The sequence below is a fragment of the Micromonospora sp. NPDC047738 genome (assembly GCF_040642675.1).
Lineage (GTDB): Bacteria > Actinomycetota > Actinomycetes > Mycobacteriales > Micromonosporaceae > Micromonospora.
Window position 1 is genome coordinate 1 of sequence record NZ_JBEYSO010000033.1, and the last position, 57671, is coordinate 57671.

At 68.5% G+C, this 57671-nt stretch carries 46 protein-coding genes and 1 pseudogene (1 of these 47 running past the window's edge); 18 read left to right on the forward strand and 29 right to left on the reverse strand.

The window, feature by feature from the left end; translation table 11 throughout:
• Window positions 1-299: 299 nt before the first annotated feature.
• The 4 genes from ABZ783_RS31725 to ABZ783_RS31740 all read right to left on the reverse strand — a co-directional run bounded on the left by ABZ783_RS31725 (window position 300) and on the right by ABZ783_RS31740 (window position 4486).
• Window positions 300-848: a hypothetical protein gene (locus ABZ783_RS31725; RefSeq protein WP_357444825.1), complete on the reverse strand. Its 549-nt coding sequence runs from the start codon at window positions 846-848 to the stop codon at window positions 300-302.
• Between the two features lie 219 nt (window positions 849-1067).
• Window positions 1068-1517 (reverse strand): hypothetical protein, encoded by a 450-nt coding sequence (locus ABZ783_RS31730; protein ID WP_357444828.1) that lies wholly within the window; start codon window positions 1515-1517, stop codon window positions 1068-1070.
• Window positions 1514-3346 carry an IS481 family transposase gene (locus ABZ783_RS31735; RefSeq protein WP_357444953.1) on the reverse strand — a complete coding sequence of 611 codons (1833 nt, stop codon included), beginning with the start codon at window positions 3344-3346 and terminating at the stop codon, window positions 1514-1516. The genes ABZ783_RS31730 and ABZ783_RS31735 overlap by 4 nt, the downstream gene beginning before the upstream one ends.
• A gap of 759 nt (window positions 3347-4105) precedes the next feature.
• Window positions 4106-4486, reverse strand: a complete 381-nt coding sequence (locus tag ABZ783_RS31740) for a VOC family protein (RefSeq protein ID WP_357444831.1) — start codon at window positions 4484-4486, stop codon at window positions 4106-4108.
• Between the two features lie 321 nt (window positions 4487-4807).
• Here ABZ783_RS31740 and ABZ783_RS31745 point away from each other — a divergent pair, with 321 nt between their 5' ends.
• Together ABZ783_RS31745 and ABZ783_RS31750 are read left to right on the forward strand one after the other, a co-directional pair.
• Window positions 4808-5125 carry a hypothetical protein gene (locus tag ABZ783_RS31745; protein WP_357444834.1) on the forward strand — a complete coding sequence of 106 codons (318 nt, stop codon included), beginning with the start codon at window positions 4808-4810 and terminating at the stop codon, window positions 5123-5125.
• A gap of 332 nt (window positions 5126-5457) precedes the next feature.
• Window positions 5458-5658, forward strand: a complete 201-nt coding sequence (locus ABZ783_RS31750; RefSeq protein ID WP_357444837.1) for a hypothetical protein — start codon at window positions 5458-5460, stop codon at window positions 5656-5658.
• Window positions 5659-5830: 172 nt separating this feature from the next.
• Here the strand turns inward: ABZ783_RS31750 and ABZ783_RS31755 are convergent, their stop codons facing one another.
• Window positions 5831-6400: a dienelactone hydrolase family protein gene (locus tag ABZ783_RS31755; protein ID WP_357444840.1), complete on the reverse strand. Its 570-nt coding sequence runs from the start codon at window positions 6398-6400 to the stop codon at window positions 5831-5833.
• A 65-nt stretch (window positions 6401-6465) separates the two neighbouring features.
• Between ABZ783_RS31755 and ABZ783_RS31760 the strand changes: the two genes are divergently transcribed.
• Both ABZ783_RS31760 and ABZ783_RS31765 read left to right on the forward strand, forming a co-directional pair.
• Complete coding sequence (locus ABZ783_RS31760) at window positions 6466-7029, forward strand: winged helix-turn-helix domain-containing protein (protein WP_357444843.1); 564 nt, start codon at window positions 6466-6468, stop codon at window positions 7027-7029.
• Between the two features lie 221 nt (window positions 7030-7250).
• Complete coding sequence (locus ABZ783_RS31765) at window positions 7251-7505, forward strand: hypothetical protein (protein WP_357444846.1); 255 nt, start codon at window positions 7251-7253, stop codon at window positions 7503-7505.
• A 101-nt stretch (window positions 7506-7606) separates the two neighbouring features.
• Here ABZ783_RS31765 and ABZ783_RS31770 read toward each other — a convergent pair whose 3' ends face one another.
• Window positions 7607-8104 (reverse strand): tyrosine-type recombinase/integrase, encoded by a 498-nt coding sequence (locus ABZ783_RS31770; protein ID WP_357444849.1) that lies wholly within the window; start codon window positions 8102-8104, stop codon window positions 7607-7609.
• Window positions 8105-8362: 258 nt separating this feature from the next.
• Here ABZ783_RS31770 and mraY point away from each other — a divergent pair, with 258 nt between their 5' ends.
• A complete protein-coding gene (gene mraY / locus ABZ783_RS31775; protein WP_357444852.1) occupies window positions 8363-9466 on the forward strand; it encodes a phospho-N-acetylmuramoyl-pentapeptide-transferase in 1104 nt (367 codons plus the stop codon).
• 532 nt (window positions 9467-9998) lie between these two features.
• Here mraY and ABZ783_RS31780 read toward each other — a convergent pair.
• Window positions 9999-11543 carry an IS1182 family transposase gene (locus tag ABZ783_RS31780; RefSeq protein WP_357444855.1) on the reverse strand — a complete coding sequence of 515 codons (1545 nt, stop codon included), beginning with the start codon at window positions 11541-11543 and terminating at the stop codon, window positions 9999-10001.
• 330 nt (window positions 11544-11873) lie between these two features.
• On the opposite strand from ABZ783_RS31780, the gene ABZ783_RS31785 reads away from it, so the two are divergent.
• The 3 genes from ABZ783_RS31785 (at window position 11874) to ABZ783_RS31795 (ending at window position 21312) form a co-directional block, all read left to right on the forward strand.
• Window positions 11874-14822 carry an AAA family ATPase gene (locus tag ABZ783_RS31785; protein WP_357444858.1) on the forward strand — a complete coding sequence of 983 codons (2949 nt, stop codon included), beginning with the start codon at window positions 11874-11876 and terminating at the stop codon, window positions 14820-14822.
• An 80-nt stretch (window positions 14823-14902) separates the two neighbouring features.
• Window positions 14903-15109 carry a hypothetical protein gene (locus tag ABZ783_RS31790; RefSeq protein ID WP_357444861.1) on the forward strand — a complete coding sequence of 69 codons (207 nt, stop codon included), beginning with the start codon at window positions 14903-14905 and terminating at the stop codon, window positions 15107-15109.
• Between the two features lie 17 nt (window positions 15110-15126).
• Entirely contained in the window at window positions 15127-21312 is a 6186-nt protein-coding gene (locus ABZ783_RS31795; RefSeq protein ID WP_357444864.1) for a S8 family serine peptidase, read from the forward strand.
• Window positions 21313-21745: 433 nt separating this feature from the next.
• Here ABZ783_RS31795 and ABZ783_RS31800 read toward each other — a convergent pair whose 3' ends face one another.
• From ABZ783_RS31800 to ABZ783_RS31810, 3 genes are all read right to left on the reverse strand, one after another.
• A complete protein-coding gene (locus tag ABZ783_RS31800) occupies window positions 21746-22294 on the reverse strand; it encodes a nucleotidyltransferase family protein (RefSeq protein WP_357444867.1) in 549 nt (182 codons plus the stop codon).
• Window positions 22295-22938: 644 nt separating this feature from the next.
• Window positions 22939-23799, reverse strand: a complete 861-nt coding sequence (locus ABZ783_RS31805; protein ID WP_357444870.1) for an alpha/beta hydrolase — start codon at window positions 23797-23799, stop codon at window positions 22939-22941.
• Between the two features lie 249 nt (window positions 23800-24048).
• The gene (locus ABZ783_RS31810) at window positions 24049-24828 is read right to left on the reverse strand and encodes a DUF2306 domain-containing protein (protein ID WP_357444956.1); all 780 of its coding nucleotides are present in this window, start codon (window positions 24826-24828) and stop codon (window positions 24049-24051) included.
• Between ABZ783_RS31810 and ABZ783_RS31815 the strand changes: the two genes are divergently transcribed.
• From ABZ783_RS31815 to ABZ783_RS31850, 8 genes are all read left to right on the forward strand, one after another.
• Window positions 24716-26155 carry a hypothetical protein gene (locus tag ABZ783_RS31815; RefSeq protein WP_357444962.1) on the forward strand — a complete coding sequence of 480 codons (1440 nt, stop codon included), beginning with the start codon at window positions 24716-24718 and terminating at the stop codon, window positions 26153-26155. The two genes, ABZ783_RS31810 and ABZ783_RS31815, sit on opposite strands and share 113 nt — an antisense overlap.
• An 86-nt stretch (window positions 26156-26241) precedes the next feature.
• The gene (locus tag ABZ783_RS31820) at window positions 26242-27408 is read left to right on the forward strand and encodes a branched-chain amino acid ABC transporter substrate-binding protein (RefSeq protein ID WP_357444873.1); all 1167 of its coding nucleotides are present in this window, start codon (window positions 26242-26244) and stop codon (window positions 27406-27408) included.
• 5 nt (window positions 27409-27413) lie between these two features.
• Window positions 27414-29207, forward strand: a complete 1794-nt coding sequence (locus ABZ783_RS31825; RefSeq protein WP_357444876.1) for a copper resistance protein CopC — start codon at window positions 27414-27416, stop codon at window positions 29205-29207.
• Window positions 29208-29223: 16 nt separating this feature from the next.
• A complete protein-coding gene (locus ABZ783_RS31830; protein WP_357444879.1) occupies window positions 29224-29976 on the forward strand; it encodes a hypothetical protein in 753 nt (250 codons plus the stop codon).
• A 101-nt stretch (window positions 29977-30077) separates the two neighbouring features.
• Window positions 30078-31883, forward strand: a complete 1806-nt coding sequence (locus tag ABZ783_RS31835) for a hypothetical protein (RefSeq protein WP_357444883.1) — start codon at window positions 30078-30080, stop codon at window positions 31881-31883.
• 142 nt (window positions 31884-32025) lie between these two features.
• Entirely contained in the window at window positions 32026-33234 is a 1209-nt protein-coding gene (locus tag ABZ783_RS31840; protein ID WP_357444886.1) for a branched-chain amino acid ABC transporter substrate-binding protein, read from the forward strand.
• Window positions 33235-33284: 50 nt separating this feature from the next.
• A complete protein-coding gene (locus ABZ783_RS31845) occupies window positions 33285-34019 on the forward strand; it encodes a hypothetical protein (protein ID WP_357444889.1) in 735 nt (244 codons plus the stop codon).
• Between the two features lie 81 nt (window positions 34020-34100).
• Entirely contained in the window at window positions 34101-34817 is a 717-nt protein-coding gene (locus ABZ783_RS31850; RefSeq protein ID WP_357444892.1) for a YcnI family protein, read from the forward strand.
• 65 nt (window positions 34818-34882) lie between these two features.
• Here ABZ783_RS31850 and ABZ783_RS31855 read toward each other — a convergent pair whose 3' ends face one another.
• Window positions 34883-35797 carry an aminoglycoside phosphotransferase family protein gene (locus ABZ783_RS31855; RefSeq protein ID WP_357444959.1) on the reverse strand — a complete coding sequence of 305 codons (915 nt, stop codon included), beginning with the start codon at window positions 35795-35797 and terminating at the stop codon, window positions 34883-34885.
• Between the two features lie 514 nt (window positions 35798-36311).
• On the opposite strand from ABZ783_RS31855, the gene rph reads away from it, so the two are divergent.
• Window positions 36312-38909 (forward strand): rifamycin-inactivating phosphotransferase, encoded by a 2598-nt coding sequence (gene rph / locus ABZ783_RS31860; RefSeq protein ID WP_357444895.1) that lies wholly within the window; start codon window positions 36312-36314, stop codon window positions 38907-38909.
• A 311-nt stretch (window positions 38910-39220) separates the two neighbouring features.
• On the opposite strand, the gene ABZ783_RS31865 is transcribed toward rph, so the two are convergent.
• The 4 genes from ABZ783_RS31865 to ABZ783_RS31880 form a co-directional block, all read right to left on the reverse strand.
• The gene (locus tag ABZ783_RS31865; protein ID WP_357444898.1) at window positions 39221-39676 is read right to left on the reverse strand and encodes a DUF6069 family protein; all 456 of its coding nucleotides are present in this window, start codon (window positions 39674-39676) and stop codon (window positions 39221-39223) included.
• A 299-nt stretch (window positions 39677-39975) separates the two neighbouring features.
• Window positions 39976-40989, reverse strand: a complete 1014-nt coding sequence (locus ABZ783_RS31870) for an RNA polymerase subunit sigma-70 (RefSeq protein WP_357444901.1) — start codon at window positions 40987-40989, stop codon at window positions 39976-39978.
• Between the two features lie 244 nt (window positions 40990-41233).
• Entirely contained in the window at window positions 41234-42307 is a 1074-nt protein-coding gene (locus ABZ783_RS31875) for a HAMP domain-containing sensor histidine kinase (RefSeq protein ID WP_357444904.1), read from the reverse strand.
• A gap of 10 nt (window positions 42308-42317) precedes the next feature.
• Window positions 42318-43013 (reverse strand): response regulator transcription factor, encoded by a 696-nt coding sequence (locus ABZ783_RS31880; protein WP_357444907.1) that lies wholly within the window; start codon window positions 43011-43013, stop codon window positions 42318-42320.
• An 87-nt stretch (window positions 43014-43100) separates the two neighbouring features.
• Here ABZ783_RS31880 and ABZ783_RS31885 point away from each other — a divergent pair, with 87 nt between their 5' ends.
• Window positions 43101-43718 carry a M15 family metallopeptidase gene (locus ABZ783_RS31885; protein ID WP_357444910.1) on the forward strand — a complete coding sequence of 206 codons (618 nt, stop codon included), beginning with the start codon at window positions 43101-43103 and terminating at the stop codon, window positions 43716-43718.
• Between the two features lie 146 nt (window positions 43719-43864).
• Here the strand turns inward: ABZ783_RS31885 and ABZ783_RS31890 are convergent, their stop codons facing one another.
• The 14 genes and pseudogenes from ABZ783_RS31890 to ABZ783_RS31955 all read right to left on the reverse strand — a co-directional run.
• The gene (locus tag ABZ783_RS31890; protein ID WP_357444913.1) at window positions 43865-44413 is read right to left on the reverse strand and encodes a GNAT family protein; all 549 of its coding nucleotides are present in this window, start codon (window positions 44411-44413) and stop codon (window positions 43865-43867) included.
• 182 nt (window positions 44414-44595) lie between these two features.
• On the reverse strand, window positions 44596-45015 hold the full coding sequence (yidD, locus tag ABZ783_RS31895; protein ID WP_357444916.1) for a membrane protein insertion efficiency factor YidD: 420 nt from the start codon (window positions 45013-45015) through the stop codon (window positions 44596-44598).
• Between the two features lie 207 nt (window positions 45016-45222).
• Window positions 45223-45550, reverse strand: a pseudogene (locus ABZ783_RS31900) (hypothetical protein).
• A 203-nt stretch (window positions 45551-45753) separates the two neighbouring features.
• Window positions 45754-45996 carry a hypothetical protein gene (locus ABZ783_RS31905; RefSeq protein WP_357444919.1) on the reverse strand — a complete coding sequence of 81 codons (243 nt, stop codon included), beginning with the start codon at window positions 45994-45996 and terminating at the stop codon, window positions 45754-45756.
• A 254-nt stretch (window positions 45997-46250) separates the two neighbouring features.
• Window positions 46251-47171, reverse strand: a complete 921-nt coding sequence (locus ABZ783_RS31910) for a type II secretion system F family protein (protein WP_357444922.1) — start codon at window positions 47169-47171, stop codon at window positions 46251-46253.
• Between the two features lie 10 nt (window positions 47172-47181).
• The gene (locus ABZ783_RS31915) at window positions 47182-49143 is read right to left on the reverse strand and encodes a type II secretion system F family protein (protein WP_357444925.1); all 1962 of its coding nucleotides are present in this window, start codon (window positions 49141-49143) and stop codon (window positions 47182-47184) included.
• A 17-nt stretch (window positions 49144-49160) separates the two neighbouring features.
• Complete coding sequence (locus tag ABZ783_RS31920) at window positions 49161-50501, reverse strand: CpaF family protein (protein ID WP_357444928.1); 1341 nt, start codon at window positions 50499-50501, stop codon at window positions 49161-49163.
• Window positions 50498-51685, reverse strand: coding sequence for a P-loop NTPase (locus ABZ783_RS31925; protein ID WP_357444931.1), 1188 nt, complete (start codon window positions 51683-51685; stop codon window positions 50498-50500). The genes ABZ783_RS31920 and ABZ783_RS31925 overlap by 4 nt, the downstream gene beginning before the upstream one ends.
• 18 nt (window positions 51686-51703) lie before the next feature.
• On the reverse strand, window positions 51704-52483 hold the full coding sequence (gene cpaB / locus ABZ783_RS31930; RefSeq protein WP_357444935.1) for a Flp pilus assembly protein CpaB: 780 nt from the start codon (window positions 52481-52483) through the stop codon (window positions 51704-51706).
• A 35-nt stretch (window positions 52484-52518) separates the two neighbouring features.
• Window positions 52519-53718 carry a pilus assembly protein TadG-related protein gene (locus tag ABZ783_RS31935; protein WP_357444938.1) on the reverse strand — a complete coding sequence of 400 codons (1200 nt, stop codon included), beginning with the start codon at window positions 53716-53718 and terminating at the stop codon, window positions 52519-52521.
• Complete coding sequence (locus tag ABZ783_RS31940) at window positions 53706-54053, reverse strand: TadE/TadG family type IV pilus assembly protein (RefSeq protein WP_357444941.1); 348 nt, start codon at window positions 54051-54053, stop codon at window positions 53706-53708. Before ABZ783_RS31940 ends, ABZ783_RS31935 begins: the two co-directional genes overlap by 13 nt.
• A gap of 304 nt (window positions 54054-54357) precedes the next feature.
• On the reverse strand, window positions 54358-54633 hold the full coding sequence (locus ABZ783_RS31945; RefSeq protein WP_357444944.1) for a Flp family type IVb pilin: 276 nt from the start codon (window positions 54631-54633) through the stop codon (window positions 54358-54360).
• A gap of 133 nt (window positions 54634-54766) precedes the next feature.
• Entirely contained in the window at window positions 54767-55276 is a 510-nt protein-coding gene (locus ABZ783_RS31950; protein WP_357444947.1) for an A24 family peptidase, read from the reverse strand.
• Between the two features lie 445 nt (window positions 55277-55721).
• Window positions 55722-57671: the 3' portion of a M14 family metallopeptidase gene (locus ABZ783_RS31955; RefSeq protein WP_357444950.1), read on the reverse strand. It continues 513 nt past the right edge of the window; 1950 of the gene's 2463 nt are visible here — the last part of the coding sequence; its start codon lies off the right edge, out of view — the gene reads right to left on this strand; it ends in the stop codon at window positions 55722-55724.

The window sequence follows — 57671 nt, forward strand, 5'->3', positions numbered from 1 at the left end:
CATCGACCGACGCAGCTACAAAGCCACCACAAGCATCGACATCATCAGTCCCGACCCTTGACAGCTCCCAACCCGCCCTAACTGAACGGCGTTGGGCCTAGATCCGTAGAGTCCGAGAATGTGACCAGCCAAGACAGCACCGCGCGTCCGCAGGCCACTCCGAAGGTGGCAGCGGGCGCGCTCTTCGTTGACGAGCAGAATCGGATGATGCTCGTTCGGCCCACGTACAAGTCGCGCCCGGCTGCCGGCTATGTCGGGCTCCACTTGATGCGCGACGGATTGATGTCGGATGGTGGGTGTCAGGAGTGGGAGGGCGAGGGTACCGGCGAGGACAGAAGGCGCATGATGCGTTCGTCTAGCGCGTCGCCAATTGACGGTTCAGGTCCGGCGAAGGCAGCGGCTTGGAGGGGTTTCGGAAAGATTCGCCGGATGCTGTCCGGGTACACGCCTTCCCCGTCTTTCGGTTTTTGATAGGTGACAGGCGGTCCCAGCTGCACGGCGATCGGCATCGACACGCCGCCGAGCGAGCTGAGGTCGGCATCAGGTCCCTTCGCTACATCTGCCTCGCTCAGGTACTTGCAGAACACGTGCGTGTAGATCGTGCGGACCTCGTCAACGGTGTCAGCCGAGTCCGGCGCCACCCCGAACACCGAGGCGGCGCAGACCGGCCATCGATCATCTGGCTCGCTGCCTGGCTGCGCGTCAAAGGTCGGGTCGTGCTTGATTGCGTCCACCACCCGCGATGCGAGCTGCTCCCGGAATTGCTTGGGCAGCTTCCGGGGGTTGGGCACTGACAGCCACCGCAGGACGAAGACGCCGGAGGCCACCAGGAGCAGCGGCACGAGCACCAGCGCCCACCGTCGGGTATGCTTCCCATTCACGGGCGTGACCCTAAACCACGCCCGGGGGCCTTCGGGAGCCTCGCTGTGCCGACCACAGGCCGCCGGCTGCCGGCGGCTGCCGGCGATGTCGGGCTCCACTTGATGCGTGACGGATTGCCTTCAGATGATCCGTTACACATCCGGCTAGACGATCTTGGGATGTTCCTGGTTCAAGGCTACTGGTCTTCAGTCCCAGAGGTTGAACAGCAGCTCGCCGACGGTGGTCGGCTTCCAGTAGCTGATCTGGTCGTGTTCCTCGGCGTCGAGAGCGCTCAGGTCGACCTGTGACAGCGGGGTTCGTAGCTGCTCGACGGTGAGGACCTGGGCGTCGGTCAGGTTGGTGATGCCGTCGACGAGGCCAGGATGGTCGACGAAGGCGATGGTGACGTCGCCGCTGGCTTGGGGACGGGCGAAGGCGATGAACGGCAGAGCGGAATGCCGCAGCACCGCGATGTGGTGCTGAGCGTGGGTGATGTCGATCGTGTGGAAGTTCGGCGTGACGCCAGCAGGAGTGACGCCGGTGACGGTCGCGCCGATGGTGCGGGCGGCCTGGTGGCAGACGGCGGTGAAGGACCTGAGGTCCGCTTGGTCGTCGGGTGGTGGGTTGAAGCCGGTGGCTCCGGGCGACAGCTTCATGCTCGGGCTCCGTTGTCGTCGCGGTCGGTGCAGGCTATCCGAGGCTGCCGTGGAGGTTCGGGCTTTCGGACCTTGAACCGCGCGATGGGCTTGGTGGTCGTGCGAGGCACTTCCGTGAGGAGCTGGTCGCCGTCGTGGACGCGGAAGGTGGTATCGGCGTCTTCGACGGTGACGGTTCGACCAGCGTGGCCGATGCCGACGTGGATTTTCTGACCGGCGATGACGAGGACGCCGCGGCTGCTGACGCGTCGTTCGACCCGTAGTGGTGTTGGGGATGGTTGCGGTGCTGGTCCGGCGGGGCGGGCGTCTCGGATGCGGGCCTGCTCTTGTGGGGTGAGCGGGTTGGGCAGGCTGCGTAGCAGGGTCCGGTCGGTGTCGAGCAGGTGCAGGACGCCGCGGTCGAGGCGGATGGTGACGCGTCGGCCGGCGAGGTGGTAGCCGATGGGATGTTGCCGTCCGGCGAGGCTGACCAGGCCGATGGGGTTGACGAGCCGGTCGACCTCGACGGGAGCTCCGGGTTTGATCGGGCCGGCGGTGACCGGGGGCGGCCCGGCGGGGTGGCCGCCGTCGGCGAGGAGTTGATGCAGGTGGGTGGGGGTGAGGCGGGAGGGCACGGTCTTGAGTCGGACGCCGTCGAGGAGCAGGTGGACCACGGTGGTGTCGGCCCAAAGCCGGATCGTGAGTCCGGCCCGGGCTGGGCCGAGCCAGAACTGTTGCCCGCAGACGGCGAGGTTGCCGGAGGCGGGAACGGTGCGGGTGATCTCGACGGCCAGGTTGACCGGGTCGACGCCGTTGGCTGACAGCACCAGCGGGGCGGGCAGGGCCGGCGGGTCCTGCGACTCAGCCGGCGGTGCGGGGCGGGGTGCGGGCACGGCGGGCGCCAGGGCGGGCGGCAGCCGCAGCGGCAGTTGCCCGTGGGTGGGGTGGACGGTGAACCGGTCGGCTGGGAACGCCATGTCCAGGGACTGGTGAGGCCGGTTGGTGTTGTACTCGGCGCGGAAGGCGTCTACGGCGGTCTGCACGGCCTCCAGGTCGGGCCAGACCTCGATGTCGTCGAGGAGTTCGCGTTGCAGGGTCTGGTGGAACCGCTCGACCTTGCCTGTGGTTGTCGGGGTGCGGGGTTTGGTGTTGCGGGCCACGATGCCGTTCTCCCGGCAGATCCGTTCGAACATCACCTCGGCCGGGCGGGGCCGGCTGAACCGGCCGGTGAACTGCTTGCCGTTATCGGTCAGCACTTCCTCGGGGATCCCGAACTGTTGCAGCGCTTCGGCGAAGGCCAGGCAGACGGCCCGGCCGGTGGCCCGCCGGACCACGGTGGCGATGACGCAGAACCGGGAGTGGTCGTCCACGCCGGTGACGACCTTGGCTTCGGCGCCGCCGGCCAGCTTGATTCCGCCGACGATGTCCAACTGCCACAGCTCCATCGGCCGATCCCGTTCCCAACGCCGGTAATCCTCCCGCCGACGTCGACGAGGGACCGGGTCAATGAGCCCGTGTCGTACCAGGACCCGGTAGATGGTGCTCAGCGACGGCACCGGACCAGGACAGCCGAGGCGTCCCAACTCGAACTGCAGCCGGCGCTGACCCCACCGCGGATGCCCACGGCGCAGTTCGCAGATCGCCGCTTCGACCTCCGGGCTGGTCTGTGCCGGATGGGCATGCGGGCGATGAGAGCGATCCGCCAACCCGTCCAGGCCCTCATCGCGATACCAGCCCAACCAGCGGTGCACCGCCTGCCGCGACACGCCGAACCGTTCGGCGACCTCGGTAACCGGCACCCCGGCCTGAACTTCCAGCACTGCGCGATACCGCTGCTCGGTCACGTTCAACTCCACCAGCACTCTGCGGAGTGTCACGCATCATGTGAAGCCAACCTGTAACGCATCATCCGGAGTCGGACAGGCGGCTGCCGGCGAGTTGGTTCAAAGTTTCTGTATGTCTTCAAGGCGGCCCTTGACGGGCCGCACGCGCCGCCGCCTGGGCGCGCGCCGGCCGCTGCCGCTGTCGCTCTGCGGCCGTCACGCCGGATGCCCGGCGGCTGGCGCGGACAGTGGGAAGTCCGGTGGGCCGCCGCAGAACGACAGATCGTTGACGAGTGAGGGGTGGGCCGGCAGCCGGCCGGGCCGCGCGGCCACGTGCCCGCGCGGCGTAAGGGAGCGCACGCCGGCCGCGTCGGCGAGCTGGCGGCGGTCGCGGGGTTGCGGCTAGTGCGCCTCCGGCGGGGGCGCTCCGGCTCCAGGATGGCCGGGGCTCCGTCGGCGGGTCGCGGTCCGTGGGTGGTTGCGGTAGCGCCATCCCACCGCCGACGACCCGGGGCGAGCCGAGCAGACCGCCGCCGGGACCGCCAGCGTCCGTCCGTGCGTCAAGGCCGTCTTGACGTGGCGGCCCCGACGGCGGCCCGCTCCCACAAGGGCGGGTCGACGGCGACGGGATGGCGAGGTTCCGCTGGCTGGGTCAATGCCTCACCAACACGCATGCGACACGGGGCGGGTCGAGCATCCACCCGGCCTCCCAGCTATTGATGGGGTCGCCAGATCTTGTCGGCGGCTGCGGGGTGGCGGCTGCGCCGATCGTTTGGGCAAGGGCCGTCAGAGTGGGTCGAGGCGGCGCTTGAGCAGGCAGAACTCGTTGCCTTCTGGATCGGCGAGGACGTGCCAGGACGCATCCGCAGGCTGACCGATGTCGACGAGTTTGGCCCCGGCGGCCAGGAGGCGCTCGAGCTCGGCGTCCTGATCGCGGTCGGTGGGGTTGACGTCGATGTGCAGCCGGGCATGCCCGTTCTTCGGCTCGTCGTTGCGGATGAGGAAGATCGTCGGCTGCGGGCCGCCGAACCCTTCGCGCGGGCCTATCTCGATGTAGACCCCCTCTTCGCGATCGAGCACTATGAAGTCCAGGATCTCGCACCAGAACCGCGCCAGCACCTCGGGGTCGCGGCACTTGAGCACGAGCTCACTGATACGGCATGCCATTGACGAAACCTACTCTCAGCAAGGGAACTGCCGGGGCGGCCGCACGCGGATATCATGGGCTCCCTGCAGTGCGAACAAGCTCGCGATCGTACCGGGCGAGGCGAGCAGGGCTGGACGAGGGTGCCCGTCGGGCCGACCCCTGACGGTCGTCAATCAGCAGGAAGTCAGCGAGACGCGCGACAACAGCCGTCAACCGTTGGTACGGGACAGCAAAGTCCCGGACGACAACACCAGTCGTCGGCATTGATCAGCAAGCATCAACTGTGTGGAGCCGCCTTTGCAAGGCAGGGGTTGCTTGGCCTCTGTCGTTAGACTCTGATCATGTTGCTGCTTTCGAAACGGCGTTGGGTGCTTGCACATTTTAGTCTGATTTTGGCGTTACTGGCAGTTTCCTTGGCAACTGAACCATTCGCCGTGACTTCCGGGCCGGCGATTATAGGTTTAAACCTGGCTGCACTTGGCCTCATTGTCTTAGGGCAGCCATGGGCTTCGTTCGTTGGGTTCCTGTCTACTGAAGTGGGCGAATTCTCCGGCGCTCAGGAGCTGATCCTCTATGGCCTTCCGTTCTTGAACCTTGCTCTCCATATCGTGGTGTCGGAGGGGTTGGCGCGAACGAAAAGGCGTAATGCATCCGGGTAGGTCCGAGCGTAGGACCCCGCGCAAGATCAGCGGGCACAGATCCGGCACAACTGGGGTGACAATGGGTACAAAACGTCACAAGGGGTTCAAGCCTCAGCCCCACCTGAGCCCGTGCCCGATCCGTGCCCGATACAGCGGTCAACACCGGCCAGCGGAGGTCCGTTGCAGAGCCTGGCCGTGTTGCCCGTGCGTCCATGACCCTCCAGCACCAGGCCCGGGGCCGCGACTCAACCGATTCCCAAGCTGACAGTGCGTGTTCCCGTCACCGCTCGGAGGCTCCGGCAAGTGACAGAGCTGGCTCTGGAGCGCAACCGACGGAACAATCGCAGGCCATGGACGAGTCCCTACTTTGGGTGTGGATCGCGGTCGCGTTCATCGCTTCGGTGTTCTTGCTGAATCTGTGGGATGTGCGATCCTTGCGCCGCGACAGCCACCCGGTGAGCATGTGGAGGCTCTACGGCAGTGGCCTGCTGCTGTTGGCGGTCTTCCCATGGGCCGTTTGGGAAACCATCACCGAACTGCAGTTGCCGTAGGGCGCCGGGCCTTGCTGCCGACAGCAGCGGGCCGGAAGGAGGGCAGCGGTGGAGGCCCGGGTGCGCCGGCTCCGGGTGGGTCGACGAGGACCAGGTCCAAGCCGTCACCAAGCCGCCGGAGGCTGATCGTGGACCAACGACGACCAATGGTCAGCTAGTTAGGCCACGCCGGTCAGACGGAGGCGAGGAATGTCCGCACCCGCTCCATGAGCAGCGCGGACGCCTCCGGGTCGTACGCGTCGAGCGAGGAGTCGGCGAAGAGGTGCTGGTCGCCGGGATAGACGAACAGCTCGGCGTTCGCCGTGGAGCCGGCGAGCTCGCGTGCGGCCGGCAGGTCCTCGTCGAAGAACTCGTCGCCCTCCTTGCCGTGGATCTGCACCGGCACGCCCTCGGGCCACGCCTCTCCGAATTCCGCGACCGGGAGGCAGGAGTACATGAGCAGTGCCCCGCGGGCACCGGGCCGGGTCTGCGCGAGCCGCTGGGCGATCGTCACGCCGAAGGAGAATCCGCCGTAGACCAGTTCGGGGCCGAGTTCGTCGGCTGCGGCGATGCCGCGCTCCCGGATCGCGTCGAACCCCGTATCGCGTGCGAATCCGAAACCCTCCTCGATGCTGCCGAACGTGCGGCCGTCGAACAGGTCCGGCGTGTGCACGGTGTGCCCGGCCTGTCGCAGGCTGTCGGCGAAGCTCCGGACCCCGTCGGTCAGGCCTTGGATGTGGTGGTACAGCAGCACGTCGGTCACGGCGTTGAACTCCTTGCGAACGATCGAGATTTCTGGAACGTTCCGCGATGCTAGTCTGTTATGCCATGGCCGACAACCCCCCCGACTACGAGCTAGCCGATCGGATGGCGCTGACCAGACCGGACCAGGTGAAGGCCATCGGCCACCCGCTCCGCACCGCGATCCTGCAGCTCCTCCACGAGCGGGCCGCGACCGTGACCGAGTTAGCGGAGGCGGTCGAGCGCCCCAAGAGCACGGTCGCGCACCACGTGGACGTGCTCACCCGCAACGGCCTGCTCCAGGTGGTGCGCACGCGGAAGGTGCGGGCGATCGAGGAGCGCTTCTACGGGCGCACCGCGCGCATGTTCTACGTGGCAGCGGAGCCATCACCTGCTGGCGAACAGATGCCGGTCGACTTCAACGACTTCGAGGTGGCTGCACGCGAGTCCGCGAAGGCGTTCGAGCAGGGAAAGCTTTGGGGTTTCATCCGGCATGCGCGGATCTCGGAGGATCAGGCCTCTCAGTTCTGGGAGCGGATGGCGGAACTGGTTGATGAGTTCGACCGGATGCCGAGGTCCGGCGAAACCATGTACGGGTTCGCGATCGGCGTCTATCCCACCGACCACCCGACCCTGCCAGCAGCGGAGTGATGCACCTACTCGAGAATCGAGAGCGGCTGAAAGCAGCGAGAAGGCATCGATCGTGCCCGCTCAAGGCGAGACGTGACGACAGCAGACGGGGTGGTAGCCGAGCTGAACCACACGGGACGACAGCCGATGGCAGCAGGCAATGCGACGCAACGGCGTTCATACCGAAGAGGTCTGGGCAGGGCCAACTATCTGGTTAGTCGGACGTTGGGCATGATGAGTTCGTGGACGACCTGACGCGAGCAGACTTGGAGATCGTCCTTCCACGTGAGGGCTTCGCGCCCGACAGCTACCGGCTGCCCGGCGGCATCGGAGCCAACGAATGCTACGTGCTCGACCTCGGCCCGGCGGGTTGGGAGGTGTATTACTCCGAACGCGGGGTGAAGGGCAGCCTCCGAGTCTTCCGGACAGAGGGTGAGGCTTGCGCCTACTTCCTCGAACTCTTGCGGCGCGACCTCACAACGCGGCGGCAACGGTAGACCCGCACCTGACGGCAGCCATCGCGTGTCCGACGCGTGCCCGTTCGGTTCGTCAGGCAACAACGGAGCTTGCGCGGACCGCCCGGCACAGAGAGCTACCGCTACCCCTGGTCAACCGCCCCGTCGGGGAGGCTGAGGGTGCAGATCAAAGCACCTTCCAACCGACCGTCTGGGAGGTGCCGAAGTCCTGGGGGTGATGTGACCGTGAGTATTGATCGCTTGGTCTTGGCAGTCGAAGATGGGGCCCGATCGACGGCATACGCGAGATGATCGAACACTGGATGCGCCGCCAGCAGGTCAACCGCGAAGTCCGGCACCGGGACGGTACGCCGATCCGCCCGTGACTTCGGGTAGGGCTCGATCGTGACCGTGCCCGCAACCTCGACGGCGACCCGGACGACCTCCACCGTCTTCGTGGTCAGGTCGAGCGATTCCCAGCGGAGCTCAGTGCACTCGCCCCACCGCAGGCCGGTACCGCCGGCCAACGCGACCAGGGCACGGTATCGATCCGGGACCGCCGGTAGGAGTCGGCCGATCAGGTCAGCGCGGGTCAGGACATGTCCATCGGTGTCCTTCTTCCGCCGCGATGGCACCTTCACGCCCTCGCACGGATTGGCGCCGATCAGCCGGTCGCGGACGGCCGCCCGGAGAATCGGATTCGTGTCAACGAGTTACGAACCACGGCGCTGTGAGGTCCAGGGCTGCTCCGCTCGCCGTCGGATGGCAAGCTCGTGTCTCGTGATCGATGATTTCGCTAAGGACTATCTGCACGGCCAGCTCAGGTCGATACGTCAGACGCTGATCTGGAAGCTCGGTGGGGACGCCGTGAGAAATCCGGATCTCGTGGAGCTTCGCCCGTGAGGGCGGTCATCGTCGCGGCCGCGGTCGCGTTCATCATCTCCCTGTTCGGCACACCGGTGGCGATTCGCGTCTTCACCGCGCTCAAGGCCGGCCAGCCGATCCGATCCATCGGGCTCGCCAGCAACCAGGGCAAGAAGGGCACGCCCACGATGGGCGGCGTCGTCTTCATCGTGGCGACCGTCTTCGCCTACGTCGCCGGGCACCTTGCCCTGACCACCCTGCCCGAGCGGCAGATCGCACAGGAGGGGCCGACCATGACGGCCCTGGTGCTGCTCGGGCTGTTCGTCTTCTGCGGCGCGGTCGGCTTCTTCGACGACTTCCTCAAGGTGCGCCGGCGCAACTCCGACGGACTGTCCGCCAAAGGCAAGCTGCTCGGCCAGGCGATCGTCGGCGGCGGGTTCGGCATCGCCGCGCTCTACGTGCCGAGCACCAACGGCCAGACCGTGGCCAGCGAGCACATCTCGCTCATCCGCGACATCAGCTGGCTGAACGTCGGCAAGGTCGGCGCGGTCATGGTCTTCGTCTTCGTGATCATGGCGATGTCGAACGGCGTGAACCTCACCGACGGCCTCGACGGCCTGGCCACCGGCGCGTCGATCCTGGTGCTCGGCGCGTACGCGCTGATCGGCTTCTGGCAGTACCGGCACTGGTGCGCCGACGACGCGTACGCCCGCGTGAACGACTACTGCTACCAGGTCCGGGACCCCCTGGAGATCGCCATGATCGCGGCGGCGGCGGCCGCCGCCTGCGTGGGCTTCCTGTGGTGGAACACGTCCCCGGCGCGGATCTTCATGGGTGACGTGGGCTCGCTCGGGCTCGGCGGCCTGATCGGCGGGCTCGCGGTGGCAACCCGCACCACGCTGCTTTCGATCATGATCGGCGGGCTCTTCGTCATCATCACGACGACCTGGGTGATCCAGATCGTCTCGTTCCGGACCACCGGTAGACGTGTCTTCCGGATGGTGCCGTTGCACCACCACTTCGAGTTGGCCGGATGGAGCGAGGTCAATATTGTGGTCCGGTTTTGGATCGTGGCCGGCGTCTGCGTGGCGGTCGGCCTGGGCCTGTTCTACTCGGATTTCTTGGCGGTCGTTGGATAAGAATCGCGCGACAAGCCTGTGTCGTGCCACCGACGGTGATCCGCCGGGCAGCCCGGTTCCCCACCGGGGTGCCAGCGTCTGGCAGCAGCATTGCCTAAGCCGGTCGTGGCCAGAGCCCTCGATCGCTGTGTCAGTAAGAAGTCAGCAAGAGGGCTGGCGTCATCCATCACGGGGCGACCTCCGGCGGCGGCTGGAGGGCGCGCGACGACATCACGTGGTATCGGCTGTGAACTGGCGACAGGCGAGATCGACGTTCACACCGAAGAGGTCACTGGTTCGATCCCAGTATCGCCCACCGTAAGTATTCGCAGGTAGCGAGCCCGTCGCCGGAACCACCTGTAACGGGCTTCGCGTTTTGTCCCTTGAATTGGGAGCATTGGCAACCGGCTCGCGATCCTGACCTCGGGGAACGTGGCCCGGCCGGTGGCACTCTCCACCACCTTGGCGATCACGCGCCGCGTCATCCTCGCCGAATAGTCTTCCGGCGCAGGGATCACGAAGTTGATGCTGTTGGTGATCTTGGTGTCAGTCGTCAGTCGTCAGTCGCTGAGCGGAAGAGTTCTTGCAGACGGCTTCGTGGTCGTCGGCGTTGGTTGGGCCGGTGTTGAGCGAGTCGGACAATGTTGGTGCCGGCGGCGGTGAGGACGTGTTGGACGTGGGTCTTTGCGAGCCCGCGGTACCGGCAGCGGCGTAGGCCGTGCGCGTGGACGGTTTCTGAGACGGTGGCCTCGCACCCGGCGCGGAGGGCGTAGCGCCGTTTCCACTCGAGGGTCTGCTGTTGCGATCGAGCCCGGGTTTGGATCTTCTGCAGCGGTTCGGGTAGTAGGAGCAGGTGTCGACCTTTGCCGTCCACGTTGCCGGTACATTGCTGCCTGACCGTGCAGTTGCGGCAGTCCGCCCGCCGGAATAGCACCGACAGTCGCGGCTTACCGTCCGCCATCGTAGGTTTCCACCGCGGGCTGACCGTTCCTTGCGGACACGTCATGGTTTCGGCCTGCCAGTCGACGTGGAAGTCTTCCTTGGCGAAGCCGGGCCGTTCGACGGCGCGCGGGTCCTGGCGGACCGGCCCGACAACGGTTATCCCGTGAGCGGTCGACGCCCGGTGCACCGTTTCGGGCGTGACGTAGCCGCTGTCGAGGAGGTGCTCCGCCGGCGTGATGCGCTGCTCGGCCAGCGCGGTATGGATCGCCTCGACGACGTTGACGTCCTGCTCCGGCGCCGAGGTTGTCACGACGTGCACGATCAGGTTCGGTCGCTCCTCGTCACAGGTCTCGGTCTGGTGATCCTTGTAGCCAACCCATTCGACCTTGCCCGGCTTGTGGCTGAACCGCGCCTGCGGATCATGCGGCGACACGACCTCCACGCGAGACCACGGCACTCGAGCGGGCTCCGCATCGTCATCGGCCATCGTGCCGCTGGAACGCCGCCGCGTGGTGCCCTCCCGGCTCTTGCGAGCTCGGGACAATTTCGCTTCCCGCCACCGCAGTTGTCCGGACTCGTCATACCAGTACTGCTGGACCCAGACCTGACGCAGCACCTCGACGGCGCCCACACCCGGCCCGGCCGCGGGCGCCGTCGAGCCGTAGACTGCCCGCAGCAAGGCGATGCCGTCAGCGCCGACCTGTTCGACGTACTGCCGTATCGCAGCCGCACCAGTCGGCTGACGCTCGTGACGCGCCGATCGGCCGTAACGCTCGACCCAGTCCGTCGGCATGACGCTCGCCAGCCACACCTCGTCCAGCTTGGCCAGGGCCTCCAGCGCGGCGCGCATCGTCTCCGCGACCAGCTCCACCCGACTGAGCCGACGCACCGCCGCGAGCACATGCGTGGAGTCCGTACGCTGCCAGCCCCGAGCCCGCACCAGCCCCGCCTCCGCCAGCCGATCGACCATCACCCCAAGAAGCCGATCAGCACGGTCACCCTCGGCAAGCCGGTCCCGGAACTCACTGAGCACCGAATGATCGAACCCGGGCTCGGTCAGCTCCATCCCCAATGCGTACTTCCAGTCGATCCTGCACGCCACCGCCCGAGCCGCCTGCCGATCGGTGAGGTTCTCCGCGTACTGCAACACCGACACCAACGCCACGCCACCCGTGCCGTCTCCACCGGAACAACCGAACCCGAACCACGGCCCATCGACATCGCGCTATTCCAGCATCGAGGTGCCTCCGGCTCGAGCAACGACGCGCTCAGACCGATCACGCAACCAAGATCACCAACAGCATCCGAAGTTCGAGCCAGAGCCATATCCCGATGACCGTTGACCTCACGTCTCCAGAGGGTCACCCTGGGCGCAGTGCGCCGTCACCATCATCGATGGACATCGCTCACTTCGGCTGAGGATCCCGCAACGCGAGTCGCCGCGATGGTACTTGCGCCCGAGCAGCGAAAAGCGAGATCATCACGCATGCTCGACCCCTCGCCCGACGGGACTTCACCGACGGTTTCTACGCCGGATTTCGTGGGTCGTGATCGGGAGATGGCGGCGCTCCGGGGCGCCTTGGCCCGGCCACCGGCGATCGTGCTGGTAGAGGGCGAGGCGGGGATCGGGAAGAGCCGACTGCTGCGAGAGTGGTTGGCCACGCCGCACCAGCGCACTGCCCTGGTCTCGGTGTGCCCACCGCTTCGAGAGTCGCTGACGTTGGGGCCGATCGTCGACGCGTTCCGTGGGATCGACCGGCCGGCGTCGCGATTGCGGCTCACCGATCTTGCGGGTGCGTTACGGCCCCTGTTCCCTGAATGGTCCTCGGACCTGCCGCCCGCATTGGAGCCCTTGGGCGATGCGAAGGCGGCACGGCATCGCCTGTTCCGCGCCCTGGACGAGATGCTCCGGGCTCTGCGGGTCGACGTTCTCGTGCTCGAGGACGCTCACTGGGCCGACGAGGTGACCTTGGAGTTCCTGCTGTTCGTCACCTCCCGACAGCAGTCGGACGGGCCAAGCCTCGTGATATCCTATCGGCCGGAGGAGGTGGACGCCGGATCGCTGTTGCTGCGGCTGACGTCCCGGCTGCCTGCTGGCGTGACCCAGCTGAGGATCGCCCTGGCGCCGATGCGACCCAACGACACGGCAGCGCTGGTGTCCTCGATGCTGGACGGCAACCCGATATCGCAGGAGTTCACGACGTTCATGCACGAGCGGACCGGTGGCGTTCCGCTGGCGCTGGAGGAGTCGGTTCGCCTCATGTGCGACCGTGCCGACCTTGTCTTCCGCGACGGGCAGTGGGTCCGGCTGAAGCTGCGCGAGCTGCAGGTGCCGCCAACGGTACGCGACTCCACCCGGGAGCGGGTGGGCCGTCTGTCGGCGACGGCGCAGCAGGTGTTGCGAGCTGCGGCGACGTTGGCTGAGCGGTCATCGGTGGCCACGATCGCGGTGACCGCCGGTCTGTCACCCGATGCGTGTCGAGGCGCTATCGCGGAGGCGGCCGATGCCGGCGTCCTGGACGGAGACGACCGCGGCCAGTGGCGATTCCGGCATGTGCTGGCCGCCACGGCTGTCTACGAAGCGATCCCGTTGACCGATCGCAGACACTTCCACCTGCTGGCCGGCCGGGCGTTGGAGGACATCCATCCGCCGCCTGTCGCACGCCTTGCCCGCCACTTCCGTGAGGCGGGCGAGACGGAGTCCTGGGCGCGGTACGCCGAGCAGGGCGCCGAGCTGGCCATGGCCTCGGGTGACCACACCAAGGCGGTCGCCTTGCTGGTCGATCTGTTGTCGTGGTCCGAGCTGCCGCCGTCGGATCGGGCACGAGTCGCGCGCATCGCCGGAGTAGCCGCACTGGGCCGTCGTGAACCGGTCGACGAGGTCTACCACCGCGTGATTCGTACCTTGCGCTCGGTGCTGGAGACCCCCGGTCTCTCCGCACGCCAGCAGGCCGAGATCCGCAACCCCCTGGGTCGGCTCCTGATCACCGGGGGTGAGGCGCAGGCCGCACTCAGCGAGCTCGAGCAGGCGGTGGCCAACCTCGACCATGATCCGGTCGAGGCGGCTCGGGCGATGACCTATCTTGGATGGGCCTATGCGGGACCGTGGCCGGCATCGACTCATCGGCGTTGGCTGGATCGCGCCGCTGAGCTCACCGCCGAATTCGATTCACCCGCAGAGCGGCTGAACCTGGCCGGCAACCGTGCCGCTGCGTTGCTCATGCTCGGCGAAGAGGAGGCCTGGGACGTCGTCGCCGACCTGCCCATCGACGGTGCGACCTCGGCGGAGCGTCTCGACGTGGCCCGCATCCACGCAAATGTCGGGACCGGCGCACTGATCTGGGGCCGGTACGCCGAGGCGGAGGCACATCTTGTCGTGGCCATGCGCCTTGCCGAGGCCGAGCAGGCGTCCCGGTTGCAATACAACGTCCGACTCGAACAGGCCAACCTGGCGTGGCTCACCGGCCGGTGGGAGGGTCTCGCGGAGCGAAGCGCGGCACTCGCCGATGCCGACCGAGACCGGCCGGCGCTCTACCTCGGCAGCATTCGGCTCGCGGCCCGGCTGGCAGCCGCGGCCGGACGGCGGCGCGCTGCGGAGGAGCAGTTCCGGCTGGTCCTCGAGGAGTCTGCCCGTCTCGGCGCAGCGGACGACACGATGGAGGCCGCCGCTGCGCTGGCCAGACTGTGGCTGACGGACGGAAACAGCGGCCGGGCGCTGCAGATCACGAACGAGCCGCTGGACACAGTCCGGAGAAAAGGCATCTGGGTCTGGGCGACGGACCTCGTCCCCGCCCGGATCGAGGCGCACCTCGCCGCGGGCGACCTTGAGGCCGCGACACGCCTGGGCGACCAGTTCGCCAGAGGACTGCGTGGCCGTACGGCGCCTGCGCCTCGCGCGGCGCTCACCGTATGCCGTGCCCTGCTGGTCGCCGCAGCCGGAGACCACGCTCGCGCGGCGACGGCATACGACCGGGCGGCGCGCGCCTGGAGCGCGTTGCCGCGCCCCTACGAGGCCATGCTCGCCCGCGAGCGTCAAGCCGAGGCGCTCATGGCGCAAGGTCAGATCGAACAGGGCCGTGAGCTGCTGGCCGCACAGTACGAGCAACTGTTCAGGCTCGGAGCCCGCGGCGATGCAGACCGTGTCGCACAGCGGCTTCGCGAACACGGCGCCGAGGTTCCGCGATTGTGGCGCGGCGGTCGACGGGGGTACGGCGACCGGCTCTCACCTCGTGAGCTCGACGTGGTCCGACTGGTTGTCGCCGGCAAGACGAACCGGGAGATCAGCCGGATTCTGGCCAAGTCGCCGGCCACGGTGGATCAACAGCTGCGTGCGGCGATGCGCAAGTTGAAGGTGTCCTCCCGGACCGCGCTCGCGGTCAAGGCGGTAGAGGCCGGAGTGTTCGCAGAAGAGGATTCCCTCGACGGCCCGTCGTGAAAATTGACGTATCCGCTGGATAGCTAAGGTCGCTCGTCCCCCCGAGCATGGCTCCATGATCCATGGACATAGGGCAGTGCATGCCTGAGCGACCTATCGCGCGTGACGACTCCGTCAGCGAGCACCAGCCACCACTCGAGCTGTCGCGCGGGCCGCGCGTCAGCGCCCGCGACTTCCGCGACGCTGGCGATGGCCGCGACGCCCGCGATGCCGGCGATGCCGGCGATGCCGGCGATGCCGGCGATGCCGGCGACCACAAGAGCCACGACCCCTACCAACCCCTGTAGGTCGGAGGACCCCCCACATGAGACCCAAAGCCCTCGTCGCTTCGGTGGCCGTAGCGGTCGGCCTGAGCATGATCCCGCCACCATCGGCGGCGTCGGCCGCTGAGCCGGATCCCGGTGCGGCCGCCAGCAAGATCGCGCCGGACCTGAAGGACCGCTTCCACACGGAGCCGGTCTCCGACTTCTGGATCACGTTCGACACCAAGGCCGACCTCGCGCCGGCGAAGAAGATCGCCGATTGGACCACTCGCGGTCAGTTCGTCTACGACGCGCTGACCGCAGCGGCGAAGGACTCCGTGGCATCCGTCTCCACCGAACTCGACGGGGCAGGCGTCAAATACACCTCCTACCCGATCGCCAACGCTGTGCTCGTCAAGGGCGGCACCGAGAAACTCGCCCTCGACGTGGCCTCGGTGCGGCAGGTCGCCGAGATCCACGCGACGCCGCAGGTCGCGCTGGTCGAGCCCGTGGACGAGAAGAGCCCGGCTGACCAGGCCATCCGCCCCGCAGCCCCGGCGGCCGCCGCCGAGGCGGACACCGTCTCGTGGGGTCTGGACGCCATCCACGCCCCCCAAGCCTGGGCCATGGGCGCCACCGGTGCGGGCATCACCGTGTCCAACCTCGACTCAGGTGTCCAGTTCGACCATCCGGCGCTGGTGGACTCCTACCGCGGCAACAAGGGCGACGGCACGTTCAACCACGACTACAACTGGATGGCCACCCGGGGCACGTGCGCGGGCGCGCCGTGCGACGACAACGGACACGGCACGCACACCATGGGCACCATGGTCGGTGACGACGGCACCAACCACGTCGGCGTCGCCCCGGACGCGCAGTGGATCGCGACGAACGGGTGCTGCGCGTCGAACGGCCCCGAATCGCTGCTCGAGTCCGGCTGGTGGCTGCTCGCCCCGACCGACGTCCACGGAAACAACCCGGACGTCTCCAAGCGCCCCCACGTCATCAACAACTCGTGGGGCCAGAGTGCGGAGCACAACTTCGACGACTTCTTCCAGGCCATCGACGAGGCCTGGAGCGCCGCGGGCATCTTCAGCGTCTGGTCATCGGGCAACACCTCGCCGTACGCGGCCTGCGACACTGTCTCCTCGCCCGGCTCCGCTGAGACTGCCTACTCCGTCGGCGCCTACGCGTCGAACGGCACGCTCGCGTCGTTCTCCCGCAAGGGCGAGGGTGAAGGCGGCCGGATCAAGCCCGAGATCTCCGCCCCCGGCGTGACCGTCCGGTCGTCCTACCCGAACAACAGCTACACCGAGATGTCCGGCACCTCGATGGCGGCCCCCCACGTCGCCGGCGCCGTCGCGGCGCTGTGGAGCTATGACCCGACCCTGATCGGGCAGGTCGAGGAGACCCGCCGCCTGCTCGCCGAGTCCGCCGTCGACGTCGACGACACCGAGTGCGGCGGCACCGCCGCCTTCAACAACAAGTACGGCGAGGGCCGGCTCGACCTCGTCCGCCTGCTCGAGCTCGCGCCGCGCCAGGGCGGCACCCTGACCGGGATCGTCACCGCCAACGGTGCCCCGGTCCCCGCCGCCGAGGTGACGATCAGCGGACCGTTCAGCCGGTCGATCGGGACCGACAAGGACGGCCGGTTCTCGATGAACCTTCCGGTCGGCGACTACCAGATCAGCACCAAGGTCTTCGGCTACCTGACCGCGACCGCGAGCGCCACGATCACCCTCGGCCGGAACACCTCGCTCGAGGTTCCCCTCACCGCCGCGGCGCGCCACGACATCAGCGGCAGGGTCGTCGACGACAAGAAGCAGCCCGTCCCGAACGCCGACGTCGCCGTCAAGGACACGCCGCTGGCCGCGGTACGCACGGATGCCAACGGCGCATTCACGATCGCCGCTGTCCCCGAGGGCGGGTACACGCTGAACATCAAGCCCAACGCCTGCTTCTCGCCCACGACCGTCCCGCTGACCGTCGGCGCGCAGAACGAGTCGCCCGAGATCCCGGTCGCGCTCGTCGTCGACGAGGGCGGCTACACCTGCTCCGTCTCCGAAGGCGAGTACCTGCGCGGCACCGACCCGGTCGCGTTCCCGAGCGGCGTCTGGGCCACGGTGAAGCTGCCGTTCCCGGTCGCGCTCTACAACGGGAGCCACGACACCCTGAATATCAGCCTGCGCGGCGTGATCTCCCCGGACGCCTCCACCGGTCCCGGCACCGGCGGTGCCGGCGCCTTCCCGTTCTATGTCCAGACCCCCGTCCAGACCACGGGCGGTGGCGTCTACACGGCGGCGACCAAGGTCAACGGCGAGGACGCCTTCGTCGTCGAGTTCCGCGATGTCCGGGTCTGGGCCTACCCGATCCGGTCGGAGTACACGCAGCCGGTCAGCTTCTCGGCCACCCTCACCCGCTCCGGCACCGTGATCTTCGGGTACGGCCACGGCATCGGCACCGACGACCCGGTGACCGCCGGCACCCGCGCCATCACCGGCATACAGGGCTGGGCCGGCGTCGACGGTATCCGGTTCTCCGACAACGCCCCGGTGCTGCACGACGGGATGATCGTCACCTACGACCTGCCTGACTTCGGGTACCTCGACGCGACCGTCGTCGACCAGAACGACGGGCAGCCGGTGGCCGGGGCCAAGGTCTCTTTCACGAACAAGAATGGGCTCGTCGAGGCCGTCACGACCAACGGGACGGGCATCGTGCATCGCCAGCTTCCGGTCGGCGACTACACCATGACGGTCGACGCGCCGAACTACACGACCGCGGCATACCCCTTCTCCCTCGACAAGCTCTACGCGAAGGCCAAGATCGACGCACGTCTGACCACGGGTGTCGCCGGCCTGAAGGCCGACGGCCTCGACGCGGTGCTGGGCACCGATCAGAAGGGCGTCGGCACGCTCACGCTGACCAACACCGGCTCGGCACCGCTGAAGTACGACCTGGGCGAGGCGGGGCGCCACCCGGAGCTCGACACGGCCGGAGCCACCGAGCGCACCGGGACGGGAGCCGACAGCACCATCGACCTCACCGCCTGGAACACGACGTCGACGGGCATGCAGCCGTCGTCCTTCGACGGCACGAGCACCAAGGTCGATGCCGCTGCAGCGCGAGCCGCCGACAAGATCGGCACGACCTCCGGCGGGGACGTCATCACCCGGATCGCCATCCCGGGCAAGATCGAGGAGAAGGAGCCCGCCGGCGTCGGGTACGACGGCGAGGTCTGGGTCCACGACTACGACGCCAGGACCAACACCGCCTACACGGTGACCGGCAAACCGACCGGCAAGGTCTTCGACGCCTCCTGGAACCCCGCCTACCGCGCGTTCGACCTGGAGCTCGACACTCGGACCGGCGACATGTGCCAGATCGAGGACAGCCCGCGCTCGGTGATCCACTGCTTCAACCGGGAGACCGGCAAGGAGACCAGGGTCATCAAGGGCACGTGGTCCACCGTGCAGCTGACCGGGCTCGCCTACAACCCGACGCTCGACGTCTTCTACGTGGGCGGCCGCCAGAACGGCTCCATCGGGACCGTCGCCGGCACCTCGTGGGAGAACCCGGGTGAGTTCCTCTCCTACTGCGCCGCGCCCAAGCCCGAGGTGATGGGGCTGGCCTACAACCCCGCGTCGAACACGCTCTGGTACAGCGATCTCGCCAGCAGCGGGCCGACCCGGCTGATCCAGGTCAACCCCAGCACCTGTCAGCTCGTCAACGCCTGGTGGTTCCCAGGCATGAAGGCGCGACAGGGCGGCGGCCTTGCCACCGACGTGACCGGCGCGCTCTGGGCCGTCGACCAGATCGCCGATGACGTCGTGCTCGTCGACGTCGAGGACGACCTGCTCACCGACCTGCCGTGGCTGTCGCTCTCCTCGACCGGCGGCACCCTGGCCCCGGGTGAGTCGACGACCGTCAAGGTCTCGGTCTCCTCGAAGGACGCCAAGCCAGGAGTCCTCGGCGCGAACATCGTGGTGAGGTCCGACTCCGGACGGCAGTCCAAGACCTATGTACCGGTGACGCTCACGACCACGAAGTACCAGGTCGGCGTCAACGCCGGCGGGGCTTCGTTCACCGACGGCTCTGGCTACACCTGGTCCGCCGACCAGGCCTCCGACGACGGGGCGTGGGGCTACGACGGGAAGACGAAGGTCACCTCCACGCAGGCCGGGATCGACGGCACCACGGACGACAAGCTGTTCCAGTCGCAGCGCACCACGCCGGTCAAGGACCTGACCTACACGTTCCCCGACGCGCCCAAGGGCACCTACGCGATCGATCTCGGGTTCGCAGAGATCGAGAAGGTGGCCAAGGGGAAGCGGGTGTTCGACGTCCTTGTGGACGGCTCCCTGACGGAGTACGCCTACGACGCGGCCGCGGCGGTGGGGCCGAACGCCGCCGACTGGCGCACTGCCGTCGTGAAACACGAGGGCGGTCCGCTGACCGTGGAGCTGCGGGGTTCGAAGGGCCTGCGCGCCCCGAGCATCGCCGCGCTGCGCGTGACGCTCGACCCGCGCGCAGACCAGGTTGAGCAGGAGCCCGTGCCCGAGGAGCCGAAGCCGGGCGAGGTGCCGGTGGCTCCCGCTGGTCGCTCGTACTCGTTGAAGGTGACCAGCGGGCTCTACCGCCAGGGCACCGAGAACTCCGGCTGGATCGGCGACGACCTCTGCGGAGTGCTGTGGTTCGACTCCAGCTTCCGCTTCCCCTTCTACGACACGTCCTGGGACGGCGTGTGCGTAAACACCAACGGCTCGTTGGTCTTCGACCGCGCCAGCACGCTGGGGAACAACACGGCACTGCCGTCGCGGAGCCCGATCGACGCGATCTATCCGCTCTGGGACGACCTCATCGTCGACGCCCAGGGAGGCATCTACCTGGGCACGACCGAGGTGGACGGGCTGGCCGCGCAGGTCATCGAGTGGCGCAACGTCACCTTCTACAGTGACCGGACGGCCCGCGTGAGCTTCTCGGTCACCCTGATCGCGGACGGACGGATCCAGATCGGGTACGGCGACGGGATCGGCGGCGAAAAGCCCGTGACCCGCGGGTCGTCGGCCACGGTCGGCGTGGAGAGCCTCAAGCGCAACCCCGCGACCCAGTACTCCTTCAACCAGCCTGTCCTCACGGCCGGCCTGGGGCTGCAGTACACCCTCCCGGCCGCGGGCACGATCGAGGGCACCGTCACCGACGCGAACGACAGCAAGCCGATCCCCGGTGCGGTCGTCACGCTGAAGTCGTCGACTGGCGACCGGGTCATCACGGCCGACGCCGCGGGCCGCTGGAAGGCTCAGGCGCTGGTCGGCGAGAACACCGTGCAGATCTGGGCGCCGAACTACGTCACGGCCAGCCGCCCGGTCACCATCGCCAAGAAGGACCAGGCCGAGGTGGTCGACACCGCGCTCACCACAGGCGTCGCGACCATCACCGGAGCAGACCTCGACTGGTTCCTCAGCTCCGACGAGGCGGCCAGCGCCGACGTGACCGTGACCAACACCGGCTCCGCGCCACTGCAGGTCCGGCTGAGCGAGCAACTCCGTACCAAGGGCGGACACGAGGCTGCCGACCTTCCGTGGCTGACGCTCACGGGTGAGGCCGCGACCGGCACGGTCGAGCTCGCGGTCGGTGAGTCCACCACGGTCACGGCGATCGTCGACAACACCGGGTTCCAGCCCGGCGTCCTTGTCGGTGACGTGCTCGTGGCGTCGAATGCCGGCAAGGGCGAGGCCCAGTACACGCCGGTCCGTCTGGCGACCTCGGCCTACTGGAAGGGCGTCGACGTGGGCGGGTCCGGGCACGTGGGTGCCGACGGCTTCGTCTGGTCGCCCGACCAGCCGCTGGGCTCAGGAGCGTGGGGGTACGTCGGAGGCGTCGTGCGCGCCACCAAGGCGGACATCGCCGGCACCGACGATGACGCGTTGTTCCGCGCCCAGCGGACCGGCAAGACGTTCGCCTACGTGTTCAAGAACGCGCCCGCCGGCACGTACCAGATCGGCCTCGACTTCGCGGAGATCGAGCAGGTCAAGGCCGGCATGCGTACCTTCGATGTGCTGGTCGACGGCAAGGCCGTGCTCCACGACCACGACGTACAGGCGAAGGCGGGTGCGCTGACCGCGGACGCGAACACGGTCACCGTCAAGCACACCGGCGGCGACCTGAAGGTCGAGCTCCGCAGCGAGACTGGTGAGCGCGACCCGATCCTCAACGCCCTGAAGGTCCAGGAGGACCCGCGCCTATGAGATAGCCGAACCAGCCCTCCAGCAGAGGTCAGAGCCTCCTCGGGACATCATCCCGGGGAGGCTCTGACCGCGACTACCGAGTTTGCAGCTTTGGCCGGTATTCGCGCACTTGGTTTAAAGAGTCCGAGTTCCTCGTCGGTGGCGACGTCCGGACGCCGAAGGCGCGTTGCCCGACGCGCCAGAGCCCTTCGCCTTGTTGCCGATCCGGGAGTTGCCTGTGCTCAGCGCTCGATAGCCCGAGCTCTCTTGCCGTGTGCGGGGCTTCGCTGACTTCCGGTTGGTAGATGATCTTGGTCGAGTAGTCACTGAGCAGGCCGCGCGCCGTGGCGCGTGGCTCTGCCCCAAGGTCGCCGACGGCCTCGAGATCGGAGAGGCGGTGGATGATCAGCAGGTTGGCGATGCCGAGTCCGCGGGAGGGCTTCCACTGGGACTGCTAGATCTCCAGCCGCAGTCCGGCCCATCGGTCGAGCCATCCCTTGACCTCCACGCGGCGCTGTACCTTTGCGCGGCCCGCTGCGTTGTTGAAGGCTGGAGAGGGGCGGACAACCATTCCCACAAGGTCAGCCAGCCCATGGCAGGACACCAGGCGAACAGAGTCACCCCGCAGAGTAACCGCGACGCATGTTGCCGTTTCGGGCCAGCGCGATATCGCGTCCAAGGCGGACGTGTAGGGCTCGTCGCCATTGCGCAGATGCATCCGTGCTTGATTACGAATCTCCCACGGCACCCCAGGCAGGGCCACCATGGCTTGGGCTTCGGCGCGTGCGTCCTCGCGTGGGTCCAGCTTCTCCGGGTCGAAGTAGGCGACATCCACGTCGCGCGCCGGCGAGACCGGGAGGTTGCTGATCGCGTCCCAGACGCGGTTGCGTACGAAGCCGGCACCGATCCACCAGTCCGGTAATCCAAGGTCGGCCGTAGCCCGAAGGACTCTCATTGCTCCCGGGTCTGACTCGATTACGCCCACAACGTCCTGCGCGCTCATGACCACCCAAGGGACCCTAGACCGGCGGACGTACGCACCGCTTGCGAGGCGGGGGCTGAGGGCAGAGCGAAGTCTGTCAGCGACGTGCTTCGGCGCGATCACCACCGCAGACATCCGCTCACTGCCGCTGATTGAGCGCGGTGTTCAGTTGGCTGCGCGTTCCCATGGGCGCTCGATCCACGGATTGTGGTCGAGGTTGGCCGTGAGTCTCGGGAACTGCTGCCTCGTCCGGCTCTCGTCGGTGAGGTCGGCCGGCGTTCGGACGGGTGCGTCGGGTCCGGAAGGGCCATCGATTGCGAAGGGAGTCCCGGTTGCGGTGATGTGCGCCTCGATCGGGAGGCCGCAGAACCAGTCGATCCGAGCGTTGTGCCGGTCGGGGCGCCAGCTCGACAAGGCTGTCGGGGTCGCTAAGGCGCCGGGCGACGCTGCGGTCGCGTGCCGGGGATCGGGAGCACGTGGGGAGCAGTCGGGTGCACTGAACGGCGTGGAACTGCGTCCAACAGCACGCAACGGCGCTCAACCGCACCCGCCTCACCTGCGGCTTCTCGTTGGTGTGAGGCTCCTGGAGCGGTGTAGCCGGACGCGAGTTCGTTCATCGCTTGGCGGGGTGGCGGCCCTATCGCCCTCGGTGTGCCTGCCGGCTCCTAGCCACCCTTGACCCAGGTCAGCATTTCCCGCCAGTGGGCAGGAGACGGTGTGTGAGCGGCGTTCTCGCTGATGCGGACCTCGGCGTCGGGCATCCGTGCGGCGATCAGTGGCGCGTCGGCAACAGCTCTGCCGGGATCGCGTCGACCAGCCCAGATGAGGACGCGGCAGGGCACGTCTCGAAGGTGGAATCCCCACGGACGAATGTCTGTGGCCAGCCAGTCGCTGACCAGGCCGGCGGCGCCTTGGCGGGCGCCTTCGAGGTTGGACTCCTCATTTGGCTGCATCCAGGTGTCCTGGCCAGTCGCAAGCAGTTCTCGGTGCTGTTTGAGGGGATCTTCGGCGTACCAGGCGGCAGCGCGAGTCACGTAGGGGCGGCCGAGTCCCGGGATGTTGCGAACCGTCCAAGCTTGAAGCCGCTGCCAGCCGCGTACCGTCCGTAGCTCCCGGTATGGGCCGGTGAAACCGGCGGCGACGACGCCGGTAAGGCGTTGCGGGAACCGGGCACCACAGGCCACCGCGTACGGTGCGCCACCGGAGAACCCGACCACTCCGAAGCGCTCGATTCCCAGAGATGCCATCAGCGCACCGACCGCATCGGCGACGCCGAGCAGTGTTGGCCGGCGCGCAGGTGTCGACCGACCGTATCCAGGCCGGTCCACGGTCATCAGGCGAACGCCCACCAACGCCGCGTCCTCTGGGCGGCTGAGCCGAGAACCTGGCGTGCCATGCAGGTACACCACGGGCACACCGGCCGGATCGCCGTACTCCGCCCAACCCAGAACCCGATTGTCCGGTAGTGCGAAATCCATGTCGCTTCTCCGCTTCCAACAGGAAACCGTGGTCGCGTCCACCAGCATTCGGCGGAGTGTCACGCATCATGTGACGCCAACCCGTCACGGATCAAGCGGAGTACGACAAGCCGTACCTCCCTTCGGGCAAGCCCTATCCCAGCCGGTGTCGGCGGTACTGCGGACAGGATGACCTGGCTACTAACGGGCCAGGCAGGCGAGCGATGCGTAGCCGGACCGGTCCTCGGCGAGCAGCCAGGCTAACAACCCGACGTGCGCGAGGAAGCGTACGCCGCCGATTCAGCACGATCGACGTGGTCAGCGCGAAGCTGCGATCATCCACCGGCGGTGCTCCACGAACCGGCGTTGCCGCGCCATCCGGTATCCGGCGACTGCGGTGGCGAGCCACCGGACCGCCAGCATGGTGTTGCTGCCCTGGGATGAAACCGACCCTGCTGATCGGTGCGACGCCCAACACGGCGACGCCCCACTGGGAAGATCCCGCCGAAGCAGTAGGCCCGACCCATCCACCGCTGCACGGCCGGGTAGCGCCGGCCGCGGCCAGACCTGGAAACAGCCGGCGATCAACGCCACGGAGCCGACCGCGATGTGTGCCACCAGCAGCGGGGTAAGCCGTGCGGGCCGTCGGGTCAGCGGTGCGGGGTCCTGCCCTCGCCTTGCTGCTGGCCCTACCTCGGGTCGGCATCGCTCGGCCAGGGGAAGGGGCCACGACGGCGCCGGTGTCATCGGCGGCAACGGCCGGGCTGACCTGCTGCCCTGCATGATCACGACGATTGACGGAGCCGTACCGCGACCTTCTCGACAACTGCACCATGACGGCCTGCTCGTGCCGTCTTTAGTGTCGTGCCACGTGCGCTCTTCGGCCGCGCGGTGCCCAAGCTGCGCTGAGGGTCGCCAAGGGAGAACTGCCAAAGGGAGAAATATGGTGAAAACGAAGCCCCTCGTGGCGGGTGCCGTCGCTCTGGTGACGGCTGTGGCAGTGCAGCTGGGTGGAGCTGGCGCGGCATCCGCCGCCGAGCCGCCAGGATCGAGCCCGTCGGACAACTCCGCCCATGGCGGCGCGGTCCTCGACGACATCCACAACGTGCCGACGACCGCCGTCGCGAAGAACGTCACGTTCATCGACAACGTCAGGGGAGTCAGCGGCTACTCGGCGCTGAACTTCATCAAGTACGACAAGTACGGCTACGACTTCATGTTCGCCAACGGCACCGGCGGTCTCGCCGTCTGGTCGCTGGAGGACCCCAAGCACCCGGCCCTGGTCTCGAAGATCACGGCGGCCGAGCTGCGCCTGCCCGGGGACACCCAGGACAGGTTCTGGGAAGGCGAGAACATGACCGTCGACCCGAAGCGCAAGTTGGTCTTCCTCATTCGGGACCCGCGCGGCTTCGGCGGCACCGTCAGGACCGGTCAGTCCGGCGTCTACATCGTCGATGTCAAGAATCCGTGGAAGCCGGAGATCGTCACCTTCCACCCGATTCCGGCCGGGCACACGTCCACCTGCATCAACGACTGCAAGTACCTGTGGTCGGTCGGTCCGGCCAACACGGGGACGCCGGGCCACGACCCCTCGTGGAACGGCGTGCCGGTGCGGGTGACCGACATCCACGACATCAAGCACCCGTACACCTTCGACCGGGCGGTCGACCTCGATCGGCTCGACGGGGTCACCGACTACGTGCACAGTGTCGACGTCGACAAGGACGGCATCGCCTGGGTCTCCGGTGAGGGTGGCGTACGCGGCTACTGGACCGAGGGCAACCACTACGACCCGGTGCAGAAGCGCAACCGCGTCGCGACGGCGTACGACCCGGTGCCGTACGCGGGCGGGACCGTCACTCCCATCAACCCGGCGGGCACCGCCTTCTACGACTTCTTCGACCACAACGCCTACCACCCCACCGAGAAGGTCGGCTCCTTCGGCAAGGGCGAGCTGCTCTACATCACCAACGAGAACGTCACGTCCTGCGCGCAGGCGGGCGAGTTCAAGATCGCCTCGTTGAAGGGCAGCTACGACGGCGAGAGTTGGCGTTCCACGCCGGAGAACCCGTTCCGGCTGGAACTGATCAGCCACTGGTCGCCGTGGGGCAAGGAAGGGTCGTCCACCACCGGTAGCTGCTCCGCGCACTGGTTCACGGTGAACGGCAACATTGTGGCGCAGGGGTGGTACGGGCAGGGCACCCGCTTCCTCGACGTGTCGGATCCGAGGAACCCGACCCAGGTCGGCTACTTCCGCGTGCCGTCGGGGCAGGGCGTGACCGGCGGTTCGGCGTCGGCCGTCTACTGGCACAACGGGCTGGTCTACGTCGCGGACTACAACCGGGGCGTCGACGTCCTGCGGTTCGACGGCGAGCTGGCCGGCGCGCCGGACGACAAGATCTGTTGGAACTCGTGCGACAAGTAACCGTCTGAGCGAGAGCACCGGCCCGAGCGTGGCGACCCGCTGCGCCCGGGCCGGCTTTCGGTGGTGACGGACATGGAGGTAGAACGGTGCGACGCAGAGGTGCCGTGCGCGTGGCCGCGCTGGGCGCGACCGCGCTGGTGGTGAGCGGTCTGCTCGCCGGGTGCTTTGCCTCTGACGAGGGCGGGGGCGCCCCGAGGACGCGGGGCGAGATCACGTTCGGGGTGCTAGCCCCGCTGTCAGGCGACCTGGCTGAGCGGGGGCAGGACCTCGTCGACGGGGCGCAGCTGGCTGCCGCTGAGCTCAACGACCAGGGCGGGGTGCTGGGGCGGCAGGTGAAGGTGGCCGTCGAGGACGGCGGCTGCGCGCCGGCGAGCGGCGAGCAGGGGGCGAGTGGGCTGGCCGCCAAGAAGGTCGTGGGGGTGGTCGGCGGGCTGTGTGAGGACGCGGCGGTGGCGGCGGCGAACGCCGTGGCCGCGGCTGGCACGCCGTTCCTGGTCTCCTCCGCCCGCGCCGACCGGCTGATCGAGGCCGGGGTGCCGTCGGTGTTCCCGATGGAGGGGACGGTCTATCAGGAGGCGCTGGCCGCGGTGCACTGGATGGGCTACCGCAGCCCGCAGCGGGTGGCGGTGCTCGATGACGGCTCGCCGGCCGCACAGCGGCTGTCCGGCCTGGTGACCGACCGGGTCAAGGCAGACGGCCTGCCGGTGAGCAGGCAGAGCGCCGAAGCGAAGGGTCCTGATCTCGCGAAGCTTGCCAGCACCGTCACCGCTGCCAAGGCGGACTTCGTCTACTGGGCGGGGCCTGCGGAACCAGGTGGACGACTGGTGAGCGCACTCCGTCAGGCCGGCTACGCCGGCCATTTCATGGCCTCCTCCGAGTCGGACAGCCCCGAGTTTCTGCAGGCGGCCGGCGCGGCGGCCGAGGACGCGTACCTCACCATGGCGGCGAGCCCACGACTCCTCCCGGCAGCGGCGGACTGGGCTGCCCGCTTCAAGGACCGCTACCGACGGGAGCCGGGCCGCGACGCCATGCAGGCCTACGACGCGCTCCGCGCGCTGGCGCAGGCAGTGCGCCAGGCGGGGGACACGGCACCCGCGAAGGTTGTCGACAACCTCCCGCGGCTCGAAAACTTCACCACCTTCACCGGAACGCTCCGCTTCGCCGCCGATCACTCCCTGACGTACGACAACTTCATCATCGCCCAGGTCCGGGGCGGCAAGCTCATCCTGGCCAGCAAGCTGCGTACGGACTAGGTCGGATGACGTACCGCATGCACCCCGTACGCCATCGCTGGGCCCGGCTGGTCACGCGGCTGGCGGTCGTCGTCCTCCTCGCGACCGGCGGCCTGGTCACGGACCTCGCGTCCACCGCGACCACACATCCGGCGTACGCCCACGCCTACCTGCTGGAGACCTCGCCGGTCGACGGCGAGGTGCTGGCCTCGCCCCCGGCGGAGGTCCGGCTCCGCTTCGACGACGCGGTCAGCTTCAACGAGCGGTCGATCCAGCTGCTCGACACGAACGCGAAGAAGCTGGCGATCGGCATCGCTGGTCACGTGGACGGGAAGGCCAACACGGCGCGGGTCAGCCTGCCCACGGATCTGACCGAGGGAACCTACGTCCTGGCCTGGCGGGTCACCTCCGCGGACTCGCACGTGGTGTCGGGTGCGTTCAGCTTCAGCATCGGACACCCGAGCGCTACGGCCGCCCCGGTGGAGCAGGACGCCCACCGTGCCGTCCTCGTCGTCGACGCGGTCGGCCGCGCCCTGGCCTTTCTCGGTCTGGCCCTCGCCCTCGGTGGCGCACTGTTCGTGGCCGTGCTCTGGCCCGCCGGCCGTACCGACCGCCGGGGCCGGCGCATCGTGTGGTCAGGATTCGCCGTGCTGACCGCCGGCACCGTGGTGGTCCTGCTCGTACAGGGGCCGTACGCCGCCGGCACGTCGCTGGCCGGAGTGTTCGACCCGGACCTGCTCGGCGCGGCGCTGTCCACCCGGTTGGGCTACGCGCTGCTGGCGCGGCTGGTGATCGTGCTCGCCCTCGGCGTGGCCTTCGGGATCGCCGTACGCCCCGGCTCTCCCGCTGCCACGACCGGGACGGCCGGCGCCGGCGCCACCCGCCGGGTCGTGCTGCCCGCGGTCGCCGCGGTCGGCGCCGTCGCCCTGACGCTGACCTGGGCGCTGGCGGATCACGCGCAGACCGGCGTGCAGACCTGGCTGGCCGTGCCGGCGACCAGCCTGCACCTACTCGCCATGGGCCTGTGGCTGGGCGGCCTGATCACGCTCGCGGCCTGCGTACTCGTCCCGGCCGGGAGGCGGGAGACCAGCCAAGTCATCACCCTGGAGCCCGCGCTGCCCAGGTTCTCCCGGCTCGCGCAGGGCTGCTTCGCGGTGATCGCGGTGACCGGCGTCTATCTGTCCTGGCGGCAGGTGGGGACGTGGGCCGCGCTCGGCGCGACCGACTTCGGTCGGCTGCTGCTCGGCAAGCTCGCCGTCGTGCTCGCCGTGGTGGGTCTCGCCGCCGGGGCGCGGCGGTTCGTGCGGCGGCGCGGCCGCGAACCCCTCGGCCTCGACGCCGCCCCCTCGGCCGCGGTGCGCCGGCTGCGCGGCTCGGTCGTGGGCGAGATCCTGCTCGGGGTCGCGGTCGTGTCGATCACGGCCGTCCTCGTCAACACCGCCCCGGCCCGCACCAGCTACGCGCCGCCGGTGCACACCACCGTCCCCATTCCCGCCGCCGCGGCCGGCTCGGCCGCCGGGCTGCGGGACGCCTCGGTCGAGGTGAGGATCGAGCCGGCGAGGTCGGGCAGCAACGTGGCCGACATCTACCTCACCGGTCCGGACGGCTCGCTGGTCGCGGTACCCGAGATCTCCGGTCGGCTCGAATCACCCGACCGCGAGGTCCCGGCACTGCCCGTCACCGTCACCGCGGCCGAACCCGGCCACTACGTGGCGAACTCGATGTCCATCCCGTTCCCCGGGGTGTGGGTGCTGCGGCTGGACATCCGAGTCTCCGACTTCGACGAGACACCCGTGCGCGTCCAGTTCACGGCACGCTGAAAGGTTGGTGACACACATGCGAGGCGCTGACCAGAAGGCGTCCCGGAGCCGATCGACCGCGGTGGCCGCCGGCTTGCTCGCCCTCGGCGTCCTGGCCGGCTGCTCCAGCGGGAGCCCGGAACCCTTGACCAAGCCGCCCTACACCGTGGACTCCATCCGCTTCGGCCTCGTCAGCCCCAGTGACCTGGGCGAAGGCGCGACCGAGATCAAGGACAACGGCCACTCCTCGCACGTCGTCTACACGCCCCCGAACAGCATCCCGACCTGCCCGTACGTCCAGCGTTCGGAGGACGTCGAGGTCAGTGTGGAGCCAGCGATCGAGCCGGTGGGCGGGAATCCGACCGGACGGATCATCGTCGCACCACAGCTCGCGGGGCCGTCGTCCCTGCCAGTGGTCACCCAGGGCGCGGTGGTCTTCGAAAGCCCCTCACTCGCTGACAGCACGATGAACACCGTCGTTGCCGAGGCCACCAAGTGCCCGGCGACGTTCGGCGTGCTCGGCGGACCGCCGTCCGTGGTGGGCGAGTACAAGGTCGGCAGCCGATCGATCGAAATCAACGGATGGAAAGGGTACGCCCAGCATCTTGTACACACCTCGCCGCCCGACGTGAACCCGGACACCTACGACGACCTGGTCACCGTCGTGGTGCACAAGGAGAACGCCATCGTCTATGTCGGCTACGCCCAGATCAAGGCCGTGGGCAAGCGCGCCGACTCCGACGAGAAGGTCAAGGCGTTGATGAAGACCACGCTGGGCCGCCTCGGCTAGCGCGAATATCACCGATTGAAAGTGGAGGAAGGGTGAGAGTCATACCCGTTGGAAGAGCCAGGAGGGGCAGAGCTCTCCTGAGGGGCGCGACCGTGCTTGCGATGGCGGCCGCGCTGCAGATGTCGAGCGTCGGCGCGGCCCACGCGGACCCGTCCGGTCCGGTCCGCCCCGGCACGGTCGGGTCGGCCGAGGCCGAGGCGACCAGCCTGCAGAACCAGGCGGACGCGGCCGCGAAGGACGCCGCCAGGGCAGCCGCCGGCCTGGACGAGGCCAAGGCCAGGGCGGAGGAGGCGGCGCAGAAGGCCGCCGACGCCGCGGCCACGGCCGAGCAGTCGGGCAAGATCTCCGACAAGAACAAGGCGGATGCCGCCGCCGCCCAGGCCGCGCAGGCATCCGCGCAGGCAGCGCAGGCGCAGCTGGAGTACAACGAGAAGGCGGCCGCGGCGGCGCAGGCCGCTGCGGCCGCTGCGGAGGCGGCGACCAACGCCGAGCGTGAGGCCGCGTCGCTCGCCGGCATCACGGACGGCACCGCCACCGAGGGGACGCAGACCCTGCCGGACACCGGGGTGTTCCCGGACAACGCGACGCACAGCGACAACGTCGAGGTCGTCGGTCACGTGCGCGGCCTGCTGTCGAACAACGGGAGCTGTCCCGCGTTCAAGGCGACGAAGTGCCCGGCGTTCTCGTCGCTGAACTTCGTGCACTACGAGAAGCTCGGCTACGACGTCATGGTCGCCAACGGCACCGGCGGCCTGGCCGTCTGGTCGCTGAAGGACCCCGAGCACCCGGAGTACATCGCCGCCGTCACCGTCGACCAGCTCAAGCAGCCGGGCGAGACCATGACCCAGTTCTGGGAGGGCGAGAACCTCACGGTCGACAGCCGGCGCAAGCTCGTCTTCCTGACCCGCGACTCGGGCACCAAGGGCCTGTTCATCATCGACATCAAGGACCCGTGGCACCCGAAGCTGCTGGGCTTCCACCGGGTCCCGCTCGGCCACACCGCGACGTGCATCAACGACTGCCGGTTCATCTGGTCGGTGGGGTCGGGTGTGCGCGGTGTGAGCTCCCCCGTCTACGTGACCGACGTGCGGGACGTCAACCACCCGTTCACCTACAGCCAGGCCGTCGTCTCCGACGTCCGGCGCACCGGTGTGACGAGCGGCTCCACGCACAGCGTCGACGTCGACTTCGACGGCGTCGTCTGGGTCTCGGGCAGCGGCGGCGTCCGCGGCTACTGGACCGACGGCAAGCACTTCGACCCGGCCACGCAGACCAAGCGCTACGCGACGGCCTACGACCCGATTCCGTACGCGGGTGGGAGCGTCAGCGGCTCGGAGAGTGCCTTCCTGCACAACGCCTACCGCTTCCCGAACGCCCTGGGCGACCGCCCGAAGGGCGACGTGGTGCTCATCACCAACGAGAACAACAACCAGAACTGCGCGAAGGCCGGCGTGTTCATCCTGGCGTCGCTGGAGGGGACGCACGACGCCGAGGGGATCACCTCCACGCCGGAGAACCCGGTCAAGATGACGCGGCTCGCCACCTACAGCCCCGGCGGCAAGCCCGGCCACTACGTCGACCCGACGGGCAAGGCGGGTGACTGCTCCGCACACTGGTTCACGGTGAACGGCAACATCGTCGCCGCCGGCTTCTACGAGCAGGGCGTCCGGTTCCTGGACATCTCCGACCCGAGCAACCCGCAGCAGGTCGGCTGGTTCCGGGTGCCCGACCGCGCCGCCGGCCCCGACGGACCGGCGATCATCGGGAGCAACGCCTCCTCGGCGTACTGGCACAACGGGTACGTCTACGTCCCCGACTACGGTCGAGGCGTCGACATCCTGAAGTTCACCGGCGACATCCCCGGTAAGCACGAGAAGAAGGTCTGCTGGAACTCCTGCGAGAAGTAGTCTTCCGCGGACCTTTCGTACGTGGAGGGGTCCCCGCGCCGCTACCGGCGGCGGGGGTCCCTCCCCGTCACCCGCCCCTCCCGGGGCGGACCTGCCTCGACCACCCCATTCACCACCACCGGAGCCGAGAGAGAAGCACCGAATGCAGCTCCTGACCACCCTCGACGGCCGCAGCCGGACCCGCCGCAACCGCTGGCTCGCGCCGTTGGCCCTCACCGTCCTCACGCTCCCGGCCGTAGCCGCGTGCACCTCGACCGACGACGCGCCCGCCGCGCCCCGGGGGGAGATCGCCTTCGGTGTGCTCGCGCCGCTGTCCGGGCCGGACAAGGCACGCGGGCAGGATCTGGTCGACGGGGCGCGGATGGCGGTGGACGACCTCAACGTCCGTGGCGGGATCATCGGGCTGCACGTCTCCCTCGTCACCGTCGACGACGAGTGCCTCGACGACGGCGGCAAGGAGGCGGCGAAGCAGCTCCACCTCACCGAAAACGTCGCCGGCGCCCTCGGAGGCGTCTGTGACGGCGCGGCCGAGGCCGCCGCGCGGGTCCTCGGCGGTAACGGGCTGCCGTTTCTCATCACCTCCGCCAACTCGCCCACGCTGGTCAGCGCGGAGGACACTCCCACGGCCTATCTCACCAACGGCACCCCCTACCAGGAAGCGCTCGCGGCGGTGCACTGGATGGCCTACCAGGCGGCCCAGCGGCTCGCGGTGATCGCTGACGACACCCCGCAGTCGGCATACCTGGTCAACCAGGTGATCTCAGTGGCCTCGCCCGTCCCCAAGGTGGTCAGCAAGCAGACCCTGCCCGCCGGGCAGCGGGACATGGCCGCGGCCGCCGCCACCGCGCTGGCCGCCGACCCCGACGTCGTGTACTGGGCCGGCCCGGCCCAGGAATCCGGCCAGCTGGCCGCAGCGCTCCGCAAAGCCGGGTACAAGGGCAAATACATCGCCTCCGCAGCATCCGAAAGCCCCGATTTCCTCTCCGCCGCCGGCAGAGACGGCGCCGAGGGCGCATTCGTGATCACAACGGCGAGCCCGCAGAACCTCCCCGCCGCCGCAGCATGGACCACACGGTTCACCAAGACCTTCGGCCACCCGCCGGGCCGGGACGCCCTGCAGGCGTACGACGGGCTGCGCGCCCTCGGCCAGGCCGTGACGCAGACGGGAAAGGTCGACCGCGCGTTGAACAGCGCACAGTTGGCCCAGCTCGAGGACGGCTTCACCACGTTCCTGGGCGAGCTGCGGTTCGCCCCCGACCACACGGTCAAGTACGACAACCACCTCGTGCTCACCGTCAAGGGCGGTGCCTTCACCCTCGCCAACACACTGCGTTCGGACGACGGCTCCTGACGGCCCGTGGTCGAGCGCCGCCCCTCCGCCCCCGATGAGGTGAGCCATCCGTGATCTTGAGCTCCCGTGCCACCGCGACCCTCGCGCTGGCTGCCGTCTGCGCCGCCGTCACCGGCTGCTCCAGCGCCGCCGGCCCCACGGCGAGCAAGCCGTCCTACACGGCCGACGACGTCAAGGCCGCGTTCTACAACGCAAAGGACGCCGGCGAAGGCGCGCGCGACTACTGGTACGACCGGGACTTCCACTCGCACAACAACTACGTGCCGCCGAGCGCCATCCAGACCTGCCCGTACGTCCAGCGCTCCGACACAGCCAACGCACCATCCAACGTGGTTCAGCCCGTCGGTGGCCAGCCCGTGGGCCAGTTCGCCGTGGAACCCACCCGGGCGACCGACTCCCGCGTGCCATACGTGACCCAGAACGCCCTCGTCTTCGCCTCGACCGCCATCGCCGACAACGCGATGAACGAGGTCGGTTCCGGGCTGGCCGGCTGCCCCGGATCGTATGAGGTCGACGGGGGACCGCCGGTCATCCTCGGCGCCTATCGCGCTACCAGCCGTCCGCTTGAGGTGTTCGGGTGGAAGGGATACGTGCAGCAGCTCGCCCACACGTACCCGCCGGGGCAGGACGACGTCTATTTCGAGGACATCGCCATCGTGGTGCTCCATCGAGCGAACCTCATCCTCTACCTCGACCTCACCCAGAAGAAAATCGTCGGAGACCGCGCCGACTCGGCCGACAAGGCCAAGGGGGCCATGGAGAAAGTGCTGCGGCGGCTGGGCTGATCGAGACCTGCGCCGGGAGCAGACCGCAGCCCGCATATTCCACGTCATGATTATCGATCAATGGAAAGCTGGAGAATGCACATGCTTCGTCGAGCCCTACGTGGCCTCGTAACCGTAGGCGTAGCGGCCTGCCTGGTCGGCGTCCTACCGACGGCGGCGTTCGCGCACGTGACGGTGAACCCGGGCACGGCCACCCAGGGCGGCTACGCAGCCCTGACGTTCCGCGTTCCCACCGAGAGCGACGACGCGAGCACCACCAAGATCGAGGTGCAGTTCCCGACCGACTCCCCGCTGGCCTCGCTCTCGGTGAAGCCACACCCCGGCTGGTCGTACGAGATCACGAAGAAGAAGCTGGCCACACCGATCGAGGCGCACGGCGCGCAGATCAGCGAGGTCATCGACAAGATCACCTGGACTGCGGCGAACCCGCAGTCGGCGATCAAACCGGGTGAGTACGACGAGTTCTCGGTGAGCGCCGGACCGCTGCCCGCGGCCGACCAACTGGTGTTCAAGACGCTCCAGCACTACAGCGACGGCGAGGTCGTGCGCTGGATCCAGGAGCCAGCCTCCGGCGCCGACGAGCCGGAGCGGCCCGCGCCAGTGCTCCGGCTCGTGCCCGAGGCGAACCCGGCATCCTCTCCGGCGGCGGGCACCGAGCAGGCGGCGCTGGCCGTGGACAACGCGCCCACGACCCAGTCGAATGCGGAGGTCTGGTGGGCGGTCGGACTGTCCGTGGCCTCGCTGGTGATCGGCCTCGGGTGCGCGGCGATCGTCGTGCGGTCGCGCCGGACGCGATAGGCCGCCTCGAATTGGGGACTGCCAATCGCCTCGAATCCTGGAGGACTCGGGAGGCGATCGCCGGGTCAGCTGATTGTGGCGATGAGGCGTTGCAGAGCGGCGTGGGCGGGCGGGCCCCAGGTGGGTTTGCCGCCCGGGCGGCCGTGGACGCCGTCGTCGCCGATGAGGATGCCGCCGAGGGCGCGTGCCATCGCCCAGCCGCGGGCGCGGCGCATGGTGGCGGTGTCCGGGGTCGGCTGGTAGGCCGCGTGGAACTGGTCGGTGGTGTCGTCCGGTAGCAGGAGCCACACGGCGGCGAGGTCATATGCCGGGTCGCCCGCGCAGAGGTCGCCGAAGTCGATCACGCCGCAGAATGTGCCGTCGGCAGTGAGGACGTTGGCCGGGTGCAGGTCGGCGTGGAGCCATAGCGCGCGGCCCGTCCATTGAGGCGCGGTGACCGCGTCGTGCCAGACGGCCCGGACGGCGTCCGGGTCGTTGATCAGCCCCCGCTCGGTGGCGGAGGTGAGCGCCGTGGCGAATCCCTCGGCGTGATCGGTTAGTGGCCCGCCGCGGCCGCGGCCGGCGGGCGCGCCGCTGGGGGCGGGTTGGTGAAGAGCCGTCAGGAAAGTGGCCAAGGATGTGGCCGCGTCGGAGGCTCGCGTGACGGGGGCCCGGTCGGCGGGTGTGCCCGGAACCCAGGTGGTGATGAGCCAGGGCCGAGGGAACCGTTCGGAGGGCTCGCCGAGTCGTTGCGGGACGGGGATTGGCAGCGGAAGGCGCGGGGCGAGCGTGGGCAGCCAGGAGTGCTCCTTGCGTAGCAGCGCGTCCGCGGATCCGGTCGCCCAGGGAAGCCGGACGGCCAGGTCGTCGCCGAGCCGCCACAGTTGGTTGTCCCATCCCCGCGCGCCCAGCCGAACCGGGCGATCGGCGAGGTCGGGGTGCTGGTCGCGGACCAGATCCCGGACCAACTCCGCGGTGATCTCGATCTCGACGTGGGTCATGCAGAGCAACAGTAATGTGCCACTCGGGGAGACGCTGAACAGCACGTCGCCGAGGACCCGGTTGCTCGGCCGGATCACCTCGGCCGCGGCGATGATGAGCTGACCGACGATCGCGCTGGCCAGGCCCACCCGGGCGACGCGGCCGTGGCCACCGGCGTCTGAGAGGGCCAGGGCCCTGCGGCGGTCGTGGGGGTCCGGCACCCCGGAGGCACCCGGCACGCTCCAGGCGGTCAAAGGATCTCAGCCTGCGGCGGACGACAAAAGCAAAGGCAAGGAGATGTCACTCCTTGCCACTTCTAACGTATACCGCACCGGGGGGCTTGCGGCAAGACCCGGGTCTTGCCGCAGAATCGGCGGCCGGACACAGCACCGACGAGGAATTGGGGGGCCACGACGTGGGTGTGCTGTCGATGTACGGGGGACGCGCCGACCTCGAACCAATGATGTTCGAGGCGCCGGTGATTCGATCGGCCAGTGCGGTGCAACGGAGCACGGCTGACTCGGCGGTATCGCAGTGATCGAGCAGTACGTGTTGGATCTTCAAGAAGTTGACGAGACGCAGGTCGCGGTAGTTGGTGGCAAGGGCGCGCACCTGGGCGAGCTGTCGCGGATCGAAGGCGTACGCGTGCCGGCCGGCTTTTGCGTGACGACGGACGCGTTCCGGCGGATCATGGCCGAAGCGCCGTCGATCGACGACCGGCTCGATCAGTTGGCGCGCCTGAACCCGGATGACCGGGAGGCGACCCGCACGCTCAGCGCGGAGATCCGCCGGACCATCGAAGGGATTGCCATCCCGGGCGATCTGGCGGCGGCGATCACCCACGCGCTCGCCCGGCTCGGCGAGCAAGCTGCCTACGCCGTCCGATCAAGCGCGACGGCAGAGGACCTGCCGACGGCCTCCTTCGCGGGCCAGCAGGACACCTACCTGAACGTCGTGGGGCCGGCCGCGGTCCTCCAGCACGTCAGCCGGTGCTGGGCGTCGCTGTTCACCGAGCGGGCCGTGACCTACCGCCAGCGCAACGGCATCGACCACCGTTCGGTCCACATGGCCGTGGTCGTGCAGCGGATGGTCTTCCCGGATGCGGCCGGCATCCTGTTCACGGCCGACCCCGTCACGTCCAACCGGAAGGTCGCCACCGTGGACGCCAGCTTCGGCCTCGGCGAAGCTCTGGTCTCCGGCCTGGTGAACCCGGACGTCTTCAAGGTGCGCGACGGCGAGGTCGTCGCCAAGGCCGTCGCCGCCAAGCAGCGTGCCGTTCACGCCCTACCGGCTGGCGGTACCCAGGAAGTGGCGATCGACCCGCAGCGGCATGAGCAGCCGGCGCTGACGGATGCCCAGGTCGTGCGGCTGGTGCAGCTCGGCCGGCGGATCGAAGCGCATTTCGGCCGCCCGCAGGACATCGAATGGTGCGTGGTCGACGACGACTTCCAGATCGTGCAGAGCCGGCCGATCACCACGCTGTTCCCCATCCCCGCGGCCGGCGACCAGGAGAACCACATCTACCTCTCCGTTGGTCACCAGCAGATGATGACCGACCCCATGAAGCCCCTGGGGCTCTCCTTCTGGCAGCTGACGGCCATGGCGCCGATGCACGAGGCCGGCGGCAGGCTGTTCGTCGACGTCACCCAGCGCCTGGCCTCGCCCGCGGGCCGCGCCGGCTTCCTGGAGATGGCGGGGAGATCCGATCCGCTGACCAGGGACGCGCTGGAGAACGTCCTCGACCGCCACGACTTCGTCCCGGCGCTCCCGGACGGCGGGCCCGGCGGGCCGCCGGTCGGCGGTGCGTCCGCCCCGATCGAGAACGATCCGGCCATCGTCACCGAGCTGATCGAGCGCAGCCAGGCGTCCATCGCCGCCCTGCGGCACGACATCCGGACGAAGACCGGACCGGCGCTGTTCGACTTCCTGCTGGAGGCCTTCCAGGAGCACAAGCGAGTCCTCAGTGATCCATTGAGCATGCAGGCGATCATGGCGGGGATGGAGGCCACCTGGTGGCTCAACGACCGGTTGCGGGAATGGCTGGGCGAGAAGAACGCGGCCGACATCCTCACGCTGTCCGCCCCCGGTAACGTCACGTCGGAGATGGGCCTGGCGCTGCTCGACGTCGCGGACGTGATCCGCCCGCATCCGGAGGTAGTGGCGTTCCTGCAGGGCGTCGAGGACGACGGCTTCCTGGACGAGTTGCCGAAGTTCGCGGGCGGGACCGAAGCGCGCGACGCCATCGACGCCTACCTCGACCGGTACGGCATGCGCTGCGTCGGCGAGATCGACATCACGAGGCCGCGCTGGAGCGAACGCCCCGCCACTCTCGTGCCCGTGATCCTCGACAACGTCAGGAACTTCGAGCCGGGCGCCGCCAAGCGGCGCTTCGAGCACGGGCGCCAGGAGGCGGAGAAGAAGGCGCAGGAGGTGCTCGAACGCCTGCGGGCGCTGCCGGATGGGGAGCAGAAGGCCGAGGAGACCAAGCGGATGATCGACCGGGTCCGGACCTTCATCGGCTACCGGGAATACCCGAAGTACGGCATCGTCAGCCGCTACTTCGTCTACAAGCAGGCCTTGCTCGAAGAGGCCGAGCGCCTCGTGCAGGCCAACGTGCTCGCCGAGAAGGAGGACGTCTTCTACCTCACGTTTCAGGAGTTCCACGACGTCGTGCGCTCGAACCAGGTGGATGACAAGCTGATCCAGCAGCGCAAGGACGCGTTCCGGTCGTACCAGGCGCTCACGCCACCCCGGGTGCTGACATCGGATGGCGAGGTCATCGCCGGGTCGTACCGACGCGACGACGTGCCGACCGGCGCCCTGATCGGCCTACCGGTCTCCGCCGGGACCATCGAAGGGCGCGCCCGCGTCATCCTGGACATGGCCCAGGCTGATCTCGAACCGGGTGACATCCTCGTCACGGCCCACACGGACCCGAGCTGGACGCCCCTCTTCGTCGCCATCGCCGGCCTGGTGACGGAGGTCGGAGGATTGATGACACACGGCGCCGTGATCGCACGGGAGTACGGCCTGCCGGCTGTCGTCAGCGTGGTAGATGCCACCCGGCTGATTCCCGATGGGCAGCGGATCCGCGTGCACGGAAGCGACGGGTACGTCGAGATCCTTGACTGACCACAGCCTCTTCCAGCCTCCCACGTCACAAACAGCGCTCCCTGCACCGCCGGCTACGGCGTGCAGCCACCCGCAGGCGTAGGTGTCAGGGCTCGGCTGCGAGCGCGTCCTGGCGCGGCTTGAGCCTGACGTCGACCCGAGAGGGTCAGATCCCGGCTCAAGCCGTCGCGCAGGAGCCGAATCCACGTCGAAGGCGCGCGACGGCGGGGTCGGCCAGGGTGAACGCGACCGGGGTACCCGGTGCGCCCCGGGGGCCACGTTGGTGCGCTCGCGCACGCCCTTGCGCCGCGCTTTGTCCCGTTGCGGGATCGTCAATCGGTCCGGGTGCGGAGGCTCCGCGCCAGGGTGGGGATCATCACCGCCGCAGGGACGAGGTGTAGCCCGAGGAGGGCGGTGGTGGTGGCGGTGTTTGCCCCGGCGACGAGGGGCGGGACAAACGAGATCGCGGTCAGCGACACCGCCGTCCACACGAATCGCTCGGCGGGGCGAGCGCTCCAACGAAGAAGAGCGACGGCAATGACGACGCCCACGACCGAGAAGAAGCCGGTCACCACGGCGAACCCGGGCAACGGGATCGTCTCGCCACCATCGGGCACCTCGAAGTCGACGCCAACGGCCTGGGCAAGCGCAGCGGCGAGGGTGGTGGCCACCATCGCCGCGAGCGTGGCAATGAAGCCGGTGACGGCGAGCCCGCGGAGTCGGTGGGTGTGGCTGGTCTGGCCCGATGCCGGGCCGGCGACGACCCCGGTGTCATTCATTTGGTTCATGCCGTTCCTCCATCATTCGGTAACTGGGCGTACAGGGTGTGTTGACTGGCAGGTGACGGTCCTGGTCCTGGGCGTGACGATGCGCACCCTCGCCGTGCGACGGCCGGGGTTCCGCAGGGCGCGGACGCCGGTGCCACGGAGCCAGAACCCGGCGTCGCGTCCGAGGACCGGCCCGGGCTCGCCGTCGCGCAGCTCCAGCTGCACCCGCCCGCGGGTGACGACGCCGAACGCGTCGCACCACTCCGCCGCGACCACCGCGACACGCGCGCCACCGCGCAGCGCGAGCGTCCACACCGGGACTACTCCGTGCCGTCCGCCGGCAGGCGCTCCGGCAGCCCGAGCCGCGGGAACTGGTCGTCGTGGAACGTGACGATCTCGGTGATCGCCCCGCCGGTGACGCGCAGGACGTCGATCGTCAGCGGCAGGTACGCGCCCTCCCGCTTCCGCCACTGGTAGAAGGCGACGGCGGGCTGCCGGTTCACGGAGGTGAGGACGGCGCGCATCTGCTTCATGCCCTCGAAGCCGTCCTCGACCCAGTCGTTCACCACCGCGTCGCGGCCGACGTACAGGCCCGGCGTGGGCGGCATCGAGCAGCGGACGTCGTGCCGCAGCAGTGCGGCGAGCCCGTCGATGTCCGTGGCCACGCTGGCGTCGGTATAGCGGCGCACCAGCTCGCGCGTCCCGGCGTCCTCCTCGCCGCCGGTCCAGTCCTGCCGTTCGGCCGGCAGGTGCTCCCGCATGCCGGCGCGGGCTCGCTGCAGCGCGCTGTTCACGGAGTTGACGGAGTCCCCGAGGAGCTCCGCGACGTCCTTCGCCGGCCAGCCGAGCACGTCCCGCAGGATCAGCACGGCCCGCGGGCGCGGCGCGAGGTGCTGGACCGCGACCAGGTACGCCAGCTCGATCGTCTCGCGCGCGACGGCGACGGTCTCCGGCTCGTCCGCGTCGCCCGCGGGCAGCTCGTCGAGCAGCCGGTCCGGGTAGGGCTGCAGCCACAGCACCTCGCCGCCGGTCGCAGGCTCCGGGCGGCACTTGGCGAGCAGATCCAGGCAGGCGTTGGTGGCGATCCGGTACAACCAGGCCCGGAACGTCGACCGCCCCTCGAAGGTCTCCCGCCGCCGCCAGGCACGGAGGAAGGTCTCCTGCACGGTGTCCTCGGCGTCCTCGAACGACCCGAGCATCCGGTAGCAGTGCACGTGCAGCTCCCGCCGGTGCCGCTCCGCCAGCCCGGAGAACGCCGGCTCGTCGACCTCGGCCAGGCCGCGCCCGCCCAACCCGCTCACCCCCAGCTCCTCCAGCCGCCTGTCCGCACTCATCACGTCATCCTTCCGCCTCGTCGTGTCCCGCCGTACATGTGACGGGTGCGGGCGCGACAACTCATCACTCGGTCGGCATGGCTGGTCCGATGACGGATCCGCTGGCGGAACACGACGCGCGGTACGGCGAGGAGGACGCGGGTCCGCCGGAGTGGGCGCGAGTGCGCGACCGCCTGGCGCGTGCCGGGGTCGCCTGGTTCACGACGACGCGGGGGTCGGAGCCGCGCGGCAATGCCGCTGATCGTCATCTGCCAGTGTGCGGCGGCGCGACGGGGAGTTGCACCGTGACGCAGAGCCCCCCAGCGGGGCGCGGGAGGAGAGTGAGGGTTCCGCCGTGTGCCTGGGCGATGCTCTTCACGATTGCCAGGCCGAGGCCGACACCCGCATGGTCACCGCGGATGCGTGCGGTGCCGCGCTGGAACGGTTCGGTGAGTGTCGAGACCAACAGCGGGCTGAGCTTCTCGCCGGTGTTCTCAACAGTGAGCACCACAGTCTTGGGATGAAGGCTGGTCGTTACCCACACGGTGCCCTGTTCAGCCAGGTTGTGGACGATCGCGTTGTGCATGAGGTTCGTAGCCATCTGCAGCAGGAGCGCCTGTGAGCCGATGGTGGGGGTGATGTCGCCGGAGGTCTCGATGGTGAGGCCGCGTTTTTCTGCGAGCGGGAGAAGCGTTTCAGTGGCGTCTTCCGCGATGAGGGACAGGTCGACGTATTCCCGGGTGAAGGACCGCTGGTCGGCGCGGCTGAGCAGGAGCAATGCTTCAGTGAGGTCGATCGCTCGGGTGTTGACGAAGTGGAGGCGGTCGACAAGTTCCCCGGTGTCGCGGTTCAGATCGTTGCGGGCCACGTCGAGAAGTGTCTGCGTGATCGCCAGCGGGGTGCGCAGCTCGTGTGAGGCGTTGGCTGCGAATCTCTGCTGTTCGGCGACGTGCGCTTCGAGCCGCGCGAGCATGGTGTCGAAGGCGTCGGCGAGTTCGCGGAATTCATCATTGCCGCCTTCCAACTGGATCCGGTGGGAGAGTGATCCGTTCGCGGCCAGGCGGGTGGCATGTGTGATGCGAGCCAGGGGCGCGAGCATGCTGCCGGCGAGGATCCATCCTCCCAGGAGGCCGAACACCAGCAGGAACGCCAGCACTGCGGCCGCCGCCGGGGTGAAGGCGCGCACCAGGTCGGCCTTGAGGGTCCGAATCCCACCGATAGTGTCGATCACCTCGGGTACGTAACGCAGCAGGAACACCCACACCGCGGCGAGCAGCAGGGCACCTGCAAGCATGAGGAACCCGGCGTAGCTGAGGGTGAGTTTGAGGCGAACGCTCAAACCGGGCGCCCTATCCACGGTCCCCGTCCCCACGCCCGGTGCCGGATGCTGTGTCGATGCGGTAGCCGACGCCGGCCACGGTGGCGATGATCCCGGGTTCGCCGAGCCGTTTGCGCAATGCCGAGACAGTAATGCGCACGGCATTGGTGAAGGGGTCGGCGTTCTCATCCCACGCTCGCTCCAACAGTTCTTCGGCGCTGACGACACCGCCTTCGGCAGCGACGAGGACCTCGAGCACGGCGAACTGCTTCCTGGTCAGCGCGACGTACCGGCCGTCCCGGTAGACCTCCCGGCGGAAAGGATCCAGACGAAGACCTGCGATCTCCCGCACAGGCGGCCTGTTGTGCGCGCGCCTGCGGTCGAGCGCTCTGAGCCTGAGGACGAGTTCTCGGAGCTCGAACGGCTTCGTGAGGTAGTCGTCGGCGCCGAGCCCGAACCCGGAGGCCTTGTCGTCAAGCCGGTCGGCAGCAGTGAGCATCAGGATCGGCATGCCGCTGCCGGAAGCGACGATGTGTTCGGCGATCTCGTCACCGGAGGGCCCGGGAATGTCGCGATCGAGGACGGCAATGTCGTAGGCGTTGATGCTCAACAGATCCAGAGCGGTGTCGCCGTCACCGGCGATGTCAGCCGCGATCGCTTCCAGGCGCAGCCCATCGCGGATGGCCTCTGCCATGTAGGGCTCGTCCTCAACGACCAATACACGCATGCTCACGATGCTACGAGCCGGCGCATATCGTCGGCATACCGAAAACCACATACGGGCTGACAACACGACGCTGCCTTGACTGACAGCATGAGGCAAACCGCAGCAGCACGAACAAAGGCCCGCAGGTGGCCCATCGCCGTCGGCCTGATCGTCGTCGCGGCTGCGATCATCGGAACCCTCGTCTACCAGTCGACATCGTCAACGGCGCCCTCGCTCAGCGAAATCCTTGGCGGCGACCACGGGGGTATCGCTACCGAAGCTGACGGTGTCCTCCCCGACGCCGTGACAGTATTTGATGACGAGTATCCCGGCGTAGCCAACCTCGACCCGGATCTGCTCCAAGCCCTGCGTAAAGCGGCAACGGATGCCGCTCACGACAGCATCGAGTTCTACATCAACAGTGGCTGGCGTTCCCCCGAGTATCAGAAACAGCTTCTTCGTGAGGCGGTCTCGAAATACGGCTCGGAAAAGGAAGCTGCCCGATGGGTCGCCACCCCGGACACCTCTCCTCACGTTTCCGGGGTCGCGGCCGACCTCGGCCCCTCAAGAACCATAGAGTGGCTGTCAGAAAACGGCGCCGAATACGGACTGTGCCAGATCTACGGCAACGAGCCCTGGCACTACGAACTGCGCCCCCAGGCGATCGATGGTGACTGCCCTCCCATGTATGCCGACCCCACACGCGATCCGCGGATGCGGCAGTAACCGGCGCTATCGCCCGGTCCTATGGAACACGTCGTGGATATCGTCGAGCACCTCGACGCAAGGGTCCAAAGGGCTAACAGCCCAACCGGACGGAGAGGCTGGAGGGTCTACGACTGCCCGACGAGGAGATCCGCAAGCGTACCCAGCTAGCCGTGCCACTGCTCCGCGAGCAGCCCGTAGATCAGAGTGTCCGCCCACTCGCCTTTCATCCAGTAGTCCTGGCGCAGGTGCGCTTCCTTGGCCATGCCCACACGTTGGCACAGTCGCGCCGATGCCTCGTTGCGCGCATCGAGTCGAGCAATTACCCGGTGCATGCCGCAGTGCTCGAAGGCCACGTCGATGAGCGCTCGAACTGCCTCTGTGGCAAACCCGCGGCCCGACATCGACGGATGGAAAATCCAGCCCATCTCGCCCCGAGACAGCGTCTCGTCGGCCGGCCACAGAACAACATCGCCGACGACCTCGCCCTTGTGCTCGACCACCAGCGCCAGAGCGGACTCGATCCCGGTTACCCCCAAACGGTTGATGCGCTTGGCGACCTGCTCGGCCGCGTGCTCGCGTGACCACGGCTCCCATGGAACGTAGCGAGCAACCAGCGGGTCGCCGTAGTAGGCGAGCAAGGCGTCCACGTCATCCACCCGGTACTGACGTAGAAGCAGTCGGTCGGTACGAATCGGCAATGCCAACTCAGACATGTTCCCCAACTCACCTTCATCGTAGGTGGGCGCAAGGCATCGAGTGATCCCAGGTCCGTGGCGGGCCTGCCCGATCCGTGCCCGATGCAACGAGGTTAGGCACCTTCCAGACTGACCGTGCCCGCCCCTATCGGGGTCGACGAGGAGCAGGCCCAGATGGGCAAAGGCGGACCAGGGCGTTTTCAAGCATGCCCGGCTGGCAGCGGCACCGGGTCGGGGGTGCCAAACGCGACGGTCGGCCGGCATCGGATCAGCCGGCGGTGGATCATCTGGCAACCCCGCAGGACGCCATACCGGCCGATAACCGCTAACCCATACGCGCTGCACGTCGGCACGAACCTGCACCGCGCCGCCGTGCGCGACGAGATGTGCTGCCGATACCCCTTGACGAGACCGATAGCGAGCCGGGTAGGGACGCTCGCAGACGGCGACAAATCCGTCGATGCGCTCGCCATCACCCCGCACACCGCACGGACGATCACCGCCGGCAACGACAACCAGGCAGCCAGGTCCGCCCTGCCGTCGGTGCAGGCGTAGCAGCACGCGCCACATGGTGGCTCCGTGACCGGCATGTCCCACCTCCGTCGTGCCTCGGCGACCATAGGTGATCATGCAGAACGGACAGCGTCAAGGCTGTTCGGCTGAGCCGGGCGGCCCTGCCGGCGGGCGGCTCAGCCCAACGACCAAAGGATGCTGGCCTACGGCGGCCGACGCCGGACGCGCACGGACGATGGTGGACTGTTCCGGCAGCTCACTCCGGCTGCTCGCCCAGCTCATCGACGACTGATCATTCTTTCGGGACGAAGAGGTCACGTGATGAAGGTGCCGTCCGGGCTCATGATCTCGTCTCGCACCAGCGGGACCAACGCCGACGAGCCGCCATCGTCCACGAGGACTGACATCCGGACCCGCCCCTCACCGTCGTCAATGGCGTAGCTGACCACGGCGTACCGTCGGCCGTCCTCGCCCACGACCAGGCGCGTCTCCTTGTCGTCGAGCATTGCGCGCCACTCGTCATGGCCGTTGCGGCGCCATTCCGCCAGGCGAGCCTCGGCGAGCTGCGCCGCAGTCTCCTTGTTCAGCCCCACCCGCTCACTCTCTTACCCGGGGCGGCGTCGACAGCAACGCCGACAGCAACGAGCCGGGACACGGACAGCCGCCGGCGGCCGGGCGCGGACAGCGCCGCCCGAGGTCGCGCATGCGACCAACTCCTCCGGACGAAGCGCGACCTACAAGCGAGGGGTCGGGCAGTGCGCGAAGCGGACCGCGCGGGCCCGGCCCCGGCCGGCTCGCGACCTCCGACTGGCCCGGCCGGGCCGGCCGGCCATGCTGGGGTCAGGTCACGATGTGCGCTGAAGCTTTCGTCGGGCGACTCGGACAGCGAGCCAGATGCCGCCGCTCAAGAGGCTCAGACCGAACAAGGCCACAACAATCTCATAGGCCCGCGAAGGATCGCTGAGAGGCGGACCTTCCGGCGGCATCCCATCCCAAGCGTTCCAAGCGCCGTAGACGAACAGCACGCCGACAACTGCCAAGGTGAGCGCCACAAGCACAGACATGGCCCGCCCGATCCATATCAGCATCGCAGCAGTATCGCAGTGAATCCTGCCTGCGGCGGGGGCCAGCCGACCCAGGATGGTGCTGCGACGATGCTGGCGGTCGGAGGCGGCCGCGGTGGACCTGCCGACGCCAGGGACTGAAGGAGTCGAGTTGCCCCTGCCCCGTGAGCCGCACCCAGTTGACCGGCCGGCCCTTACCCTCTGCATGATCAGTTGCGCCGTCCGCCAAGTGGCACCTCAGCTCTGCCCGGCGCTGCCGAGATGTCCTGTTGTTCGGATCATCGGAACAAGCCGCTATGCAGAATGTTGATCACGCCGGGCCCGAGCACGACGATGAACAACGACGGGAAGAGACAGAACACCAGCGGGAAAAGAATCTTCACCGGCACCTTCTGGGCCAACTCTTCGGCCCGCTGCCGCCGCCGCACGCGCATCTCCTTGGCCTGCTCGCGTAACACCTTGGCGATGGGGATGCCGAGTTCGCTGGCCTGGACCATGAGTGCGCAGAACGTCTTTAGCTCGACGACCTTCGTACGCTGGGCCAGCCGCCGCAGTGCGTCCACCCGGGTCATACCGAGCTGGATCTCCTGGAGGGTACGGGCGAACTCGCTGGCCATCGGGCCTCGGCCGTAACGGGTCACCTGGACCAGCGCAGCGTCGAAGCCAAGTCCCGCCTCGACGCTCACCGTCAGCGTGTCGAGGATGTCCGGCAGCGACCGCCGGACCGCCTCCTGCCGCCGGTAGCCCAGCTCATAGATGATCAAGTCAGGAAGGTAGGCCCCGAGCACCGCACCGAGCGCGCCGCCCAGGATCGCAGCAGTCAGGCCACCGAGGAGCGAGCCCAAGCCGCCCCCGCAGACGGCGAGCCCGATCAGCCCCAGCCCCTTGACCTCATAGACGCGGTCCACCGTCCAGTACGCGGGGTTTCCAGCGAAATCGAGCCATCTCCGCAGCCGATCGATCCCGTTCGCGGGCGTCAGCGCACGGCCGATCCGCATCATCCGATCGGCCAGCGGCGTGATCACCCGTTGGCTGAACGCCTCATCGCCCGGTCCGGCCTGCCCTGCGGAGTAGACCTGGTCGATGGCGCTCAGGCCCTTGGCCACGCCGACCCGATCGAAGCTGGCTGAAGCGATCGTGACCACGACCAGCGTGACTCCGACGAAAACGGCCGCACCCGCCCCGAGGAGGATGGCCATGCCGCCCATCTCAGACCTCCACCTTCACGACCCGGACCATCCAGAAGATCCCGACGAGCATCAGCAACACGCCCACCACCAGCAGCGCGATACCCAGCGGCTGGCTGACCAGGGGGCGCATGTAGTCACCGCGGATGGTGAACATGAACAGGCCGAGCACGATGGGCAGTCCGATCAGCACCCACGCCGAGAGCCGGCCTTCGGCACTCAACGCACGGACGTGGCGCCGCAGACGGCTGCGTTCGCGCATCGTGTCCACCGTCGTCTCCAGCACCTCGGCGAGATTGCCGCCGACCTCATGTTGGATTCGGATGGCCATGACGACCCATTTCAGATCCTCGCTTTTGGTCCGGTCCGCCACCCGCAGGAGAGCGTCGGCCAGGTCGGCGCCCAGCCGATGCTCCGCCAGCGCTCGGCCGAACTCCTCGGCGATCGGGTTCGGTGCCTCGCGGACCACGGTGTCGAGTGACTGGCCGAGCGAGAAGCCCGACCGCAGCGAACCGGTCACCAACTGCAAGGCGTCCGGCAGTTGCTCGACGAACTGACGGGCCCGGCGATCGGCCCGGAACGACTGATAGATCCGCGGGCCGAGCCAGCCGAGCAGCACCCCGAGCAACAGCCCGAGCCAACCGAGCACGGCCACGCCGAGCGCCCCGCCGGTCACCACCGCACTGGCCTGCATCAGCACCCACTCGTGCGGGCGCAGGCGCATCCCCGCCTGCTCCAGCCGCAGGCTGATCCGCCCGTCGAGACCGCGTGATCGGAGCACGGTGGCGCTCGCCGCCAGCACGTTCCGGGTGAGGAAGGTGGGGCCGGCCTCCGGCGTCACGGGAGACGGCTCGGCCCGAGCCGGCCCGAACTGGCTGATCTGCCGGATCCGCTCCTCCGTCGCCGCCGAGCGTGGCCAGCCCAGCAGCAGCACCACCAGCAGCAGGCCGACGAAGGAGACCCCGGCACCCACCCAGATCGCCCAGGCCGGCAGGCCGGTCTGGGCCAGGCTCGGTGCGGCAGCGGCCGGATCCGGCACTGGATCCGCGAACGCCACCGGCACGGAGAGAGCCAGCGGCTGGCCGGCGACCGTCACCGTCACGACGAGGTCGTCGCGCTGCCGCGCCAGGACGTTCGGCACGTGTGCTTCGACGGCGAGGAGCACGGAGAAGGTCGACGCGGCGACGCGGAACTTCTGCGCCAGCGAAGCGTTGTCGGCTGCGGTGAGCAGGTTTCCGCCCCCGGCCTGGGCGATCGCCTTCAGGTTCTTCAGCCCGGCAGCGGTGGCTTGCGCAGCCACGACGTCGGTGGGTAGGCGGCCGGTGCGGAGGGCCTCGGTTACCTGGGGTCGGGTGGTGGTCGAAGCGGTGTCCGCACCGTCGGAGAGCACCAGCATCCGCCGATCCGAGTCCGGACCAAAACCCGCCTTCTCCAGCGTGTCGTGCCCGAGGAGGACCCCGTCGTAGAGGGCGGTCTCGCCCTTCGCGTTCAGCTTTCCGAGCGCCCGGGTGAACGCGGCCCGGTCGTCGGTCGGGCTGAGCAGGAGGCGCGGGCTGTCCGCGACCGCGATCAGACCCAGTCGTACGTCGTCCGGCAGTTTGGCGGCCAACGCGCGGGCGGCGGCGCGGGCGGCCTCCAGCCGGGCACCGGCCACCGACCCGCTCACGTCGAGGACGACCATGAGTGCGCGCGCCGGCAGGTCCGTCGAGGTGCCGGCCGAGCGGTCGACCCGGTCCGCGCTGACCGGCAGCGCAGTGTCGCCCACGGCGACCTGCACCGTCGCCGGATCCAGCACCGAGTTGAGGGGCAGGTCACGCGCCGCCAGCAGGAACCGCACCTTGCCCGGCGATGCTGTCAGCCCGGACACGGCGAGGCTACCGGCCGGTGCGGCGGAAACGGGCGGCGGCGCCAGGATCGCCGCCAGGACAGCGAGTACGCCGATGAGGCCGGCCCTGCGGATCCGCCACCGGGTTGCACTGTTCACGATGCTCGTCGATCCCGTCATCGAAGGGGCGCGGTGAGGCCGAAGATTGCGGGATCGAGCATGACGCCCACGTCCGCCAGTTTCTCGACGAAGCGCGGGCGCAGGCCGGTCGGGCGCAGCATGCCCGTGAACTGCCCGTGCGCGTCCATCCCCGCCCGGTGGTCGTAGAGGAAGATGTCCTGCAGGCTGATCACATCCCCTTCCATCCCCACGACCTCGGTGATGTGTGTGATCCGGCGGGTGCCGTCACGGAGCCGGCTCTGGTGCACGATCAGGTCGACAGCGGAGGAGATCTGCTCGCGGACGGCGCGGATCGGCAGGTCCATGCCGGCCATCAGGACCATCGTTTCCAGCCGGGACAGCGAATCCCGTGGGGAGTTGGCGTGCACCGTCGTCAACGAACCGTCGTGACCGGTGTTCATCGCCTGCAACATGTCGAGCGCCGCGCCGTCGCGGACCTCGCCGACCACGATCCGGTCCGGGCGCATCCGCAGCGCGTTGCGGACTAGGTCCCGGATGGTCACCTCGCCCCGGCCCTCGATGTTCGGGGGCCGGGCCTCGAGCCGCAGCACGTGCTGCTGGTGCAGGTGCAGCTCGGCGGCGTCCTCGATCGTGATGATCCGCTCGTCGGGTGGCAGGAACTGTGACAGCACGTTGAGGGTGGTGGTCTTTCCGGTACCGGTGCCGCCGCTGATCAGGATGTCCAGGCGACCGCGTACGCACGCGGCGAGCAGGTTGGCCACCGGTCGGCTCAGCGTGCCGAACCCGATCAGGTCCTCGATGCCGTAGGGGTCGGCGGCGAACTTCCGGATGGTCAGCTTCGCCCCGTCGAGCGCGACCGGCGGCAGCACCGCGTTGACCCGGCTGCCATCCGGCAGCCGCGCGTCCACCATCGGGCTGCTCTCATCGACTCGCCGACCCACCCGCGCCACGATCTTGTCGATGATCCGCCGCAGGTGCTCCTCGTCGAGGAAGGCGGCGTCCACCGGCAAGATGCGCCCGCTGCGCTCCACGTAGATGCGATCCGGCCCGTTGACCATGATCTCGTTGATGTCCGGGTCGCGCAGCAGCGGCTCGATCGGGCCGTGGCCGAGAATGTCGTCGCAGATCTCGGCGGTGATCCGCCCCCGGTCGGCGCCGGTCAACGCCGTCTCCTCACGGGACAGCACCGCTTGCAGGGTCTCGCGTACCCGTCGCTCCATCACCTCCGTCGAGCGCTCGCTGTAGAGCGTCGGCCCGAGGATCTCCTGGAGTTCCTGGTGGACTCGCCGCCGCAACTCCGTCAGCAGGGGTCGCGCGGCTGGGCGCCATTCGCCTGGCTCGCCATGGTGGCGGCCGATCCGCTCGGTCAGGCTCATCGCTTACCGCCCCGCCCGAACAGACCGCGCAGGCCCTGCGAGGTGGGCTTGCTCGCCGCGGTGTCGGCCAGTTGGCCGGCGGCGAAGTCCCGGATCGCCTTGCTGACCGGGTGTGCTGGGCTGTCAGCCACGATCGGTATCCCTTTGTTGATCGAGACGGGAACGTCCCGGCTGGACGGCACGTACGCCGAGATCGGGACCCGGATGACGCGCTCGATGTCGGCGGCGGTCAACCCGACCTTGGCGTCGGACCGGTTGAGCACCACGAGTCGCTGTTCGTTCGGCAGCCGCAGCAGGTCGAAGGTGTCCAGGGTGATGCGCAGGTTCTTCAGGGCCGGGATGTCCGGCGTGGTGAGCAGGACGTGCAGGTGCGACCGCTCCAGCGCGACCAGCACGTGCTCGTTGAACTGCGGTGGCGTGTCGATCACCAGGTAGTCGAACATGCCACCGGCCAGGCCCAGCACCTTGGTGACGAGCTGTTGGGAGACCTGCTCCGCCTCGGTGGGGCCGGGCGGCGCGAGCAGGGCATGCAGGCCGGGGCTGTACGCGGTGAAGAGCGCACGCAGTGCCTGCTCGTCGAGCCCGGCACCGAACTCGGACGCGTTGGCGATGCCGCGCTGTGGTGCCAGTTGCAGCATGATCGCCACATCGCCGAAGGCGAGATCCAGGTCGATCAGGCCCACTCGGCGGGTGCCGCCGGCGGCCAGCGCGATCGCCAGGTTGGTGGCGATGGTGGTCTTGCCGCAGCCACCCTTGGCCGCGAACACCGTGATCACCTTGGCTTCCCGCTGGAGGCTGGCCTGTTCTGGAAGCACCGGGCTGACCGGAGCCATCTGCCGGGAGATGTCGACCGACCGGGCGCATGCGGTGAGCAGCGCCACCCGGTCGTCGACCGGCACCACCTCGCGTACGCCGGCGCGCAGCGCCTCGCCCAGCAGCACCATGTCCACCATCACGCGGATCAGCACCACGCCGAGGGCGGGGCGGCTGAGCCGGTATTCGGATGCGATGGCCAGTGCCTCGCGCAGCTCGACGCCCGGTCCGAGGACCACCAGCTGCTCCGCGGGGCGTTCGGCGAGCAGCCGGGACAGGTCCTCGTGCGCCGCCGCCGGATGTACGTCGCCACCGAGCAGCACGGCGACCCGCTGGGCGTCGCGGGGCTGCGGCTCGTACAGGATGGTCATGGGTTCACTCCGTCCGCATCACCCGAAGATGGAGTCAACGTGGGTGTCCTTGTCGGTGTTCTCCACGCCGCCGCCCGGCTTGGCCTGGACCGCGTCGGTGAGCAGACCGAGATAGAGGCTGCCGGTGTTGAGACCGAGGATCAGCCGCTCCGCCTCCTTCTGGTCTACTGCGAGGGTGACCAGGAGCGTCCCGTTCCTGGCCGACGCGGTATCGCCAGCCGGGGTGTCGTCCTTGGTATCGCGCGGCGGGGTGTAGGTGCCGACCGCCATGACCTGGACCTTTTCCAGCAGCAGCCGGGTTCGTTGGATCTTGCTCTCCTGGCCCGCCTTGTCGAGGAGCTTGTACGTGAGGAAGATCGCGACCTCGGAGCCGGGCCGCACGTATCCGGCGACCTGCTGTGGCGCGCCGGTCTGCACAGTCACCGCCATCTTGCCGTCCGGCAACTCCAGCCCGCTGGTCACCTGGCTCGGCTGGCCGAAGTTCGCCTTCAGCAGGACCTGACCCTCGGCGATGTTCGAGGTGACGACGAGCTTGTCGAACTCGGAGCTCACCGCCGGCAGTGCGTCACTGGGCACCGACGACCTCGGCATCCGCTCCGTCCGGACCAACTGGTCGGCCTGAATCCGCGCGCCGGTCGTGCCGGACTGAATCCGGGCCGTGGCGACCACCACCGTCACCGCATCGGTGATCTGCGCCCTGGCCCGGGCGTCGGCACTCAAACCGTAAAAGAGCACTCCGGCGGTGCCGATCGCGGCAATCACGATGGCGAGCATGATGGTGACGATCCGACGTGTCATGAGGGGCTTCCTGGTCGTTCGATCTGGCGGGCGAGTTAGCCGATAAGGGAGATGACGGTGGCGCCGAGCGGGTCGAGCGGTCCGGTTTCCACCGGCCCCGGCTGCAGGACGTCCACGAAGTAGCCGTAGAGGCAGCGGTCTTCTCCGCTGCAATACTCCTTGCCGGTCAGCCAGGATGCCCTTCGTTTCGCGGCGGGAGTACCGAGAAAGTAGCCGGTGGGCACGAAAGCGGCCATTCCGGTGATGTGGTACTTAGCTTTGCTGCCGGTGCCGGCGACCGTGTCATAGATCGGGATGTAGAGAACTTTCGCGGCCGAGGCGCCGGTGGTGACCGGCTCGAGAACTTCGGTGCAGTTCTTTTCGACAACGCCGGTCGGGCCTGCGGTGAACGTCTCCGTCTTGCACGCGCCATCGTCTTTCAACCAGCCGAAGCCGCCAGGGGCATCCCAGCCGGGGGGACCCTTCTCGCCGGGGCAGAGGCTGCTTCGATCCTTCGAGTCGTGGGTCCTCAACACGATCTCGTACGCGTCGGCGGGACTCGGAATTGGGTTTGCCGGATAGGGCGGCGCTGCCGGAAAATGTTCACCGTTCTTCGTGGCGTGATCCCATTCGCATTTCGAGAAGGTCACCGCCAGGCCGGCCTTCGGCGCGCCCCAGCTCACCCGGGCGCAGGCCCCGACCGTGGTGCCTGCGTAGTCCTCGTTGCCGAGCAGGGCCCTGGCGAAGGACGGCGGCAGCAGCGTCGACCCGTCCGAGGTGGCCGTGCTGGTACGCACCTCGAGGTAGCGCCCCGATCCGGAGGTTGCGCCATCGATGCACCTGGTCAAGTTGTCGGCCTGGGCGGGGCAGGGAAACAGGTCCGCCACGCCGGCCACGGAACCGCAGATCGTCGGTGCGTCGGCGGCCCGATCCCGGGCGTTGTCTGTGGCGTACCGGCCAGCGATGTTCCTGCGGTTCACGTCGGTGCACGTGCTCAGATCGGCGGCACAGGACTTGGCAACGGCGATGGCCGCCGCGTCCGCGCCGCTCTGCAGTTCCTCCCGCTCCACGTAGAGCTGACCGACGTCCACGACGAGCGCGAGCATGCCAAGCAGCACGCCACCGGCGAACAGGACGCCGAAGACGGTGGCGACGCCACCGCGGTCGTCGCGCCGGAGCCGCCGAAGAATCCCGCCCCGGCCCGGCCGCCGCGCCGCCGGACCAGGCGATCCCGGCCGATAGTTTAGTGCAGACATGGCATCACGCTCTCAGCGCGCAGAGATACCCCGCCACTGCCAATCATGAATCCGAGCGGTGTGATGAACTGGAAGTCGTAGGTGACCCGAGCGGTCGCGTTGGCAGCCGGCCCGGGGCTGGTAGGGCAACCTGCGACGGTCGGATTGACCGTGCCGATCTGCCGGCTGGCCTGCGCCACCCTGCGCTCGCCTGCGCTTTGATCGATCAGCGCGGCGGCTCGGGCGCCTTCGCGGGCTGCCTGGCTGATGACGATCTGCGCGTTGAGCAGCCGTCCGAAGTCGATGATGGCGAAGATGATGAGCAGCACGACCGGCAGCAGCAGAGCGAACTCCACCGCCGCCGCGCCCCGGTCCACCGGCTGCCTAGCCTTGCCCACCGCCGCCCTCACCAACGAGCATCATGGCCCTCCCCAAGGAATGTTCGTCACCGCGCTTTCGAAAAGGGCGAGCACTCGTTGGCCGTACAACGCTATCGAGGCGGCCGCCAGCACAGCGATGGATGCCGCCAATAGCGCGTATTCGGTCGAGACCGCCCCCCGGTCGGGGTTGTCGCTTGCACTCCGACCGCGCCCGTAGCAGGAATGGGCAAATACCCGCCCATCCCCGCACGGGCCCGAGGGATAAGGCAAAAAGCGCACGCTACCCTTCGCCACCACCACCACCACCGCCGGCGGCCTCACCGATGGTGTTGGCGATGTTGTCGAATATGGTGGAAAGGTTGTCGCCGAGAAGGCCAACGGCAACCACGATGGCGACGGCGATGAGCGCTACGAGGAGGCCGTATTCGACTGCGGAGGCACCCTCGTCGCGGCGCCGCAGTTTACTCAGAAGCTTGACCATTAATGTGTCCCTTCCGCTTCCGTTCACGTCGAACGGGAATTTGTTGCCGGGCGTTAACCTGCGCTCGGGCACCACGCGGTCTCCCGCGCTAATCGAGCAGCGACAGTCAACACGGCGGGAGCCGCCAAGCTAAGCTTCGATTAGCTGTATTCCGCGCGACGGCCGGAGGGGGACGCCGCCCGGCCAGCGCGAGCCGGCCACCGGTCGGCTACCAGGCCACCACGCAAACGGCCACCAGTCCACCAGCCAGCAGGGCCGGGCCGAACGGCAGATGGCTCTTCCAGCCCACCCGACCGGAGGCGAGCAGAGCCAGCAGCAAGGGCGCGTTCAGCAGCCACGGCAGCAGCGCGCCGAGCAGCACGGCCTGCCAGCCGAGCCAGCCGAAATACCAGCCGAGCAGTGCGGCTACCTTCGCGTCGCCCATTCCGTAGCCGCCACCGGGCAGCAGCGCCATCCCGATGAAGACCACACCGGAGGCCAGGCAGGCCAGCAGCGCGCGGAGCCAGTCGCTCCACTGTGCCGTTATGACGGCGACGACGGCGAACAGGACCGGTGTCACCGCCAAGGCTGGCAGCACCAAGGTGTCGGGAAGACGACGACAGGCGATGTCGATCGCGGCGAGCAGCACCCCGAGCACCGTCACGGCGAGAAAGAGCGGCAGGACGGCCACCGGGCCCAGCGCGGCGCCGACCAGCCCGCCAGCGAGCCCAGCTGCCACGCCGGTCGCCCACGCCGCGGGCCCCAACCGGGCCCCGCAAGTGGCACAGGTCGACCGAACTGACAGCCAGCCGCCGACGCCCGGGTGCAGCGAGGCGCCGCAGTCGACACAGGTGTCTCGAAGCGGTTCACCGGACGGCACGGCGAAGCGATGGGCGGCCCGTGGCAGTAGCAGGCCAGCCACGCCGCACAGGGTCGCGCACGTACCGATCAGCAACGGTGACACCGGGGGAGCGTAGCGGTTGCGGAGGCGTTCGGAGCTTTCCTGGCAACCCGCGGTCGCGGCACCCCGCGCTTCCGCCCGGGCGGCCCGAGCGTCTTCCTCAGACTCGCGCTGGAATTGCCACCGCGCCAGCCGGGTTGAGCGTGCACGGCATTGCCTCGTCAGTGCGGACGGACCCGCACTGACGAGGCAATGATCACCGGGTGGGCCTGGCGCGGGACTACTACTTGGCGACCGTGATCGTCGCCGTGCGGTAGTTGTTGCGCGTGTCGTTGTTGGCCGGGTCGTAGTTCTGCTCGATGTTGCCGGCGGAGTCGACCGAGAACCACTTGAACGTCGTGGTCTCGGTCACGTGGAACACCTGCCCCGGCTCACGGAACTCGGTCGCTGCGTAGCGGGGCGACTCGAGGGTGGGCCGGCTGCCGTCCGTCGTGTAGTAGATGGTGGCCGGCTCGCTCGTCTCGAAACGCACGTCGACGGGCCCGGAGTACTTCCCGCCGCCGGGGACGAGCTTGGACGTCGGCTTCTTGTTGTCCTGGCCCCAATCCGCCGCGACCCGGAACATCTCCATGATCCCGTTGGCGTACTCCATCGTCTCGGCGTGGCCGCTGACGAGATCCGGGTTGCCCACCCACGCCGGCTGGAACGAGCCGCCCTGCCAGTTGCCGGTGGCCGGGTTGTAGATCGAGCCGCCGACCTCCCAGCCGAAGGCGTAGATCCCGTAGTTGTGGTACAGGTCCTCGCGCACGTTGCCGGCGGACGAGTAGAGGACGTCCGACGAGCCGCCGACGTTCTCCGGCGTGACGACGGTCTGCCGGTGCGCCTTGACCTGCGACAGGATCCGCGAGGCCGACTGCCAGTAGAACGCCTCGTCACCCAGCGGCGGGCGCGGCGTGGTGATCCGCCCGTCCGCGATGTAGGCGCCCGGCTGCCAGAACAGCTGGCCGCCGTTGGAGTGCACCGACATCATGAACTTGATGTTCCGGTACTTCTCGACCAGCCAGATGATGTTCTTCGACTCGGGCTCGGACAGCTTCTCCGGTCCCTGGTACGTGTCGCTGACGCAGCTGGTCGACCCGCCCGAGTAACCGTCGTGGCCCGACCCGACCCGGTAGTTCCGATTCAGGTCGACGCCCCACGAGTTACGCCGGGCCGGATCGGCGTTGTCGTCCGCGCAGTGGTTCGTCATGTTCCGACGCTGCGAGGCGAAGTTGTAGAAGCTGTAGTTCGCCCCGTCGGGGTTGTTCGACAGGATGAAGAAGACGTCGGTGTTGTCGACGATCTTCTTCGTCTCCCAGTCCGACTTGTAGTTGTGCACCAAGCGCTCCGCAGACTCCAGCGAGGTCGTCGCCGGCACCCACTCACGGGCGTGGTCCTGCGCCTGGATCAGGACACCCGGGTTCCTGCCGTCGCGGTGCTTGCCGATCCGCAGGACAGGGATCGTGGCCGGACCGCGCGGCACCTCGCCCTCCGGTGCGCCGGCGCGCTTCTCGTTGAGGAAGTCGGTCAGCGCGACCGGGCCGGACGTCGCGGCGACGATGCCGGTGCCCGCGTTGGTCCGGTACGGGTGCGCCCGGTCGATCAGGCCCTGGGACTGGGTCCGCAGCGCCGTCGCCACCTGGGCGGCCGTGCTCGCCAGCGCCCCGGAGGCGTCCTTGGCGAGAAGGACCCGCACCGCCTTGCCCGCCACCTCGACCGTGAGCGGGAGGTTCGCCCCCGGCCGGTTCACGAACTCGACGGTGATGTCGTTGCCACCCTCGTGGCCCCACGCCGCCGAGCTGACGACGACCGCCGATTGCCCGGTACCGCCGATCGTGGCCTGCGCCTTGCGCTGGTAGCCGTTCGTCTTGTTCGGCAGGTAGACGATCTCGGCGATGTCCGGGTACTGGCGGGCGATCTCCTCGGCGCGGCTGTAGAGCTGCTGCGGAGTCCGGTAGCCATCGACAAAGTCCCACTTGTAGGCCGGGTTCGCCGTCAGCGGCGGCGCGCCGTCCTCCAGCCAGTTGGAGACGTAGCCGGTGGCGACGCCGCCGGTCGAGCTCGTGACCCGGATCTGGCTCGGTCGTGCGTCGAGCTTGAACAGGTTCCGGTGGAACATGTACTGCCCGGAGTCGACGAACCGGCTCATCGTCCGGGCGAAGCCGAACGACGTGTCCGCGCCCGAGTCGTTCTC

Coding starts and splice junctions, on each gene's coding strand:
- ABZ783_RS31840 (WP_357444886.1), top strand. CDS start 32,026: ATGCAGCTCCTGACCACCCTCGACGGCCGCAGCCGGACCCGCCGCAAC.
- ABZ783_RS31855 (WP_357444959.1), bottom strand. CDS start 35,797: ATGACCCACGTCGAGATCGAGATCACCGCGGAGTTGGTCCGGGATCTG.
- ABZ783_RS31790 (WP_357444861.1), top strand. CDS start 14,903: ATGCCTGAGCGACCTATCGCGCGTGACGACTCCGTCAGCGAGCACCAG.
- ABZ783_RS31830 (WP_357444879.1), top strand. CDS start 29,224: ATGCGAGGCGCTGACCAGAAGGCGTCCCGGAGCCGATCGACCGCGGTG.
- yidD (WP_357444916.1), bottom strand. CDS start 45,015: ATGGTCGCCGAGGCACGACGGAGGTGGGACATGCCGGTCACGGAGCCA.
- ABZ783_RS31800 (WP_357444867.1), bottom strand. CDS start 22,294: ATGAGCGCGCAGGACGTTGTGGGCGTAATCGAGTCAGACCCGGGAGCA.
- ABZ783_RS31810 (WP_357444956.1), bottom strand. CDS start 24,828: ATGTCGTCGAGGACCGCGCCGCCATGGGCGGAGTTGTCCGACGGGCTC.
- ABZ783_RS31825 (WP_357444876.1), top strand. CDS start 27,414: ATGACGTACCGCATGCACCCCGTACGCCATCGCTGGGCCCGGCTGGTC.
- ABZ783_RS31925 (WP_357444931.1), bottom strand. CDS start 51,685: ATGACCATCCTGTACGAGCCGCAGCCCCGCGACGCCCAGCGGGTCGCC.
- ABZ783_RS31745 (WP_357444834.1), top strand. CDS start 4,808: ATGTTGCTGCTTTCGAAACGGCGTTGGGTGCTTGCACATTTTAGTCTG.
- ABZ783_RS31850 (WP_357444892.1), top strand. CDS start 34,101: ATGCTTCGTCGAGCCCTACGTGGCCTCGTAACCGTAGGCGTAGCGGCC.
- ABZ783_RS31885 (WP_357444910.1), top strand. CDS start 43,101: ATGAGGCAAACCGCAGCAGCACGAACAAAGGCCCGCAGGTGGCCCATC.
- ABZ783_RS31935 (WP_357444938.1), bottom strand. CDS start 53,718: ATGTCTGCACTAAACTATCGGCCGGGATCGCCTGGTCCGGCGGCGCGG.
- ABZ783_RS31805 (WP_357444870.1), bottom strand. CDS start 23,799: ATGCTGGTGGACGCGACCACGGTTTCCTGTTGGAAGCGGAGAAGCGAC.
- ABZ783_RS31910 (WP_357444922.1), bottom strand. CDS start 47,171: ATGGCCATCCTCCTCGGGGCGGGTGCGGCCGTTTTCGTCGGAGTCACG.
- ABZ783_RS31750 (WP_357444837.1), top strand. CDS start 5,458: ATGGACGAGTCCCTACTTTGGGTGTGGATCGCGGTCGCGTTCATCGCT.
- ABZ783_RS31870 (WP_357444901.1), bottom strand. CDS start 40,989: ATGAGTGCGGACAGGCGGCTGGAGGAGCTGGGGGTGAGCGGGTTGGGC.
- ABZ783_RS31835 (WP_357444883.1), top strand. CDS start 30,078: ATGGCGGCCGCGCTGCAGATGTCGAGCGTCGGCGCGGCCCACGCGGAC.
- ABZ783_RS31880 (WP_357444907.1), bottom strand. CDS start 43,013: ATGCGTGTATTGGTCGTTGAGGACGAGCCCTACATGGCAGAGGCCATC.
- ABZ783_RS31865 (WP_357444898.1), bottom strand. CDS start 39,676: ATGAACCAAATGAATGACACCGGGGTCGTCGCCGGCCCGGCATCGGGC.
- cpaB (WP_357444935.1), bottom strand. CDS start 52,483: ATGACACGTCGGATCGTCACCATCATGCTCGCCATCGTGATTGCCGCG.
- ABZ783_RS31785 (WP_357444858.1), top strand. CDS start 11,874: ATGCTCGACCCCTCGCCCGACGGGACTTCACCGACGGTTTCTACGCCG.
- ABZ783_RS31890 (WP_357444913.1), bottom strand. CDS start 44,413: ATGTCTGAGTTGGCATTGCCGATTCGTACCGACCGACTGCTTCTACGT.
- ABZ783_RS31795 (WP_357444864.1), top strand. CDS start 15,127: ATGAGACCCAAAGCCCTCGTCGCTTCGGTGGCCGTAGCGGTCGGCCTG.
- ABZ783_RS31740 (WP_357444831.1), bottom strand. CDS start 4,486: ATGGCATGCCGTATCAGTGAGCTCGTGCTCAAGTGCCGCGACCCCGAG.
- ABZ783_RS31760 (WP_357444843.1), top strand. CDS start 6,466: ATGGCCGACAACCCCCCCGACTACGAGCTAGCCGATCGGATGGCGCTG.
- ABZ783_RS31905 (WP_357444919.1), bottom strand. CDS start 45,996: ATGCTGATATGGATCGGGCGGGCCATGTCTGTGCTTGTGGCGCTCACC.
- ABZ783_RS31920 (WP_357444928.1), bottom strand. CDS start 50,501: ATGAGCCTGACCGAGCGGATCGGCCGCCACCATGGCGAGCCAGGCGAA.
- ABZ783_RS31730 (WP_357444828.1), bottom strand. CDS start 1,517: ATGAAGCTGTCGCCCGGAGCCACCGGCTTCAACCCACCACCCGACGAC.